General features: G+C 59.8%; 57 protein-coding genes and 1 tRNA gene (1 of these 58 running past the window's edge). 42 read left to right on the forward strand and 16 right to left on the reverse strand.

Features of this window, described 5'->3' with window-relative positions:
- From BUA38_RS32955 to BUA38_RS32965, 3 genes are all read right to left on the reverse strand, one after another.
- Positions 1-554 carry the 5' end (the start) of an ABC transporter substrate-binding protein gene (locus BUA38_RS32955; protein ID WP_072824669.1) on the reverse strand. 628 nt of this gene lie to the left of the window's left edge, so only the first 554 of its 1,182 coding nucleotides appear in the window; it begins with the start codon at positions 552-554; the stop codon falls past the left edge of the window.
- Between the two features lie 94 nt (positions 555-648).
- Positions 649-1,494 (reverse strand): S-formylglutathione hydrolase, encoded by an 846-nt coding sequence (gene fghA / locus BUA38_RS32960; protein ID WP_072824671.1) that lies wholly within the window; start codon positions 1,492-1,494, stop codon positions 649-651.
- A 32-nt stretch (positions 1,495-1,526) separates the two neighbouring features.
- On the reverse strand, positions 1,527-2,147 hold the full coding sequence (locus tag BUA38_RS32965) for a response regulator transcription factor (RefSeq protein ID WP_072824672.1): 621 nt from the start codon (positions 2,145-2,147) through the stop codon (positions 1,527-1,529).
- A 173-nt stretch (positions 2,148-2,320) separates the two neighbouring features.
- Between BUA38_RS32965 and BUA38_RS32970 the strand changes: the two genes are divergently transcribed.
- Together BUA38_RS32970 and BUA38_RS32975 are read left to right on the forward strand one after the other, a co-directional pair.
- Entirely contained in the window at positions 2,321-3,676 is a 1,356-nt protein-coding gene (locus BUA38_RS32970) for a histidine kinase (protein ID WP_072824674.1), read from the forward strand.
- Positions 3,677-3,804: 128 nt separating this feature from the next.
- Positions 3,805-6,228 carry a TonB-dependent receptor gene (locus BUA38_RS32975; RefSeq protein ID WP_156898837.1) on the forward strand — a complete coding sequence of 808 codons (2,424 nt, stop codon included), beginning with the start codon at positions 3,805-3,807 and terminating at the stop codon, positions 6,226-6,228.
- A 15-nt stretch (positions 6,229-6,243) separates the two neighbouring features.
- Here BUA38_RS32975 and BUA38_RS32980 read toward each other — a convergent pair whose 3' ends face one another.
- A complete protein-coding gene (locus tag BUA38_RS32980; protein ID WP_072826627.1) occupies positions 6,244-7,587 on the reverse strand; it encodes a PLP-dependent aminotransferase family protein in 1,344 nt (447 codons plus the stop codon).
- A 173-nt stretch (positions 7,588-7,760) separates the two neighbouring features.
- Here BUA38_RS32980 and BUA38_RS32985 point away from each other — a divergent pair, with 173 nt between their 5' ends.
- Positions 7,761-8,519, forward strand: a complete 759-nt coding sequence (locus BUA38_RS32985; RefSeq protein ID WP_072824679.1) for a sulfite exporter TauE/SafE family protein — start codon at positions 7,761-7,763, stop codon at positions 8,517-8,519.
- Between the two features lie 30 nt (positions 8,520-8,549).
- On the opposite strand, the gene BUA38_RS32990 is transcribed toward BUA38_RS32985, so the two are convergent.
- Positions 8,550-9,140, reverse strand: coding sequence for an NADPH-dependent FMN reductase (locus BUA38_RS32990; RefSeq protein WP_072824681.1), 591 nt, complete (start codon positions 9,138-9,140; stop codon positions 8,550-8,552).
- 115 nt (positions 9,141-9,255) lie between these two features.
- A complete protein-coding gene (locus BUA38_RS32995; RefSeq protein ID WP_072824683.1) occupies positions 9,256-10,320 on the reverse strand; it encodes a LacI family DNA-binding transcriptional regulator in 1,065 nt (354 codons plus the stop codon).
- A 191-nt stretch (positions 10,321-10,511) separates the two neighbouring features.
- On the opposite strand from BUA38_RS32995, the gene BUA38_RS33000 reads away from it, so the two are divergent.
- Entirely contained in the window at positions 10,512-11,006 is a 495-nt protein-coding gene (locus BUA38_RS33000) for a flavin reductase family protein (RefSeq protein ID WP_072824685.1), read from the forward strand.
- 26 nt (positions 11,007-11,032) lie between these two features.
- Positions 11,033-11,497 (forward strand): flavin reductase family protein, encoded by a 465-nt coding sequence (locus BUA38_RS33005; RefSeq protein ID WP_244553125.1) that lies wholly within the window; start codon positions 11,033-11,035, stop codon positions 11,495-11,497.
- 21 nt (positions 11,498-11,518) lie between these two features.
- Here BUA38_RS33005 and BUA38_RS33010 read toward each other — a convergent pair whose 3' ends face one another.
- A complete protein-coding gene (locus BUA38_RS33010) occupies positions 11,519-12,859 on the reverse strand; it encodes an NtaA/DmoA family FMN-dependent monooxygenase (RefSeq protein ID WP_072824689.1) in 1,341 nt (446 codons plus the stop codon).
- 304 nt (positions 12,860-13,163) lie between these two features.
- Here BUA38_RS33010 and BUA38_RS33015 point away from each other — a divergent pair, with 304 nt between their 5' ends.
- The 7 genes from BUA38_RS33015 (at position 13,164) to BUA38_RS33055 (ending at position 21,770) form a co-directional block, all read left to right on the forward strand.
- Positions 13,164-14,048, forward strand: a complete 885-nt coding sequence (locus BUA38_RS33015) for a branched-chain amino acid ABC transporter permease (protein WP_072824691.1) — start codon at positions 13,164-13,166, stop codon at positions 14,046-14,048.
- Position 14,049: 1 nt separating this feature from the next.
- A complete protein-coding gene (locus BUA38_RS33020; RefSeq protein ID WP_083587866.1) occupies positions 14,050-15,030 on the forward strand; it encodes a branched-chain amino acid ABC transporter permease in 981 nt (326 codons plus the stop codon).
- A complete protein-coding gene (locus BUA38_RS33025; RefSeq protein WP_072824693.1) occupies positions 15,027-15,854 on the forward strand; it encodes an ABC transporter ATP-binding protein in 828 nt (275 codons plus the stop codon). Before BUA38_RS33020 ends, BUA38_RS33025 begins: the two co-directional genes overlap by 4 nt.
- Positions 15,841-16,623 (forward strand): ABC transporter ATP-binding protein, encoded by a 783-nt coding sequence (locus BUA38_RS33030; protein ID WP_072824695.1) that lies wholly within the window; start codon positions 15,841-15,843, stop codon positions 16,621-16,623. Before BUA38_RS33025 ends, BUA38_RS33030 begins: the two co-directional genes overlap by 14 nt.
- 3 nt (positions 16,624-16,626) lie before the next feature.
- Positions 16,627-17,769 (forward strand): ABC transporter substrate-binding protein, encoded by a 1,143-nt coding sequence (locus BUA38_RS33035; protein WP_072824697.1) that lies wholly within the window; start codon positions 16,627-16,629, stop codon positions 17,767-17,769.
- Positions 17,770-17,867: 98 nt separating this feature from the next.
- Complete coding sequence (locus BUA38_RS36375) at positions 17,868-19,151, forward strand: RidA family protein (RefSeq protein WP_083587867.1); 1,284 nt, start codon at positions 17,868-17,870, stop codon at positions 19,149-19,151.
- A 228-nt stretch (positions 19,152-19,379) separates the two neighbouring features.
- The gene (locus BUA38_RS33055) at positions 19,380-21,770 is read left to right on the forward strand and encodes a molybdopterin-containing oxidoreductase family protein (protein ID WP_072824699.1); all 2,391 of its coding nucleotides are present in this window, start codon (positions 19,380-19,382) and stop codon (positions 21,768-21,770) included.
- A 37-nt stretch (positions 21,771-21,807) separates the two neighbouring features.
- Here BUA38_RS33055 and BUA38_RS33060 read toward each other — a convergent pair whose 3' ends face one another.
- Complete coding sequence (locus BUA38_RS33060) at positions 21,808-22,413, reverse strand: helix-turn-helix domain-containing protein (RefSeq protein ID WP_156898838.1); 606 nt, start codon at positions 22,411-22,413, stop codon at positions 21,808-21,810.
- A 152-nt stretch (positions 22,414-22,565) separates the two neighbouring features.
- Here BUA38_RS33060 and BUA38_RS33065 point away from each other — a divergent pair, with 152 nt between their 5' ends.
- From BUA38_RS33065 to BUA38_RS33125, 13 genes are all read left to right on the forward strand, one after another.
- Entirely contained in the window at positions 22,566-22,961 is a 396-nt protein-coding gene (locus BUA38_RS33065; RefSeq protein ID WP_072824703.1) for a hypothetical protein, read from the forward strand.
- Between the two features lie 3 nt (positions 22,962-22,964).
- Positions 22,965-23,363: a cupin domain-containing protein gene (locus BUA38_RS33070; protein ID WP_072824705.1), complete on the forward strand. Its 399-nt coding sequence runs from the start codon at positions 22,965-22,967 to the stop codon at positions 23,361-23,363.
- A gap of 106 nt (positions 23,364-23,469) precedes the next feature.
- Positions 23,470-24,360 (forward strand): cyclase family protein, encoded by an 891-nt coding sequence (locus BUA38_RS33075; RefSeq protein WP_083587869.1) that lies wholly within the window; start codon positions 23,470-23,472, stop codon positions 24,358-24,360.
- A 50-nt stretch (positions 24,361-24,410) separates the two neighbouring features.
- Positions 24,411-25,265 carry an FAD binding domain-containing protein gene (locus BUA38_RS33080; RefSeq protein ID WP_072824709.1) on the forward strand — a complete coding sequence of 285 codons (855 nt, stop codon included), beginning with the start codon at positions 24,411-24,413 and terminating at the stop codon, positions 25,263-25,265.
- Positions 25,262-27,577, forward strand: a complete 2,316-nt coding sequence (locus BUA38_RS33085; RefSeq protein WP_072824711.1) for a xanthine dehydrogenase family protein molybdopterin-binding subunit — start codon at positions 25,262-25,264, stop codon at positions 27,575-27,577. The genes BUA38_RS33080 and BUA38_RS33085 overlap by 4 nt, the downstream gene beginning before the upstream one ends.
- Entirely contained in the window at positions 27,570-28,058 is a 489-nt protein-coding gene (locus BUA38_RS33090) for a (2Fe-2S)-binding protein (RefSeq protein ID WP_072824713.1), read from the forward strand. Before BUA38_RS33085 ends, BUA38_RS33090 begins: the two co-directional genes overlap by 8 nt.
- Positions 28,055-30,334, forward strand: a complete 2,280-nt coding sequence (locus BUA38_RS33095) for a xanthine dehydrogenase family protein molybdopterin-binding subunit (protein ID WP_072824715.1) — start codon at positions 28,055-28,057, stop codon at positions 30,332-30,334. Before BUA38_RS33090 ends, BUA38_RS33095 begins: the two co-directional genes overlap by 4 nt.
- Positions 30,335-30,397: 63 nt before the next feature.
- Positions 30,398-31,009, forward strand: a complete 612-nt coding sequence (locus BUA38_RS33100) for an SRPBCC family protein (RefSeq protein WP_072824717.1) — start codon at positions 30,398-30,400, stop codon at positions 31,007-31,009.
- Between the two features lie 158 nt (positions 31,010-31,167).
- Positions 31,168-32,268, forward strand: coding sequence for a BMP family ABC transporter substrate-binding protein (locus tag BUA38_RS33105; RefSeq protein WP_072824719.1), 1,101 nt, complete (start codon positions 31,168-31,170; stop codon positions 32,266-32,268).
- Between the two features lie 20 nt (positions 32,269-32,288).
- Positions 32,289-33,791 carry an ABC transporter ATP-binding protein gene (locus BUA38_RS33110; RefSeq protein WP_072824721.1) on the forward strand — a complete coding sequence of 501 codons (1,503 nt, stop codon included), beginning with the start codon at positions 32,289-32,291 and terminating at the stop codon, positions 33,789-33,791.
- A 7-nt stretch (positions 33,792-33,798) separates the two neighbouring features.
- Complete coding sequence (locus BUA38_RS33115) at positions 33,799-34,902, forward strand: ABC transporter permease (protein WP_197685890.1); 1,104 nt, start codon at positions 33,799-33,801, stop codon at positions 34,900-34,902.
- Positions 34,903-34,975: 73 nt separating this feature from the next.
- On the forward strand, positions 34,976-35,911 hold the full coding sequence (locus BUA38_RS33120) for an ABC transporter permease (RefSeq protein WP_072824725.1): 936 nt from the start codon (positions 34,976-34,978) through the stop codon (positions 35,909-35,911).
- A 61-nt stretch (positions 35,912-35,972) separates the two neighbouring features.
- On the forward strand, positions 35,973-36,692 hold the full coding sequence (locus tag BUA38_RS33125) for a cysteine hydrolase family protein (protein ID WP_072824727.1): 720 nt from the start codon (positions 35,973-35,975) through the stop codon (positions 36,690-36,692).
- A 20-nt stretch (positions 36,693-36,712) separates the two neighbouring features.
- Here BUA38_RS33125 and BUA38_RS33130 read toward each other — a convergent pair whose 3' ends face one another.
- The gene (locus BUA38_RS33130) at positions 36,713-37,111 is read right to left on the reverse strand and encodes a VOC family protein (protein ID WP_072824729.1); all 399 of its coding nucleotides are present in this window, start codon (positions 37,109-37,111) and stop codon (positions 36,713-36,715) included.
- On the reverse strand, positions 37,108-38,121 hold the full coding sequence (locus BUA38_RS33135; protein ID WP_072826630.1) for an isopenicillin N synthase family dioxygenase: 1,014 nt from the start codon (positions 38,119-38,121) through the stop codon (positions 37,108-37,110). Before BUA38_RS33135 ends, BUA38_RS33130 begins: the two co-directional genes overlap by 4 nt.
- A gap of 198 nt (positions 38,122-38,319) precedes the next feature.
- Here BUA38_RS33135 and BUA38_RS33140 point away from each other — a divergent pair, with 198 nt between their 5' ends.
- From BUA38_RS33140 to BUA38_RS33150, 3 genes are all read left to right on the forward strand, one after another.
- A complete protein-coding gene (locus tag BUA38_RS33140; RefSeq protein ID WP_072824731.1) occupies positions 38,320-39,585 on the forward strand; it encodes an amidohydrolase family protein in 1,266 nt (421 codons plus the stop codon).
- A 162-nt stretch (positions 39,586-39,747) separates the two neighbouring features.
- A complete protein-coding gene (locus BUA38_RS33145) occupies positions 39,748-40,044 on the forward strand; it encodes a septal ring lytic transglycosylase RlpA family protein (protein WP_072824733.1) in 297 nt (98 codons plus the stop codon).
- 117 nt (positions 40,045-40,161) lie between these two features.
- Complete coding sequence (locus BUA38_RS33150) at positions 40,162-40,569, forward strand: hypothetical protein (RefSeq protein WP_156898839.1); 408 nt, start codon at positions 40,162-40,164, stop codon at positions 40,567-40,569.
- Between the two features lie 150 nt (positions 40,570-40,719).
- Here the strand turns inward: BUA38_RS33150 and BUA38_RS33155 are convergent, their stop codons facing one another.
- From BUA38_RS33155 to BUA38_RS33175, 5 genes are all read right to left on the reverse strand, one after another.
- The gene (locus BUA38_RS33155) at positions 40,720-40,920 is read right to left on the reverse strand and encodes a hypothetical protein (protein ID WP_156898840.1); all 201 of its coding nucleotides are present in this window, start codon (positions 40,918-40,920) and stop codon (positions 40,720-40,722) included.
- A 460-nt stretch (positions 40,921-41,380) separates the two neighbouring features.
- Positions 41,381-41,677, reverse strand: a complete 297-nt coding sequence (locus tag BUA38_RS33160; protein ID WP_072824739.1) for a hypothetical protein — start codon at positions 41,675-41,677, stop codon at positions 41,381-41,383.
- Between the two features lie 228 nt (positions 41,678-41,905).
- Positions 41,906-41,995, reverse strand: a tRNA-Ser gene (locus BUA38_RS33165).
- A gap of 73 nt (positions 41,996-42,068) precedes the next feature.
- A complete protein-coding gene (locus tag BUA38_RS33170; RefSeq protein WP_072824741.1) occupies positions 42,069-43,214 on the reverse strand; it encodes a tyrosine-type recombinase/integrase in 1,146 nt (381 codons plus the stop codon).
- A gap of 133 nt (positions 43,215-43,347) precedes the next feature.
- On the reverse strand, positions 43,348-43,935 hold the full coding sequence (locus BUA38_RS33175; RefSeq protein ID WP_072824743.1) for a toxin-antitoxin system HicB family antitoxin: 588 nt from the start codon (positions 43,933-43,935) through the stop codon (positions 43,348-43,350).
- 150 nt (positions 43,936-44,085) lie between these two features.
- On the opposite strand from BUA38_RS33175, the gene BUA38_RS33180 reads away from it, so the two are divergent.
- Positions 44,086-44,280: a helix-turn-helix domain-containing protein gene (locus BUA38_RS33180; RefSeq protein ID WP_072824745.1), complete on the forward strand. Its 195-nt coding sequence runs from the start codon at positions 44,086-44,088 to the stop codon at positions 44,278-44,280.
- Positions 44,281-44,362: 82 nt separating this feature from the next.
- Here the strand turns inward: BUA38_RS33180 and BUA38_RS33185 are convergent, their stop codons facing one another.
- Complete coding sequence (locus tag BUA38_RS33185; RefSeq protein ID WP_172806130.1) at positions 44,363-45,049, reverse strand: hypothetical protein; 687 nt, start codon at positions 45,047-45,049, stop codon at positions 44,363-44,365.
- Here BUA38_RS33185 and BUA38_RS33190 point away from each other — a divergent pair.
- The 13 genes from BUA38_RS33190 to BUA38_RS33250 all read left to right on the forward strand — a co-directional run bounded on the left by BUA38_RS33190 (position 45,034) and on the right by BUA38_RS33250 (position 55,475).
- Positions 45,034-47,064, forward strand: a complete 2,031-nt coding sequence (locus BUA38_RS33190; RefSeq protein ID WP_072824749.1) for a DNA primase family protein — start codon at positions 45,034-45,036, stop codon at positions 47,062-47,064. The genes BUA38_RS33185 and BUA38_RS33190 overlap by 16 nt on opposite strands.
- Positions 47,065-47,451: 387 nt before the next feature.
- Positions 47,452-48,075, forward strand: coding sequence for a hypothetical protein (locus tag BUA38_RS33195; protein ID WP_156898842.1), 624 nt, complete (start codon positions 47,452-47,454; stop codon positions 48,073-48,075).
- 42 nt (positions 48,076-48,117) lie between these two features.
- Positions 48,118-48,711 carry a hypothetical protein gene (locus tag BUA38_RS33200; RefSeq protein ID WP_072824753.1) on the forward strand — a complete coding sequence of 198 codons (594 nt, stop codon included), beginning with the start codon at positions 48,118-48,120 and terminating at the stop codon, positions 48,709-48,711.
- A 163-nt stretch (positions 48,712-48,874) separates the two neighbouring features.
- Positions 48,875-49,588 carry a hypothetical protein gene (locus BUA38_RS33205; protein ID WP_072824759.1) on the forward strand — a complete coding sequence of 238 codons (714 nt, stop codon included), beginning with the start codon at positions 48,875-48,877 and terminating at the stop codon, positions 49,586-49,588.
- Complete coding sequence (locus BUA38_RS33210) at positions 49,563-49,793, forward strand: hypothetical protein (protein WP_072824761.1); 231 nt, start codon at positions 49,563-49,565, stop codon at positions 49,791-49,793. The genes BUA38_RS33205 and BUA38_RS33210 overlap by 26 nt, the downstream gene beginning before the upstream one ends.
- Complete coding sequence (locus BUA38_RS33215; protein WP_072824763.1) at positions 49,790-50,128, forward strand: hypothetical protein; 339 nt, start codon at positions 49,790-49,792, stop codon at positions 50,126-50,128. The genes BUA38_RS33210 and BUA38_RS33215 overlap by 4 nt, the downstream gene beginning before the upstream one ends.
- The gene (locus tag BUA38_RS33220) at positions 50,125-50,577 is read left to right on the forward strand and encodes a DNA-binding protein (RefSeq protein WP_072824765.1); all 453 of its coding nucleotides are present in this window, start codon (positions 50,125-50,127) and stop codon (positions 50,575-50,577) included. Before BUA38_RS33215 ends, BUA38_RS33220 begins: the two co-directional genes overlap by 4 nt.
- Before the next feature lie 79 nt (positions 50,578-50,656).
- Entirely contained in the window at positions 50,657-51,154 is a 498-nt protein-coding gene (locus tag BUA38_RS33225; RefSeq protein WP_156898843.1) for a hypothetical protein, read from the forward strand.
- Positions 51,155-51,183: 29 nt separating this feature from the next.
- Positions 51,184-52,317 carry a phage baseplate assembly protein gene (locus BUA38_RS33230; RefSeq protein ID WP_072824768.1) on the forward strand — a complete coding sequence of 378 codons (1,134 nt, stop codon included), beginning with the start codon at positions 51,184-51,186 and terminating at the stop codon, positions 52,315-52,317.
- A gap of 40 nt (positions 52,318-52,357) precedes the next feature.
- Positions 52,358-53,011 carry a hypothetical protein gene (locus BUA38_RS33235; protein ID WP_072824770.1) on the forward strand — a complete coding sequence of 218 codons (654 nt, stop codon included), beginning with the start codon at positions 52,358-52,360 and terminating at the stop codon, positions 53,009-53,011.
- 58 nt (positions 53,012-53,069) lie between these two features.
- Complete coding sequence (locus BUA38_RS33240) at positions 53,070-53,444, forward strand: hypothetical protein (RefSeq protein WP_072824772.1); 375 nt, start codon at positions 53,070-53,072, stop codon at positions 53,442-53,444.
- The gene (locus tag BUA38_RS33245; protein WP_072824774.1) at positions 53,441-54,385 is read left to right on the forward strand and encodes a phage tail protein; all 945 of its coding nucleotides are present in this window, start codon (positions 53,441-53,443) and stop codon (positions 54,383-54,385) included. The genes BUA38_RS33240 and BUA38_RS33245 overlap by 4 nt, the downstream gene beginning before the upstream one ends.
- 481 nt (positions 54,386-54,866) lie before the next feature.
- On the forward strand, positions 54,867-55,475 hold the full coding sequence (locus tag BUA38_RS33250; RefSeq protein WP_072824776.1) for a hypothetical protein: 609 nt from the start codon (positions 54,867-54,869) through the stop codon (positions 55,473-55,475).
- Positions 55,476-55,536: the final 61 nt, after the last annotated feature.

The raw sequence follows: 55,536 nt of genomic DNA on the forward strand, positions 1-55,536 counted from the left end.
AGCGCATCAGCATAGAGTTTGTCGTTATCGTGCGAACCGCTCACCAGCAGCCAGCGCTTCCATTGCTTCCACACCAGATATTGCGCCAATGCATCCGCGAGCATCGAGCGGGTCGGCGCCACATGGACAACGTTGGCCCGGCAGTCCTGCTCTCGCAGTCGGTCGTCGATCGAGCCGGCGTCAAACAACACCGTACCGCGATCGCGCAACGTATCCGCGACCTTCAAGACTTCGTCCGCCGGCAAATCCAGGACGATGGTGCCATCATGGTCGGCGAGCTTGTTGGCTGCCGCAGTGACATCATCGCCTTCCTTGAGCCGCAGCTCGGTGAGCGTAAAATGCTGGTTGAGAAAATTGCCGGTGGTGTTGTTGTCTTCGATCGCAAGGAGTGCGCCGGCTACCCCGTCATTTTCGGCAGGTTGTGCGGCCAGCGACAATGTCGATTTGACGCCGGCATGACGAAGATAGCCAATGCCGACCTCGATGGGGTCGGCCGCCAGCGCGTGAGTTGCCATGAGGCTTAGGCCGATCGCGCCAATCCATTCCCGGATCATGGCGTCTCCCTTGCGGTTCTCCTCGGATGGGAGAATTCTTGATTCGAAACAAGACCAGATCGCGCTAGCTTGCAAGCCTACTTAAGGACGCCAATCAGGCTCCCAACCGCTGCGCGTGCCAGCGCAGATGATCGGCCATGAAGGTCGAGATGAAGTAATAACTGTGATCGTAACCGCTCTGCCGGCGCAAGGTCAGGGGAATACCAGCTTTCTCGCACGCAGCCTGAAGCAGATCGGGACGAAGTTGCTCCGTCAGGAATTGATCGGCATCGCCATAGTCGACGAGGAATTCACGAAATTTGGCGCCATCCTCGATCAGAGCGACCGCGTCGTGCTTGCGCCATTTGCTCTTGTCGTCGCCGAGATACCCGCCGAGGGCCTTGATACCCCAGGGCACATGCGAGGGTGCGACGATCGGCGCAAAGGCGCTGGCCGCTCGGTAGCGGCCCGGATGGCGCAAGGCGATGGTCAGCGCCCCATGGCCTCCCATCGAGTGCCCCATGATCGATTGCCGGCCAGAGTCGACCGGAAAATGTTCGGCGACGAGCTTCGGCAACTCCTCGGTCACATAGCTCCACATCCGGTAATTGCGCGAGAAGGGTGCTTCCGTCGCATCGACATAGAAGCCGGCGCCCAAACCGAAATCGTAGGAATTGGCGGGATCGCCCGGCACGCTTTGGCCGCGCGGACTGGTATCGGGTGCAACGAAGATGAGCCCGTGCTCCGCGCAGGCGTTGCGAAATTCGCCTTTCTCGGTGACGTTGGCGTGGGTACAAGTCAATCCCGACAGATACCAGACCACGGCGAGTTTGGTGCCTTCGCGGTGTGCCGGAACATAGACCGAAAAGTTCATGTCGGTTTGGGTCTGCTCGCTGGCGTGCTTGTACACGCCCTCGATGCCGCCATAAGCCTTGTTAAGAGAAATCGTTTGCAGCGCCATCGCGCGCCTCCGCCGTCAACTATTCCGTTGCTCTAGCTCAGACCGCTTTCGATGGCAAAGCGCACCAGCTCCGCGGAGGATCGCACGCCAAGTTTCTGTCGAATAATGGCCGAGGTATTCGCGACCGTCTTGTAAGGGGAGTGCACCATCCAGGCGATCTCGGACAGGCTCTTGCCTGAGCCGAGCAACCTCAGGATTTCCATTTCACGCGCGTTGAGCTTCGACAACGGGTTCCTGGCAACTGTCGGGCCTGCAAAAGCCACGCTGCGCGCCAGCGCGGACGGAAGATAAACGCCGCCTTTGGCGACTTCGCGGATCGCCTCGACCAGGTCCTGGGGATCACCTGTCTTGGATACGAAGCCCTTGGCGCCAACTTCGATGGCGCGTCCGACATAGACCGGATCATCGTTCATGCTGAACATGATGATGCGCGCCTGAGGGTCCTTGGCCAGCACGCGGCGCGCCAGTTCGAAGCCCGATACCGTCGGCAGATTGATATCGATCAGGCAGATGTCGGGATGTTCGGCTGAGAAGGTGCGTTCGGCACTTTCCGCATCCGGCGCTTCCAAAAACACGATATCCGGCTCGTCGGCGAGCACGGTACGGCAACCGGACGCAACGATCGGATGATCATCTGCGATCAGAATGCGCATGCATCTCGCCTCACACCGACAGTTTCGTTGTTGCACCGCACTGCATGGCGGCGAAATCTCGATCAGCCATGCAACTTCGGCGACAATGCGATAGGCTTTGATTAGACAGACGCGTGTTTCGCCTGTCAACGTCGGGTGATGAGGAACCGAAAATCGGCGCAATAGGGATCGTCATGTGGCAGAGACTATCATTGCGTTCCCGCATCAATGTGTTGCTGGCGCTGGTGCTGACATTGGGGCTCGCGGTCAATGTGGCGCGGCTGGTGCTGGAGGCCGGCCCACGCGTCCAGGCTGAAGACCAAAGCGTCACGCGGCTGGCGCGCGAATTCGTTGAAACCATCGTCACGGGCCTGAACGAAACGGCGGACCCCGAGGCGGGGCTGAACCAGATTATCGCCGATCTCAAGCGGCTGCGTCATGTCAGCATCACACGGCAAGATACCGCCGCTGCGGTTGACGCTCGAGATGAAGATGACGATGCGCGCTCGGTGCCCGCATGGTTTGCCACGCTCGTGCATCCCGAAACAACCTCGGTCAGCGTCCCGGTTTCGATCCGCGGTCAGGAGACCGCGCTCGTCATCACTTCGATCCCGAACGACGAAATCGCCGAAATCTGGGACGGCATCCTGACCCAGCTTGAAGTTGGATCGGCTGTCGCATTGGCGCTTCTTCTGATTACCATGGTCGTTGTCGGCAGGGCGCTCGCGCCGCTGGACGCCCTGTCGCGGGCCATGAAAGGGATCGAATCCGGCTCCTACGACGTGCACATCGAGCCGAGTGGGGCGCCCGAGCTCGCGGCGATCTGCACCCGGCTCAATCACCTCGCGGCCACACTGGGGGCGGCGGTCGAAGAAAAGCGGCAACTCGCCGAGCGCGTGGTATCTTTGCAAGACCTGGAACGTGAGGAGATCGCGCGCGAATTGCACGACGAGTTTGGGCCATATCTCTTCACCTTGCGGGTTCATGCCGGAGCGCTGATGCGGCTTACCAAGGCGCCATTGCCGGATCCGGAAGGCCTGAGGAAACATGGCAGCGCCATCCTGGAACAGGTGCACGAACTCCAGCAGTTCACGCGCCGGATTCTCGATCGGCTACGTCCAATAGGCCTGGCCGAGCTCGGGCTTCGTGAGGCGCTGGGTGCACTTCAGCGGTTATGGACCAATTCCCATCCTGACGTGACGATCGAGACGACGATCTCGCAGTCGCTCGGTGAGACCGGTGAAACGGCGGACCTGACGATCTACCGCGTGGTCCAGGAATCGCTGACCAATGTCTTTCGTCATGCCCGCGCGACGGCGGTCAATGTCAGTATCGAACCCGCGGAACGGCCGGCGGGCGGGCAGGGCGGCCGCGACTACGCGCTGGTTCGCGTGCGCGATAATGGCCGCGGATTGAAGCCGGACCAGAAATTCGGCCTCGGCCTCACCGGCATGCGTGAGCGTATCCTGGCGCTCGGGGGAACGTTGACCGTCGCCTCGGGCGAGGGCGGCGTCACGATCGAGGCCATGGTTCCCACGCAAGCTCTGTGAGAGAAACTCTTTTCGGGAAATTTCCCGAACGTTTCGGGACCTTTTGCGCGTGCGCGCGGCAAGCCATCCACTAACATCATCGGTTCCAGACCGGCGACCAGCAAAACAGCCGGATGGGGGCATTGCGGATGGGTGGTCGGGTCCTGTGTATTGCGTCAATAGCGGCTGCCGCCTTGGTGGTCGCCGGCAGGCAGGCTTGCGCGCAGGACAGCAACAGCAACGTGACGAACCTGCCACCGGTCGAGGTGGATGCGCCTCAAACCGGCGTGAAGCCGGGGCGAGCGAGCGGCGAACGGCGTATCGTCCGTCCGGTTCAAAGAATTCCGGTCTACCCGACCGCTCCGTTGGCAACCGTGGCCAACGATGCCGACAAAGTGCCCGCTGGCATCAATTATGTCGATAGCAACGACATCAAGCGAACCGGCTCCCTGAACGTCATGGATGCCCTGCAACAGAACGTGGCAGGCGTTAACATCAGCGACGTGGCCGGTAATCCCTTTCAGGCCAATATCGAGTTTCGCGGTTTCGTCGGCTCGCCGGTGGCGGGCACGCCGCAGGGGCTGGCCGTTTATCAGAACGGCGTTCGCATCAACGAAGCATTCGGGGACATCATCAATTGGGATCTGATACCCACCGCCGCGATCAAATCGGCTTCGGTCGTGACCAACAATCCGGCCTTCGGTCTCAATGCGCTTGGCGGTGCGGTCGACGTCCGCATGAAGGATGGATTTAGCTACCACGGTACCGAAGTCGATATCATGGGCGGTTCGTTCGGCCGCATCCAGGGTTCAGCGCAGTGGGGCCAGCAGGTTGGCAGCAACTGGGCCGTCTACGGCGCGCTGGAAGGCGTGCATGACAGCGGCTTCCGCAACTTTTCGCCGTCCGATATCCGCCGCTTCTACGGCGACATCGGCTATCGATATGACGGCAACGAAATCCATCTCAATCTGGGCGCCGCCAGCGACAATTTCGGCGCGTCTGCGACGGTGCCGGCCGAATTGCTACAGCAATTTTGGGGAGCGACCTACACCACGCCGCAGACTTCGGCGAACCAGGTCGGCTATGTGAACCTGACCGGAAAATTCGAAGTCTCGCCGAGCTGGACGATCGACGGCATCGCGCACTTCCGCGCGTTCACGCAGCATACCCAAGACGCCAATCCCACGGGGACGCAGCCCTGTGACCCCAACACCGCGCTGCTGTGTTTTGGCGACGGCAGCACGCCGGCGAACGGACTGAATGGCGCTCAGCTTGCCAATCCGTTCCCAGCCGGCTCAATCCTTGGAGAGATCGATCGCACAACCACCAACTCGAACACCGGCGGCTTCTCGGTGCAAGCGACCAACACGGACCAGCTCCTCGGCCACGGCAATCGGTTTGTCGTCGGCACAAGCTTCGATTCCAGCGTGACGCACTTCGGCGCGAGCGCCGAGCTCGGAACGATCGGGACGAACTATGTCACCGCCGGAAGCGGCATCTTTCTCGGGCAATCCGGCGATCCGGTTTCGATCGGCCCGGTGTCGCTGCGCGCCACCAACCAATACACCGGCCTTTACGCGCTCGATACGTTCGACGTCACCAAAGCCTTCTCGATCACCGCGGGCGGCCGCTTTAACGACGCACGGATTTCCTTGCAGGACCAGATCGGTACGCAGCTCAACGGCAATTCAACGTATGACCGGTTCAATCCGATCATCGGGGGCACCTACAAGATCACGTCCGGGTTGACCGCCTATGCAGGCTATTCGGAATCCAACCGTGCGCCGACCCCGCTCGAACTCGGATGCGCCAATCCTGCGATGCCCTGCATTATCGCGGCGTTCCTGGTCTCCGATCCTCCGCTGAAACAGGTAGTGTCGCACACCTACGAAGCTGGTTTCCGGGGCACAAAGGACTTCAACTTCGGGACACTCGAATGGAAGCTTGGCGGGTTCCGCGCGACCAACACCGACGACATCCTCGCGATTCCCGATCCGATCTTGCAAGGCTTCGGATATTTCCAGAATGTCGGCTCGACGCGCCGGCAAGGCATCGAGGCCGAAGCCCATCTGAAAGCGTCGAGATGGCAGTTTCGCGCCAGCTACGCCTTCATCGACGCGCGTTTTCTCGATTCGCTGCAGGTCGGCTCGAACAGCCCGTTCGCCGACAATAACGGCAACGTCCAGATCACGCCGGGCAATCAGATCCCCGCCATTCCACGCCATCGCATCAAGGCCGGGTTCGATTATTCGATCACGGATGCGCTCAAGGTCGGCGGCGACGCGTTATTCGTGAGCAGTCAGTATCTGGTCGGAGACGAATCCAACCAGGCGCCGAAACTGCCTTCTTATGCGGTCTTTGGCCTTCACGCTTCCTACCAGATCGACAAGACGTACCAGATCTATGGCCGCGTCGATAATCTCTTCGACAACCGCTATGCGACCTACGGCACCTTCTTCAATACGACCTTGGTTCCGAATTTCGCCAATGGCGGCAATCAGTTTACGAACCCGGAATCTCTCAGCCCGGCGCGTCCTCGCGCCTTCTATGCCGGGCTGAAGGCGACCTTCTAGAGCGTCGCACCACTATCATTCCGTCGAATCGAAATCGTGCTCGCTGGCATTCAGCATCGCGGCAATCGTTCGCAGACCGCTGTCGAGCTGATCCATGGTTGGTGCCGCCAGCGCCAGCCTGACGGCATTTGGCGCGTGGCCAGGCGCGACCGCGAAAGTGGTTGAAGGCGTCAAGGCGATGTCGCGTCTGGCCGCGGCCGCGACGAACGTCTGCGAGCGCCAGTGCGCCGGCAACGTCAGCCACAGGTGATAGGATTTGTCGTTGGCCTGGATTTCGAAGCCCGCGAGACGGTCGGCCGCCAGTTTCTGGCGCGCGCGAGCATCGAGTCGTTTCAGTCTGGTCAATTCCGCAACGGTGCCATCGCTCATCATCCGCTGCGCGGCCGCAAACGCAAATCCCGATGCGGTCCACCCGCCCGAACGTACCGAGGCCATCACACTTTCACGCAACCGTTGCGGCGGCACGATGAAGCCGAGCGCAAGGCCAGGCGCGGCCTTCTTCGACAGACTGTCGATGACAATGCAGGAGTCCGGTGCGAGCGCGGCGAGTGGTGGCTCGTTGTCGAGAAAACCGTAGACGTTGTCCTCGATGATCGGGAGGTTGAGCTTTTCGACCACGCGCAACAGATCGGCGCGGCGCGCCGGGCTCATCGTCACACCCAACGGATTCTGAACTACCGGCTGGATGTAAATCGCCGAGAGATGGGCCTCTCGGTGCGCCTTCTGCACCGAGTCGGGCCGAACGCCGTTTTCGTCCATCGCCAGCGGCACCAGCGAAACGCCGAGCCGCGCGGCGATGCCCTTGATGAAGGGGTAAGTCAAAGGCTCCACGCCGCAGCGGCCGCCCGTTGCAACGACGGCGGCGAGCGCTGCTGCGATGCTCTGTCGGCCATTTCCCGTGAAAACCAGCTGGTCGGGTGAGGGGGACCATGCGTCTTGTGACAAATACGCGGCTGCCACGCTTCGCGCCGCCGGCGTTCCGAAGCTCGTTGCCTGTCGGAGTGCTGCGTCTAGCGCCGCGGTTTTCTCCAGCCCCTCGAGACTTTTTGCGATCAGGGCGCTCTGGTCGAGCAGGATCGGATAATTGAACTCGAAGTCGATCCGGATACCGCGCGGCTCGCTGGGCGCTGCGACGCCGCGTTTCGCATCTCCTGAGATGAAGGTGCCCCGGCCAACCTCGCCAACGACAAGGCCGCGACGCAATAGCTCGGCATAGACGCGGCTTGCCGTCGAGACGGCGATCTTGCGCTCGTAGGCGAAATCGCGCTGGGGAGGCAGCCGCTCGCCGGGCTTCAACGCGCCATCAGCTATTTCCGCGGCAATCGCATCCGCCAGCCTCAGATATTCGGACTTCGACATATATTGCACCGAGAACAATGTTTTGATTGCACCGATGTTTGTATCGGAACATGGTAACTGCAGCAACCGGATTGCCCCGGGAAGCACGAACATTTCGGTCGATGAGCCCACGGCCCGCTCGAATGAGCGCACGCGCCGACGGTGTCGCATTGCCCTGACCATAGGAGGCAAACATGGAACTGACGGTCGCTACAATCCTGATCGCCTTCGCCGGTGTCTTTCTGATCTGCTTCATGAAGGGAGCGTTCGGCGGCGGATTCTCCATCGTCGGCATTCCGCTGCTGTCGCTCGTCATGGACCCGGTCACCGCCGGCGGTCTGCTCGCGCCGCTGTTCATCGCGATGGATCTGTTCGCGCTGCGCTACTGGAAGCCCTCGACCTGGTCGAAGCCGGATTTGCTGCGGCTGTTGCCCGGGCTCGTGGCCGGCATCGCCTTTGGCTATCTGCTGTTCCGTTTTCTGGACCACCGCGCCATCGCCATCCTGATGGCCGTGACCACGTTGATCTTCGTCGGCCTATGGCTGATAGCAGGCGGGAAGGTGATTATTCGTCCGCGCTCGACGCCGAAGGCCATCACCGCCGGCGTTGCCTCGGGGATCACCACCATGGTGGCGCATTCGGGCGGACCGCCGCTTGCGATGTACCTGCTGCCGCTCGGTCTCAGCAAGGAAATCTACGCGGGCACAACGAGCCTGTTCTTTACGGTCGGCAACGCGACCAAGGCGATACCCTGGCTGTTACTGGTCAGGCCAACCGCTGACGCCTGGACGCTGATGGCGTTTTGCCTGCTCGCGATTCCCGCCGGTGTATGGCTGGGGTGGCGGCTTCACGGCTCACTGGACCAACGCCAGATTTATCGCGTCTGCTACGGATTGCTGGTCGTGACGGCGTTCAAGCTGCTATGGGACGGTGTCTCCGGTTATGTCGCGTGAGCGGGCTCGGACTTGTCCGCGAGGCGATAATCAATACGGCGGCGGCTTGCGTTGCCGCTGCGTCTTCGCAGCTTCCACCCACCACAGGAGGTCGTCTGCGAACCGCGGGAAAGCATGCGCCAGTGCCTTTCCTCCCTCACCAATCGGTTCGCCATCCGCCGAGAGCGTCGCAGCAATCGGTCCAGCCGAAATCGTACTCGAGGTCACGACCATGCCCATTTCCGAAAGCGTGCCGTGCCAGGCGGTCGCGGCGCGGGCGCCGGCAAATCGCCCGGCAGAATAACTGGCGATCGCAGCCGGACGCCAAAACCACTCCTCGAGGAAGTGATCGGTCAGGTTTTTCAAGCCTGGCTGAACACCCCAGTTGTACTCGCCGGTGACAAAGACAAAACCGTCGGCGTCGCGAATTTTGCCGGCCAGACGTTCGAGCGCATCCGGCGCCTGTCCGCGCGGATACTCCTTGTACATGCGATCGAGCATCGGCAACCCAACTGCCTTTGCATCGATCAATTCGACGTCCTCTCCGTGTTGGCGCCATTGGCCAACCAGAAAGTCCGCAAGCCTGATGCCCATGCGATTGGAACGATAGGATCCGTAAAGCACAAGGATACGATAGCTCATTGTTGTGCTCCGATCATCGAGCGGCAAAAAGCGGGCCCTGTTGTTCGCGCCCGCCAGATGAACAGCATCTTGGGATGCTGGCGCGATCAACGCAACGACTGTTCCCCGGCCACCATCACGCCGGCGCGATCTCGCGTAAACGGCGCGCCGCACGGCGATCCATGGTCGACGAGCGCGTGATCAGCGTACCCCTGACGATACGGTTCTCCGGCGCCGACGCAGCGCCACGCTCGCCGCCCAGTCCCAGGATTTCCATGGCCGCCTTCGCCATTTCGTGAACCGGCTGCCGGATGGTGGTGAGTGCGTAACTCGGTAAAGCGGCCAGGGGCACATCGTCATAGCCGACAATAGATACATCGCCGGGCACGCTGAGGCCGAGTTCGCGTGCGGCATCGATGCCGCCGAAAGCCATCACATCGCTCGCGAAGAAAAGCGCATCCGGACGCTTGGCTTGCCGCAACAGCCGCTTGGCAGCGGCATATCCCGCTTCATAGCTGAATTCGCCACCTTCCTCCTGCAAGCAGGTTTCAATCTTCAGCTGTTTGAGGCGCGAAAGAAATCCCGAACGCCGGTCACGGTTGGTCGTGGCGTCGCGTTGCGCGGCCACGAATGCCAGCCGCTCATGGCCGGTAGCCACGAGATAGTCCGCGACCTGCCGCCCGCCGCCGACATTGTCGCTCGATACAGCGTGGATCTTGAGGCCGGGCACATAGCGATTGAAGGAAACCACAGGCGTATCACGCGCCGCGCAGATCCGCGCCATGGCTGACGAAATCGTGGCCGAGGTCAGGATGATCGCGTCGACCTGGTATTGCAGCAGGTTCGGAATGATATCGTCGACCTTCTGCCCGGCCGAAGGAACGAACAGCAAGGTCTGGAAGCCGGCCGCCTGGACCTGCTGCACCAGCTCGTCCAGCACGACGGGATAGAAGGGGTCGACCAGGTTGGCCATCACGATCGCGACCATGTTGGTCTGGCGGGTGATCAGACTGCGGGCGATCACGTTGGGTTGGTAGCCGAGCTTGTTGGCCGCCTTGATCACCCGATGCTTCATCTCCTCCGAAATGCTTGCTGTCATCGAGAAGGCGCGAGAAATCGTCGATTGGGAAACGCCAATCGTGCGGGCTACGTCCTGAGCTGTCACCTGTGTTCCGGCTTTCGGGTTCGCTCGCTTAGCCATGGCCTGATCGTCTCACCAAGAATGTTTTTCGGGTGTAGTATAGGATGCTGGGCGCATATACGTTTGCTCAAAACTTTGGCAATAACGCATTGCATACGCATGCAATTTGATCTTGCCCCCTGAGGTTGCCCGCCTCAATCTCAACGACTAAAGACGGCGCCAAGCGACAGACCCCTCTTTCGGTGAAGAAAATGCCAAATATGCCTGCGTCCATCGACATGAAACAGTTCTGGCAGGCGATCGGTCAGCGTGCAACCGGAAGCACGATCGTTACGGCCCGCTCTCACGGCGGGCCTGCCGGTCTGCTCGGCCTCTCGGCCACGCATCTTTGCGCCGATCCGCCGACCATGATGGTATCGGTCGACAAGCGGACCTCGGCGTTGCCAACGATCCTCGACGCGCGCCATTTCGCGATCAACTATCTGTCTTCCGCACAGCGTGAACTTGCGGACATCTTTGGCGGAAAGTCCGACTTGAAGGGTGCCGACCGCTTTACGACGGCCGCCTGGGACCGTCTCGCGACCGGCGCACCGACGCTTTCCGAGGCGGTCGGGGTTATCGACTGTGAGCTGGTCGAGACGATTGAACGCTATAACGTCGTCATCGTTCTCGGCCGCGTGGTCGCAACCTCCAGCAATCCAGGCGCCATTCCGCTGGTGCATTTCCGCGGCGATTATCTGCCGTGATCGATAGCACGCTATTCAAAAGGGGAATGCGGCGGCTGGCCGCGGGCGTTTCCATCGTCACCACAATCGAGGGCGACACGCCTCATGGGTTGGTGGCAACTTCCGTCAGCTCCGTCTGTGCCGAGCCGGAGCCGTCGCTGCTCGTCTGCGTCAGCCGTACCTCGAGCAGCCACGATGCGATCGATCGCGCCAAGGTATTCTGCGCCAATGTGTTGAGCGCCAGCGACATGGAGTTGGCGCAGCGCTTCAGCCTGCCGGAATTTCGCGCCACGCGATTCGAGAAATGCCCCTGGGTGCCGCTGGTGACGGGTGCGCCGGCGCTTCCGAGCGCACTCGCGAGCTTCGACTGCGAGATTACCCACGTCATCCCGGTGCATTCCCACACCATCTTCGTGGGTGCGGTGCGCGATCTCAAGCTAGGGCAGAACGAGATCGACGCGCTACTGTATCTTGACGGCCAGTTCCATGCACGCTCACCGAGCGCGGCGTGAGGCAAATGAGGCGCGATCGCCTCATTCCGCTAGATTATCGCGCAGGGTCTTGCCTTCATACGTCGTCCGGTAACGGCCGCGGCGTCGCAACTCCGGCACCAACTGGTCGACGATGTTCAGCATGATCGCCCGCGGCGCGCCGGGTGCGATCGACAGCATGAAGCCGCCGCGGCTGCCGGTCGCCTCAAACATCTCTTCCATCTGGTCGGCGAGTTTGGCGGCAGTTCCCGCGAACGTGATATTGTAGCCGGTGGAGGCCCGCAGGGCATATTGGAAAAACTCGTCGCGATCGATTTCCGCAGTTTCGCCGTGCTGTTTGGCGAGCAGGCTGACAAAGCCGACCGGGGAGGCATTCGCTGCGACGATGCGCTCGTTCAGCTCTTTCAGCGAAAACCGCGGCGGAAGCAGCGACATGTCATAGCCGGTATTGTGCGACAGCCAGGCTCCGACGGCCTCCTGCGGGACATCGGCGATCATGGTTTCACGAAGCGCACGGGCTTCGTCCTCGGTTTCTCCGACGATCGCCCGGCTCGACCAGAGAATGCCGACTTTCTGTGGGTCGCGGGCTTCGGCGACCAACGCGTTGTCGAGGTCGCTTCGCTGCTGCTGCATCAAGGGAATACTCTTGGTCAGGCCGAAGACGTGATCGGCGACATGGGCGGCCGCGCGGGTGCCGCGGGGCGAACCGCCCGCCTGGATAATGACTGGATTGACCTGCGGCGAGGGCACGACGCTCAGCGGTCCCTTGACCTTGAAGAACTTGCCGACGTGATTGATTGCCTTCACTTTCGCCGGATCGGCAACCAGTCCGGTCTTGCGGTCCCAGACAAATGCGTCCGGCGCCACGCTGTCCCAGAGCCGGCGGCAAACATCGATGAACTCCTCCAGGCGCTCGTAGCGCTCGTTATGATCGACCAATTCATCATAGCCGTAATTGGCGTAGTCGGCCTTACGTTGCGAGGTAATCACGTTGAAGGCGATACGGCCGTTGGTGATGTGATCGAGCGAATTGAGCAGCCGCGCCGTGTAGAATGGATGCATGAAGGTCGAAGCATAGGTGAGGCCGAAGCCGAGATGATGCGTCACCCGCGACATCGCCGTGATCCAGGGACTCATCTCGAAGCGCGGCCAGGCCACCCCGTAACTGACGGCGTCCTCGATTGAATCCTTCCAGGTCGAGGGAATGCCGGTACTGTCGCCGAAGAAGATCATGTCGAGGCCACCGCGTTCGGCGACACGGGCGATCTCCTCGAACATGCCGATGTTGGGATGCTGCCGGTCGAGCCAGGAACCGGGCATGCGCCACTGCGTCTCCACGTGGGTCCAGGAGAAGTCGAAGGCGAGTTGAATTCTCTTTTTCATGGCTGGGCTCCGGGCAACGCGGCGAGAAACTAGGCGTCAGGCGCTCCTTGCATGCTTGATGCCAACCGCCGGAAAGCGACGGTTAGGAACGACGTCAGTTTGAACACGTCCGCAAAAGTACCTGATTTCATTGAATACGTATGCAACAATTGCGGAAGGCGATCGGCGAAACCGCTGGAACAACGCTGAAGCACGCGAATGCAGTGCACAAAACATAGGCCAATTGCTTTTGCATTCGCATGCAATTTGGTCTTGCTGCTTTTCTTGTGCGAGCGTTAGCTCCTGATCGGGAAAGAGCGCGCGGATGACACTCGATCAATTCGTTCAGACCACGCTTGGCGGGCTAGCGATCGGCTGCATCTACAGTCTGATCGCGCTCGGTATCTCGATGATCATCCGCTCCACCGACATCCTTCACTTCGCACAGGGCGAAATGTTGATGATCGGCTCGATGATGGGCCTGAGCGCCTACTGGCTGCACAATCTGCCGTTCGTGCTCGTGCTGCTCGCAGGGACCATCGGCGGTGGCCTGATTTCGGTCGGCATCGAGTTCTTCATTTATCGGAAGTTGCGTCTGCTGCGGGTCTCGCTGATCAACATCATGATCGCGACACTCGGCGTCTCGATCGTATTGCAAAATGTCGCGCGCCTGGTCTGGGGATCGGAACCGCTGCGCTATCCGACCCTGTTCGCGTCGAAGGGACTGGTCTTTGCCGGCTTCGCGGTGTCGCCGCAACTCGTATGGATCGTGGTGCTGAGTGGCCTCATCATGGGCGGCTTGATCATCTTCTTCCGTTACACCACGCTCGGTATTGCCATGCAGGCGGCGGCCCAGGATCCCGACACCGCCCGCCTGATGGGCGTCAATGTCGATCGCACAACAACGTATACGTTCGCTCTCGCCGGCATGATGGCGGGTGCTGCCGGCGTGCTGTTGGGATCGCTGTTCTTTGCATCGTTCAATATGGGTTTCATGACCGGCATCAAGGCATTTGTCGCGGCGACGCTGGGCGGACTCGGCAGCGTCGCGGGCGCCATGATCGGTGGACTGGTCTTCGGGATCATCGAAACATTTTCAGGCATGCTGATTTCGACCGCCTACAAGGACGCGGTCGGGATGGTCGTACTGATCGTCATTCTCCTGTTCATGCCGTCCGGACTGTTCGCCCGCGACGGCCGGTCCGTGTGAAATGCGCGCGCTGCCGATCGCCCGCCTCACCTTATTGCTGGTCCTTGCCGGCCTGCCGTTCGCCCAATCCAACGCCTATTGGGTGCACGTGTTCAGCCTGGCGCTGATCAGCGTCATCCTGGCTTTTTCCCAGCAATTGCTGGTCGGATCAGCCGGTATTGTTTCGCTGGGGCAGGGCGCATTCTTCGGCGTCGGCGCCTACACCGCCGCCTCGCTCTCGATCTCGGCCGACGTGCCATTTTTGCTGACCATTGCCGCCGGTGGGCTGGCGGCTGGATTATCCAGCCTGCTGCTGATCCCGATCGTCCGCCTCAAGGGGTCGAGCCTTGCGGTCGCAACGCTCGGCTTCGCCATCATCATCCACCTCATTATGCTCAACGAGGACTGGCTGACCGGCGGCAGCATCGGGATGATGGATATTCCGGCGCCAACGTTGTTTGGCTTTTCGCTCGGCGGCGAGGTGCGCTTCTACTATGTCTGCCTGATTGCGGTGGCCCTCGTCTTTCTCGCACTCGACCGGATCACGCATTCACGTTTTGGACGCGCGCTGACCGCGATGTCGCAGGACGAAGAGGCGGCGCGCGCCAGCGGCGTCGCCATTTCGGTCTACAAGAGCAAGTGCTTTCTGATCGCCGCCATCGTGTCTGGCATCGCCGGCGGTCTTTACGCCTATCACTCTCGCTATCTCAATCCGAACGATTTCGACTTCCAGAAATCGATCGACATCCTGATCATGGTCGTGATCGGCGGCATCAGGAGCCTGTCGGGAGCGGCGCTTGGCGCCGTCATCGTCGTACTGGTGCCCGAAGTGCTGCGCTCATCAGGTGAGTTCCGGCTGCTTCTGTTCGGTGTCATGGTGATCGTGCTGGCAGGCACCGGCAGCCGCGGCCTGAGCGGCATTCTGATCGATCTCGCCAAACGTATATCGTCGTTTCGGCCGGGGGCAGGCTCGCCGCAGAAACCCTCGGCGGTGAAGCTGTGACGTCCGCTCTGCTGGAAATTGCGGGGCTGACACGCCGCTTCGGCGGCCTTGTTGCGGTCCGTGACGTCGCCATGGAGGTCGCGCAGGGCTCGGTTCATGGATTGATCGGCCCCAATGGTGCAGGCAAGACGACACTCCTCAACCTGATCTCCGGCCACATTCCATCGAGCAGCGGCCGGATCGCTTTCGGCGGCGAAGAGATCACGCGCTGGGCGGTCGATCGCCGCGCGCGGGCCGGCATCCGGCGAACCTTCCAGAACCTGAAATTGTTCCGCGACATGACGGTGCTTGAAAACGTCATGGTTGGAATGCATGGCGAAACTCATTGCGAGATCTGGCACTCGCTTCTGCGCACGCGTGCGCAGCGGAACGAGGAAGCCGCCATCGTCGAACGTGCCCGCGAGGCATTGGATTTTGTTGGCCTCCTGCACCTTTCAGACACCAAGGCCGATGAATTGCCCTACGGCTCGCAGCGGCTGGTCGAGATGGCGCGCGCGACCGTCGCCCGGCCAAAGTTGCTGTTACTCGACGAGCCCGCAGCCGGCCTCAACGGCGCCGAAAGCCGGCGTCTCGTCGACCTGATCAAGGCCATTCGCGCCGGTGGCACCACCATCCTTCTGGTCGAACATCACATGGATGTGGTGATGCCCTCCTGTGACTGCATCACCGTGCTCAACTACGGCCAGCGTCTTGCCAACGGAAGTCCGGCAGAGATCAGGGCCCATCCGGAAGTAATCAAGGCCTATCTCGGCGGCGGATACCGCAAGCGGCGGACCACGCCGGAACAGCAACAACAGATGGAGTTGGCCCGTGCTGCGTCTTGAAAACGTCAGCGCCGGCTATGGCGCCGTGACTGCCTTGCACAACGTCGACATCACCGTCGAGGAGGGCGAAGTCGCCGCCCTGATCGGCTCAAACGGCGCCGGCAAATCGACGGCGCTGCGAACGATTTCCGGATTGGTGCGTCCGACCGCCGGGAAGATCGAGTTTCGGGGCGAGGCGATCACCGATCTCTCGCCCGAACAGATTGTCGAGCGGGGCATCATCCATGTGCCGGAAGGACGCCACGTGTTTCCGCGGCTGTCGGTACATCAAAACCTTACCGTCGGCGCCTATTCGCCTCGCGCCCGCGCCAAAAAGAACGAGACACGCGAGCGCGTGTTTGAACTCTTCCCGCGGCTTTATGAGCGTCGTCTGCAACTTGCAGGCTCACTCAGCGGCGGCGAGCAACAAATGCTGGCGTTCGGCCGCGCGATGATGGCGCAGCCGGTCCTCCTGATGCTTGATGAGCCTTCGCTCGGGCTTGCGCCGATCATGGTGGAGGAGGTGGCCCGCGCCATCGACTATTTCCGCACCATTGGCGTCACGGTGCTGCTGGTCGAACAGAACGCCGAACTCGCGCTCGACCTGGCCACCCGCGGTTACGTCATCGAAACCGGCTGCATCGTTCTCGCCGACTCCAGCGAGCGCCTGCTCGAAAATCCCAAGGTCTGGGCGAGCTATCTCGGCGAGCAGGACTGGGAATTTGAGGCCGCCGGCCACGATCCAGACCGCACCGTTGTCAGTGACTTGCCCGTCAACAAAGGAGTTTGAACCATGCGTCTCCGAAGTGTCAGTGGCCTTCTTGCCGCCGCCATCCTGATCGCAGCCTCAAGCCAGCCGTCGTTCGCCGACACCATCAAGATCGGCGTGTTTGGCCCATTCAGCGGCGACGCCGCGGCCATGGGCGGCAGCGAGAAAGACGCGGTCAGCCTCGTGATCCAGGAAAAGAACGCGGCCGGCGGCATCCGCGGCCAGCAGATCGAGCCGGTCTATGCCGACGATGGCGGCAAACCGGAAGAAGCCGTCAACACCGTCAAGCGTCTGATCTCGCGCGACGAGGTTCTCATCAATATCGGCAGCATCTCCAGCCCCGCGAGCCTTGCTGCTTCGCAGGTCAGCCGCCAATCGGAGACGCCGCAGATCGTCGTCGGCGGCACCGCCCAACGCATCACGACCCAAGGCAACAAGTGGGTATTCCGCTCACCGGTGCCTGACACCAAACTGGTTTCCGATCTGGTCGACTTTATCCATGACAAATTTCCGAAGGTGAGCAAGTTCGCTTTCCTCTACGTCAACGACGACTTCGGCCGCGGCGGTTTTGAAGCGTTCAAGGCGGCCGGCGCCAAATACGGCTTCGAGATCGTCGACGAGGAGCGCTATACCCGCGGCGACATCGACTTCACCGCACAACTCGGCCGCATCAAGGCGAGCCCGGCCCAGGCGATGGTGGAATGGTCGCGCTACGCCGAGGGCGCTTTGGTCGCCAAGCAGTACGTCCAGAGCGGACTGAACCTGGTGCGGTTCGGCTCGGACGGTATTGCCACGCCGAAATTCATCGAGCTTGCGGGCTCGGCAGCCGACGGCATCTATTTCACGGCGCACTTCAGCGTTGCGACGTCATCCGATATTCCGGTCGCGAAAGAGTTCGTCGCCAAATTCCAAAAGGCGTACGGACGTGTGCCGGATTCCTACGCGGCCGAGGCCTACGACGCTATCACCATGGCCATCAAGGCGGTCGAGGCTTCCGACAAGCTCGATCGGGCATCGATCCGCGATGCGCTCGCGAAGGTCAGTTTCGACAGCAGCCGTGGCGCCTTCAAGTTCGACGACAAGGGCGATCCGCTGCTGGTCACGCATGTTGTGAAAATCGTCGACGGCAAGGAGACCAACGCGCGCAACATTCCCGTCCAGAATTAGGTTGCTTCCACGCGTCGCATTCGTCGGTCGCGGGGTGATGGTCGATACCATTCGCTTGCGGCCGGTGAGGTGGTGAAGGTCAATGGGAGGATAAAAAAATGCAAGCCAAGATCATCAAGTCGGACAACCCGCAGCCTTTGGCGGTCTACACCGAAGCCTTCGAGGTCGGCGGGCTGATATTCGCCGCCGGACAATTGCCATCGGATTTCAAGACCGGCGTTCCGGCCGAAGCCAGAAAGGACCCGCACTTTCCGTTCTACGGATCCGACATCAAGAAGCGCACGCATTACATCCTGAAGAATCTCGCCCGTACGTTCGAGGCCGGAGGAAGCTCGCTCGAACATGTCATCAAGGCCCAGGTGTTTCTGGAGGACCTGAACGACTTCAACGCCTTTGACGAGGTGTGGAAGGAATATTTCAAGGTGCCGCCCGCGCGCACGACCGTCGGCACCACGGGGCTTCTGGTCAAGGATGCGCAGATCGAGATCGATCTCATCGGCTATGTGCCGGGGAAGCTGAAAAGCCAGCTGATCAAGTCGGAGAATGCGCGGCCGATTGCGCATTATACGGAAGCCTTTACCGTTGGCGGGCTGGTGTTCGCCGCCGGACAATTGCCATCGGACTTCAAAACCGGCGTTCCGGCCGAGGCCAAAAAGGATCCGAACTTTCCGTTCTACGGATCGGACATCAAGAAGCGAACGCATTACGTCATGAAGAATCTCGCGCGGACCTTTGAAGCCGCGGGAAGTTCGCTCGAGCATGTCGCCAAGGCTCAGGTGTTTCTGGAAGACATGGCCGACCACGACGCTTTCCAGGAGGTGTGGCGCGAATATTTCAAGGTGCCGCCGCCAACCACCGCGGTTGGAACCAGCGGAATCAATACCAAAGGCCTTCTGGTGAAAGATGCGCAGATTGAGATCGACCTGATCGGCTACATCCCCGGCAAGGTGAAGGCGCGCGCCGTTAAGTCGGCCAATCCCAAGGGCGCAGCCAATTACACCGAAGCCGTCGTCGCCGGTGGGCTCGTCTTCGCCGAAGGCGCGCTTCCGACCGACTACACGTCGGGCATTCCGGCGGAAGCAAAGAAGGATCCGAACTTTCCGTTCTACGGTTCCGATATCAAACTGCGGACGCGCTACGTGCTGAACAAACTGGCGCGCACATTCGAAGCGGCCGGTAGTTCACTCGACCATGTCATCAAAGCGCAGGTGTTCCTCGACGATCTCAACAATTTTGCCGCCTTCGACGAAGTCTGGAAGGAGTTCTTCAAGACGCCGCCCGCGCGGACGACCGTCGAGACCAGCGCGCTGCCGGTCAAGGACGCGATGGTGCTGATCGACCTGATCGGCTACGTCCCCGGCGAGGTCGCGCTGCCGGGCTAAGTCCCGGTATCGGCGGGCTACCGCGCTGGCGGCGCAGGCGACACCGCATCGTGATGCGAGGTCCATGAACGGACGTTGCCGGATCATTCTTGGTCACGCAAACACCGGAAGGCTTGTGCTGAGCCCTCGCGAAGGGCATTTTGGGTTACGCAAATCACGTCCTTCCAAGAATCGAAACGCCGGCACGGTTTCTGACAACGCCCCAGTTTCCCGAACAGGGAGATACCGATGGAAACAGATCAAATCGGATCAGAAACGAGAACGCCGGGATTTTGCGCATTGTGCAAGTCGCGCTGCGGTTCGATCATGGTTACCCGAGACGGACGTTTCGTTGGCCAGGAGCCGTTTCCGGAACATCCCACCGGCAAAGCCTTGTGCGTGAAAGGGCTCGCCGCGCCGGAGATCGTGTACAACAAGCAACGCCAGTTCTATCCGTTGAAGCGGACGCGTCCCAAAGGCGACAAGGATCCGGGCTGGAAACAGATCAGCTGGGAGGAAGCACTCGACAGGACGGCTTCTGAACTGAACCGGATTCGCTCTGAGTCTGGCCCTGAGGCGGTCGCCTTCGGTCTGACGACTCCCAGCGGCACGCCAATATCGGATGACATCCGGTGGATCGAACGCTTCATCAACGCGTTTGGCAGTCCGAACGTCGCCTATGGAACCGAGATCTGTAACTGGCACAAGGATTACGCCCACGCCTACACGTTCGGCCGCTCGATCGCGTCTCCCGATTTCGAGCGGTCGGAATGCGTCGTGCTCTGGGGGCACAATCCGAGTGCTACCTGGCTGGATCATGCCACGGCTACCCGATCCGCACGGGTCAGGGGCGCGCGTCTGATCGTGGTCGACCCTCGTCGCGTCGGTTTCGCCGGGCGGGCGGATCAATGGCTGCGCGTGCGGCCTGGCGCAGACGGCGCCCTGGCGCTCGGCATCGCCGGCGAGATGATCCGAAACGGCTGGTTCGACGTTCAGTTTGTCCGCGACTGGACCAATGGCCCGTTGCTGGTGAGAAGGGATACCAATCGGTTTCTGCGTGCCGCCGATATCGCGGCGCCGCCCGCGGATGCCGATGCCGGCGATCTCGTTGCATGGGACGCCCAGGTGAAAGAGGCGGTCGGCTACTCTTTGGCCCGACGCTCATACGTCCGGCCAACCAGCCCAGAACTCCATGTTTCCGTCGAATTCCTGTCTCCCTCCGGCGAGACGATAAGTTGTCGCTCGGCCTTCGGTCTCTATCGAGACCTGTGTGAGGAGTACCCGCCGGATCGGGTTGAAGCAGTCGCCTGGGTGCCGGCGCGGCAGGTGACGGAAACGGCGAGACTGCTTTTCCAGGCTCGCCCTGTTAGCTACTACATGTGGTCAGGCGTGGGCCAGCACACCAACGCGACACAGACCGATCGCGCGATATCGACCTTGATGGCATTGACCGGCAGTTTCGATGCGCCGGGTGGCAACGTCCAGTTCGCACGGCCGCCAGTTCGCGACGTCGCCGGCGGAGAATTTCTGTCGCCAGGGCAACGCGCAAAATGCATCGATCTCAAACGATCGACACTGGGGCCCGGCCGAAACGGCTGGACCGGGACAGATGCGCTATACGCAGCTATCCTCGACGGCGAGCCTTATCCTGTTCGAGGCTTGTTCGGATTTGGACGCAACTTTATCGTCAATCACGCCAACGGCGATCAGGGGGCAAAGGCGCTTGCGAAGCTCGAATTCCATGTCCATTCCGACGTGGTCATGACGCCGACCGCGGCCTTTGCGGATATCTTTCTTCCGGTCAACACGCCGTGGGAGCGCGAAGCGCTCCGCGTGGGATTTGAAGGCAGCCAGCCTGCGGAAAATCTGATCCAGTTACGGCAGGCGGCCATCTCCAGCCTGGGCGAATCCAGGTCAGATGCTCAGATCGTGTTCGAACTCGCCACCCGGCTTGGCTTTGGCGATTTATTCTGGAACGGCGATATCGACGCCGGTCTTGATGCCATCCTTGCGCCGCTCAAACTGACCCTCGACGATCTGCGCTCGAAACCGGGCGGGATCAGCCTTGCTGGCGAGCCTGATTATTTCCGCTATCGCCAGGACGGCTTCAAGACGCAAACCGGAAAGGTCGAAATTTTCTCCGAGGTCTTCCGCGACGCCGGAGAAAATCCGTTGCCGCGATTCATCGAGCCGGCACTGTCGCCCTATCAAGCCGAAGCGAGCGAGTTCCCATTGGTGCTGACCTCCGCCAAGGTCGTTCATTATTGCCACGGCCAGCATCGCCACATTCCATCGCTGCGTCGCCGCTCGCCGGAGCCTGAGGTCAGCATGCACCCGCAAACCGCGGCTGAAAGAGGAATTGGCGAAGGTGACTGGGTGGAGATCCGGACCAAAAGCGGCAGGGCCCGCATGCGCGCGAAATTCGACCCAGGGCTGGATCGTCGGGTGGTCAGCGGGCAGTATGGCTGGTGGCAAGGCAACGAAGAGCTTGGCCTGGAGGCCTTTGATTCACTCGCCGACGCAGGCGCCAACTACAACCGTCTGATATCGGACGACCATGCTGACCCGATCAGCGGCTCGATCGGTCTTCGATCTTCCGTGTGTGAAATTTCTCCGATCAACGGCGGCGCGTCCGCGTGAAGGCGTCGGAGCAGTTTCTCGGGTAAGACGAAATCCTTTATGACTCTCGATCAAGATTGAACCACAAGGTTCTGACCTTGCGACGTCCGTAATTCCAGATCTTGTGCGGACGGCGAGAATTGTAGGAAATCAAATCGCCGCTCTTGAGAATGTAGGGCGTCTTGTCGACTTCGACAGTCAATACGCCCTCGAGAACGAAGCCGTATTCAAAGCCCGCGTGCGACAAAGCGGCATCTGAATTGCCTGTATTCGGCTCATATTCGTTGATGGCGATCGAAAGACCGCGGGTGCGGTCTTCGCGGATCAATCGGCGGACAACATGCATGGGCGTTTCGACAACGTGATGCTGTGATGCCCGCACCACCAGATCCTCGTCCGATTCAGGTTCGCTGGCGATCAGATCCGACATCGTAACTCCCAGCGCGCTGGCGATCACGATCAGGGATCCGATGGAGGGCGATGCCCGGCCGCGCTCGACGAGACTGAGCATCGACACACTCAGTTTCGTACTCTCGGCGAGCACCTGGAGCGTCATGTTCCGCGCCTGCCGCACTTCGCGGATACGCTCACCGATCGCGGCAAGGGTGCTGGCGGTGGTCTCCGCCACGTTGTCCGGCAGTTCGGGAGAAAATTCGGTGGTCACCAAGGTTTTCCTTTTGTCTTTCACCGCTGCCGTCGAACCACGCCGAATACCCGGCAAACGTCATTACCCATCAAGCCGTCAGAAAGCTATTGCCTCTCGCAATAATTTATATACAGTTAAAAAAATTATAGTATGAATAAAAAGGCAATTCGATGCCTGCGAACTGTACGCGTGTTGTCGACAGTGCTGTCGGCTGCCCAGAAATACCGATCATTGTCGGCTCTGGCAACGCCAGGGTTGTAATGTGGCCGGGGAACAACGCTCAGTTCCGCACCTTTCAGATTATCACGCTGACAGCCGGGGCCCGCACCATACGGCTGCACCACGGCAGCGATGCCGTCTACTACGTGATGAGCGGCGCCGGTTCGATCGTGGATTTGGTCTCGAGCGAAGTGTTTCCGCTGGCTGAAGGCGCGATGGTGCACATCGACGCGGGCGATGCTTATGAATTCAGGGCGGGCGATCATCAGGATTTCAAAATTCTTGGCGGGCCGTGTCCTGCCGACGAGAGCCTCTATGCCGATCTGGCTTTCCCGGAAGGACAATAGTCAATGGCGATCCGGATATTTCATCGCGATCATCCGAGCTTGAGGTTGCCGCTGATCTCCAAGGATGCGCGTTTCGTGGTTTGGCCGGGTATCGGCGCCTGGCACGCCAATATGAACTACGTCGTGCTTGAGCCCGGCGAAGCCAATGTTCCTCACATCCACTCCATTTCTGAAGACACGATCTTCATTCTGGAGGGCAAGGGAACGATACGAGACTACACCAACAACATTGAATTGCCGTTTCATGCCGGTTGCGCCGTGCATGTTCCGGTCGGCGTCAAGCACGCGGTCGCGGCGGATCGGGGCGTGACCGTGGTCAGCGTCGGTGGCCCCAGTCCTGCGGATGTGCCGCTGCTCAAGGCGGTGGGCGCGCTTCCTCCGGACGCTACGGCGCCGAAATGATCGAACCGAAAAAAGGGATGCGGATGCGAGATCTCGATAGACGATAGTTTTGATCTCCACCGCCAACCGGTCGGATAAACGGCCGGGAACTTAACCAGGAGCCGTTATGAAGATTGTGGATCTGTCTCATTTGATGAACGTACATACGCCGGGCTGGGTCGGATATGCCGGCAATCAAATGTACTACGCGCAGAATCTGCAGACCAAGATGATCGTCGCGCAGCGCATCGACACTGCGCTTCATGTCGGCACCCACATCGATGGCGCAATGCATGGTACCGACGGCATGGGCGACATGGCGTCTTATCCGCTCGATTTCCTCGTGGGGCCGGGCGCGGTTGTCGACGTCTCCAAGCATATGGATGATTGGGCCGTGATCACGCCGGAGATGATCGAGCAGGCGCCGGTCGAGGTTCGCGACGGAGATATTCTGATCATTCACACTGGCTGGCACCGCTATTGGGAAGGTCAGCCCGAACAGGATCTGGTTCGATATTTCTGCATGCATCCCGGCGGGAAAATCGAACTGCTCGAATGGATGCTCAAGAAGAAAATCAAGTGGTTCGGAATCGATTGCGGATCGGGCGATCATTCGATGAATACCTCTATCCGCGTGATGCGGCCGGATCTTGCGAAACGATTTGAGGCGCGCGTCGGCAAGACCTGCGAAGAATTCTTCGGGGAGTACAATTACATCCACAAGAAGTCGGGCCGTCACGTTGCGGAAGACATGTTTCCCTTCCACTCATATGCGTTTCAGGAGGGACTCATCCACGCCGAGAACGTCGGCGGCGACATCGAAAAGATGTTGAATCAACGCGCGGTGATCGGAGCGTTTCCCTGGCGCTATGAAGGTCTCGAGGCGTGTCCATGCCGGATCGTCTGCTTCCAGGGGATGGACGAGGCGGTTGAGGCCGTCGGAGACGTTGCAAAGGCAGTGCTGAGTTCGCGCCGTATCGCAGCGGGGCAAAGCATGGGGGGGCCGGACGGCCGCTAAAATCTTTCGCCCGCATTCGCGCGCAGGCGCGTCACTCTGGTTCGGAGCTTATGAAGCCGGCATCGTTCAAATATTTCAGACCAGGCAGTGTTTCCGAGGCGCTCGCTCTGCTGTCTGAAAATCAGGATGACTGCAAGATTCTTGCGGGCGGGCAGAGCCTGGTCCCTGCGATGAATTTTCGGCTGCTGCGGCCTTCGATCATCATCGACATCAATGAACTGAAAGAACTGTCCGCCATTGGCGCGAAAGATCAAAGCGTCTCCATCGGCGCATTGACGCGTCATGCCGCATTTCATCGAGATATCGCCGCGGGTCCCCTCGGCCGTCTCCTGACCAAGGTGGTGCGGCATATCGCGCATTTTCCCATCAGGCAGCGCGGCACCTTCGGAGGCAGTCTAGCTCATGCCGATCCGGCTGCGGAATGGTGCCTTGTCGCAACAACGCTGGGGGCGCAGATCGTTGCCAGAAGCAGTCGTGGCGAGCGGGTCATCGCGAGCCGTGAATTCTTCAAGGGGACGTTCACGACGGCGCTGGCCGCCGACGAAATCCTTTCGGAGATCCGTTTGCCGATGATGGCGGACGACTGGCGAACGGGGTTTAACGAATTTTCCCGCCGTGCCGGCGACTTTGCGCTGGGGATGGCCCTGGCTGCGCTGCGGATTGAGTCCGGCGTCGTAACAGAGGCAAGGCTCGGTATTGGCGGCGTATCGGATCGCGCCATCCGTCTCGAAAAGCTGGAGCAATCGCTCGTCGGCAAACCGGCTTCGCCGCAAACCTTCGATGCAATTGCCCAGGAGGCTCGCGAGGCGGTCATTCCAACCGCGGATATCCATGCCTCCGCCGAGTATCGCCGGGATCTCATTGCGACGGTCGTCAAGCGCGCGTTGAGCGAGGCCGCCGCATGAACTGGATCGGACGGTCGTTGCCGAGGCTCGAAGATCCAACCCTCTTGAAGGGGTACGGCAGCTACGTCTCCGATCGCATTGGCGCTGCGGCCGCCGTTCGCTTTGTTCGCAGTCCGGTCGCTCGCGGCACCATCGTCGACATCGAAATGCCGCCAGACGCAATCGTTTTCACGGGCCGCGATCTCGCCGATCTCAAACCGATCCGCCCGATCCTTCATCGCCCCGATTACATCCCGATTGGACAGCCGGTTCTGGCGATCGATCGGGTGGTTTTCACAGGTCAGCCCATCGCGGTCGTCGTGGCGGACAGCCAGGCGCTTGCCGAAGATCTTGCCGAACAGGTCTTCGTCGACATCGCGACCACCGATCCCGTGCTTGATCTCGATCTCGCCTTGGAAACCGGCGCCGATCCGGTTCATCCCGAGGCGCTGGAAAACGTTCTGGTCGAAGGCCGGATGAAGACTCCCGGCATCGACAAGGCCTTCGAAGAGGCGGCCGAAATCGTAACGCTCGATCTGCGTTCGCATCGCCAGTCGGCGGCCCCGATAGAGGCACGCGCCGGGTTGGCTGAATACCAGGCCGGCAGCGGACGGGTGACGCTGACGGCTTCGGTTCAGATGCCGCATATGCTGCGGACGGGTATCGCCGACACGCTTGGCATCGCGGAGTCGGATCTTCGCGTCATTGCTCCCGATGTCGGCGGCGGCTTCGGTCAGAAAATGTCGCTGTTTCCGGAGTATGTCGTGTTGGTCTGGCTTGCACGCAAGCTGAAGCGCAACGTCGCCTGGACCGAAGATCGCCGGGAGAACTTTTTGGCTTCTGCCCATAGCCGCGATCAGGCCTTTACGGTTCGGGCTGCCTTCTCGCGAGAAGGCCGGCTGCTCGGCCTGGACGCCGATCTGCGTTCCAATGTCGGAGCATTCTCCTGCTATCCCGTCACCTGCGGGGTCGAACCGCTGATGGCGTTTGCCGAATTGCCGGGCCCGTATAATTTCAGCGAATACGCCGCTCGCTCCCGAGGCGTGACGACAAACACCTGCATGATGGCGCCTTATCGTGGCGTGGCCCGCCCCATGCTGACCTTCACCATGGAACGTCTGATGGAGGTTGCGGCGAAACGGCTGGGAATGGATTCGATCGAGATTCGCCGCCGCAACCTGATCGACAGCTTTCCGCACCGTTCGCCAACCGGTCTGGTGTACGACGAAGGTTCCTACAAGCAGGCCATGGAAGTGGCCGTCCAAAAAATGGACGTTCCCGCTTTCAGGATCAAGCAAGCCGAGATGCGTGCCAAGGGACGTTACATCGGGCTTGGCATTTCCGTCTTTAGCGAACGTACCGGCTACGGCACGCCAGCATATGCGGCGCGAGGCATGGACATCGTTCCGGGCTACGAGATCGTCGATTGCTCGATGGATCCGTCCGGCAATGTCGATCTGCGCATCGGATCGTCGCCGCACGGCCAGGGCTTGAAGACCAGTCTCGCCCAACTCGTGTCGGACGAATTGGGAATCGACGTCCAAAAGATCCGGGTCATTTCCGGAGACACCGATACGACACCGTATGGCTGGGGCACATTCGCCAGCCGATCGATGGTGATTGCCGGAGGCGCGTCAAAGCTGGCGGCGGCGAAAGTTGCCGGAAAGCTGAAGGTGATGGCGGCGCAGTTACTGGATGCAACTCCCGAGGCCGTCAGCTTGAAGGATGGCTGGGCCCGTGTCGTCAATACCAACAAGGCGATCGAAATCGGTGAGCTGGCTCGCGCCGCCTATCACCAGAGCCACCGTTTCCCCGGTCAGTCCGCAGGCCTTCATGAAAACGCGTTTTATGACCCGCCTGGCACGTTCTCCAACGCCTGCCATTCCGCCGTCGTTGAGGTCGATATCGAAACCGGCGGCGTCAGGATCGAACGATTTCTCGTCGTGGAAGATGCGGGCGTGCTGATCAACCCGATGATCGTCGATGGTCAAATCGCCGGTGGGGTAGCCCAGGGAATCGCCAACGCCTTGCTCGAGGAAATGATCTACGACGAGACCGGCAATCTCCTGACAACATCCTTTGCCGACTATTTGCTTCCCACGATCGCCGAAATGCCGGAAATCGAAATCCTTCACCTGGAAACCGTTTCTCCCGAAAGCGTGACCCACGCCAAAGGCGTTGGCGAAGGCGGCGCCATCGGCGCACCTGCCGCCATCGTCAATGCAATCGTGGATGCACTGTCGCCGTTTGGGATCGAGATATCCGAAATTCCCGCCACGCCTCAGAGGATTCGGGAACATTTGCGCAAGGCGGGAGCGCGCCTGAATGCCTGACCAAATCAGCCTCACCCTGAACGTCAACGGCCGCGACTATCACGTCGTGGTGGAGCCGCGTCGTACGCTGGCCGACGTGCTGCGCGACGACTGCCACCTGACTGGTACCCACATCGGATGCGAACATGGCGTCTGCGGCGCCTGTACGATCCTCGTCGACGACAAGCCGGTTCGTTCGTGCCTGATGTTTGGCGTCCAGGCCGAAGGCAAGAAAATTCGTACCGTCGAAGGGCTTGCCGACGGCGATACGCTGCACCCCCTGCAAAAGGCGTTCTGGGAAAATCACGGCCTGCAATGCGGCTTCTGCACGCCCGGATTCCTCATGCTTGCAGCCGGCGCATTGCAGGAAACGCCCGACATGTCCGATGAGGAAATCAAGGAGGTGTTGTCGTCCAACCTCTGCCGCTGCACCGGTTATCAAAACATCATCAAAGCGGTTCGATTGGCTGCCTTGGAGATGCGATCCGGGGCGCGCAGATGAACTATATCGGCCGCTCGCTGAAACGCATCGAGGACCGTCCGTTGCTGCTTGGGACGGGCACGTTTGCGGCCGATTGCAATTGGCCTGGCCAAGTTCACATGCGTGTTGTGCGCTCGCCGGTCGCGTTCGGGAAGATCCTGAGCGTGGACGCAACGGAGGCCATCCGGGTGGAGGGCGTCGTTGCAGTCTGGACCATCCAGGATGTTGACGACCTGCCGCCTATCGACTTTCGTCAAATGCGGGCAGAGGGTCTCATTCCCTACCGACAGTGGGTTCTGGCGCGCGACTACGTGCGTTATGTAGGCGAACCCGTCGCCGTCGTCTTCGCCTGCGATCCCTATATCGCCGAAGACGCTGCCGACCTCGTTTTTTGTGACATAGAGGAACTCGACGCCCAGCTTGATGCCACCGCGGAGCCGTCGCTGTTTATGCCGGACAGCCATCCGGGTCTGCTTTCAGAGCCGGCGGTGATACGCCGCTCCTATGGCGACATGGATGCCGCATTCAGACAGGCCTATCGAGTGGTCGAACTCGAGGCGAAGGTCGGACGTCATACCGGCGTTCCCCTGGAGACCCGCGGTGCCCTCGGCGTCCTCGATGCAAGCAGCGGTGTCTTGACGCTCTATGGCGCGTCCAAGGTGCCGCACTACAATCGTGACGCCATCAGCAAGATGCTGAGTCTCGCTCCCGATAAGCTTCACCTCAGCGAAGGGCATGTCGGCGGCGGATTTGGAATACGCGGCGAGCTGTATCCGGAAGATGTGCTGGTATGTGCGGCGGCGCTGCGGCTGCGACGGCCGATAAAATGGATAGAGGACCGCAGGGAACACTTGCTGGCCGCCAATCATTCGCGCGACCAGACCTATCGTCTGCGGGCCGCTGTCGATGCTCGTGGTTTCATTCTCGGCCTTCAGGCCAAATTTTTCACCGATCAAGGTGCGTATGTGCGCACTCATGGCACCACGGTGACAGACTTGTCCGCCGGCCTGCTCCCCGGTCCCTACCTGGTTCCTGCCTACGCCGTCGAAGGTCACATTCGTCTCACCAACAAGACGCCGGCGGGCACCTATCGTGCGCCCGGACGATATGAGTCGACCTTCGCTCGCGAGCGCTTGATCGAAAAAATCGCATCAGAACTGGAGCTCTCGTCGGTCGATGTCCGGCGCATCAATCTCATCCCCGAAAGTGAAATGCCGTTTCACCGGGGCATCGAGACGCTTGGAACTCATGTCGTTTATGATTCCGGAAAATATCGGGATCTTCTCGAGCGCATGCTCGTCCATCTCGATTACGATCGTTTGCATCGAGAACTCGCGGCCCGTCGTGTGAACGGCGAGATGGTCGGCCTGGGCATTGCCTATTTCGTCGAAAAAAGTGGGCTCGGTCCCGACGATCTCGTCCGCATGAGCCTCGACAAGATGGGAGCCGTCGAGATCGTAACGGGCGTCGCATCCGTCGGTCAGGGCGTAGAGACGATACTGGCGCAGATCTGTGCGGAGACGCTCGATATCCCGATTGAGCGTATCAAGGTCGTTCACGGGCAGACGGATCGTATCGAGCGCGGCCGCGGCGCCTTCGCCTCACGCGTTACGGTTATGGCGGGCTCCGCCGTGAAGATTGCTTCCGAGGTGCTGCGCGATCGCGCCGTCGAAGTCGCCGCCGATCTTCTCCAGGCCGCACCCGACAAACTTCGCCTCATCGACGGCGCGGTCAGCGTGGGGGAAGGCGGCGCTTCGATACGCCTCGCGGAGATCGCCCGCCACCTTGACGAGGCAGGCGGGCTGAAAAGCGAAGGTTGGTTCCAGGCCGACCACATGACCTATCCTTACGGTATTCATTTCGTGCAAGTTAAGATCGATCCGTCGACCTGCGGCATCGGTATCGAAAGATATCTGGTGGCCTACGATGTGGGACGGGCCATCAATCCGATGCTGGTCCACGGACAAATCGCAGGCGGCGTAGCGCAGGGCATCGGCGGAGCGTTGCTTGAAGAGTTTGTCTATGACGGGCAGGGACAGCCTCTCGCCGCAAGCTTTGCCGACTATCTGATGCCGACATGTCATGAAGTGCCGGACGTCGAAGTATTGCTCCGCGAAGATTCGCCGAGCCCGTTGAATCCGCTTGGCGTGAAAGGTGCAGGAGAGGGCGGGATAACCGGCGTTGGCGCGGCCCTTGCCTCCGCGATTGATGCAGCTTTGCAGCAGCCGGGTGCGGTTGACCGGCTTCCGATCACGCCGGACCGCCTGCACCGCATCTTGCATGCAAGGCAGGGATAGTCTCGGCGATGAGGCGACCGAAAGAGGACAGGTGAGCTTGCTACACGATCAGACAGGATACGAATGAAGCTCCATCAGGAATTTACGATCGCGCATCCACTCGACGAAGTTTGGCGTTTCTTTCGCGACGTCCCAAGGGTTGCCGGTTGTTTGCCAGGTGCCGAATACGTCGGCGCGAACGAGGATGGACGTCATCTCGGCAAGGTTTCGGCCAGGGTCGGTCCGTTTCAAGCGAGCTTTGAAGGTGAGGCGACGGTTCACTACGACGACGAAAAAAAGTCGGTGGCGCTTGAAGGCAAAGGCGTTGACCGCAAAGGAGCCAGCCGCGGCAAGATGAGCATGAACTGTCTCCTGCTGCCGTCGGGCGACTTAACGGGGGTTGTAGTCGATTCCGATATTCAACTTTCGGGAACGATCGCGCAGTTCGGTCGGACCGGACTGATCTCCGAAGTCGCGAACGCGCTTGTCGCCGACTTTGTGGGCAACGCCGAAGCCGAACTCGGTTCGATGCGTTCAACGACGCCCGGCGCTGACCGCGATGTTGCCGCGAAACCGTCTGCGGCAAACGCAAGCGCCCGCAGGGCGATCGGCGGCTTCGCGCTGCTCCGGCTGCTCATCAAGGGGTTATTCAGGTCCTGGTCGCGTCGCAGCGACGGAAAGGCGGGCCGCCCATGACATCGAGCCCAAGCGTTCGTCGCGGAATCTTGCTGCCCAGTATAGCGCCGCGAGCTGCGCAAATATTGGGCGCGCTATTTCCTGCGTGCTTTGAAACTATTCGTTCGTGGAACGATGTCGTCGCCCCGTTTTACGGGGTCAACAGGAGGGTAGAGCTGATGCAACAGGTGTTGAAGAGAAGATACTGGACCATGCTCGTCGCGGCCGGCGCGGCGGTTTCTTGCGGCACGATGGCTGCCTACGCCGCCGGCTTCACGCTTCCGGCGCCGGCGAAAATTGCATTCCTTTATTTTGATCAGAAGAACGACGGCGGTTGGACCCAGGCCTTTGACGAGGCGCGTCCGAAAATCGAAGAGGCCGTCGGCATGAAAATCCCGTTCGTGGAGAAGGTGCCTGAGGTGGCCGGTCAGATCAAACCAGCAGCAGAGCAATTCATCCAGCGCGGTTACAACGTCATCATCGGCACAGCCTTCGGATATTCGGACACGTTCAAGGAATTGTCCGAGAAATATCCGAAAGTCGCCTTCCTCAATGCGTCGGGCACAACGAACGGCTCCAATCTCGAGTCGTTCTACGGGCGAACCTATGAGAGCCAGTATCTGTGCGGCATGATCGCCGGCGGAATGTCCAAATCCGGCAAGCTCGGCTTTGTCGCCGCTCACCCGATCGGTCCGGTCAACTGGACCATCAACGCCTATGAACTCGGCGCTCAGAAGATCAATCCGAAAGCGACAGTGACGGTGATCTTCACCGGCGCCTGGAACGATCCGGTCAAGGAACGCGCTGCCGCCTCCGCACTTGCCGACCAGGGCATCGGTGTGATCGGCCAGCATGTCGACACGCCGACACCGCAGATCGTCGCGCAGGAGCGCGGCATTTACGGCACCGGACATCACCGCGATTTGCGTGAGTTCGCGCCGAAGGCGACGCTGTGCTCTTCCGTTTGGACGTGGGACAAGTTCCTGTCGCCCGAACTCAAGAAAGTGGCGGCGGGTGACTGGCAGCCCAATCCGTATGGCGCATTTCCCGGCATCAAGGATGGCGGCACCGATATCGCTTGCTGCGGGCCGGCAGTACCCAAGGATCTCGCAGACAAGGTGATGGCCGAGCGCGCCGCAATCGTCGCCGGCAAGCAGATCTTCACGGGGCCCATGAGCGACACGGCGGGCAAGGAAATACTTGCCGCGGGCAAGCCGATCGACGACGGGGGTCTTTGGAAGATGACCTGGTACGTGCCAGGCGTCATTGCGCAGAAATAGAAGTACCTCTGGACTGATTGATGGCCGTTGCGCTCGAACTCTCCGGAATAAAAAAGACGTTTGACGGCGTCGTCGCGCTCGACGGCGCCGTCTTCTCGGCGAAAACCGGTGAGGTTCACGCACTGCTCGGTGAAAACGGAGCGGGCAAGTCATCGTTGATGAACATCGCGGCGGGCTTCTACGTACCGGATACCGGGACTCTCGCCGTGAATGGCGAAATGGTTGCGCTGTCTGGTCCGGCCGACGCCCGCCGCCGCGGCATCGGAATGGTTCACCAGCATTTCAAGCTGGTGAAACCGTTCACCGTTGCGGAAAATATCCTGCTGGCGAATCCGCAGCCGGCGTATCGCTCCGGAATTCGAGACGTCCGCGATAACGTCCGGAAGCAGGCGGCGCAACTCGGTTTCAATATCGATCCCGAACGACGGGTCGGAGATCTTTCGGTCGCCGAACAGCAGCAGGTGGAGATCATCAAGGTTCTGATCGGGGGGACGAGAATTCTTATTCTCGATGAGCCGACAGCGGTCTTGACCGATGCCGAAGCCGAACGGTTGCTTGAGATCGTTCGCCGTCTCGCAAGCAGCGGCGTCGCGGTGGTCCTCGTTACGCACAAGCTCAACGAAGTCAAACGCCATGCCGATGCCGTAACCATCATGCGCGGCGGACGAACGGTGGCAACGGCCGATCCGCGTGCGGCTTCGACCGCAGAACTGACCGAGTTGACGGTGGGGCAGACGGCACCGCTTCCCATCCGGGCGGAGCGCCCGCGGGGCACGACCCGGCTCAATGTGGGTGCCTTGCATTGCGCGCGCAACGACGGCCAGGTGATGGTGGCCGACGCCAGTTTCTTCGTGCGGGGGGGAGAAATCTATGGCCTCGCTGGTGTCAGCGGTAACGGTCAGGCGGAGCTCGCCGAAGCGCTGATCGGTGCGCGCGAACCGCTTTCCGGCGAAATCTGGCTGGAAGGGCCGGGTGATGTCGCCCCGCTGCCTCCGGCCGTTCGTCGCGACGCCGGGCTCGCCGCGATACCCGCTGATCGTTATGCGTTCGCATTGGCCGGCTCGCTGTCGGTCGCCGACAATTTCACGGTCGCAACCATCAAGTCCGGGCGTTACGGACCGCCCTGGTTGATCGACCGCGGCGCCATGCGACGGGACGCCGCCGAGGCCGTCATCGCTTACGATGTTCAGGGCGTCCGCGGCGTCGGGCAGAAGGCAGCGTTGTTATCGGGGGGCAACGCCCAGAAGCTGGTGATATCCCGCGAATTCAGCCGGCAGCCGGCGGTGGTAGTAGCGCACAGCCCAAGCCGTGGCCTTGATGTGCGGGCCTGTGCCGCGGTGCATGAGCGGTTGCTCGCCGCGCGTGATCGTGGGGCCGCGGTCGTGCTCATCAGCGAAGATCTCGACGAAATCCTTGCCCTCTCCGACCGGATCGGGGTCATGACACGGGGACGGATCGTGGCCGAATTCGACCGGCCGGCTGACCGCCAGGCAATTGGCCGTGCAATGGTGGATCATGCATGATGTGACGATGATCGTCCGTGAAAATCCGTCCTCGCCGACGGCGCCGAAGCCAGCGTCGCGTCGCGGTATCGGCCGCTTTACGCTGGACATGCGTCAGGCTATTTCGCCGGCGAAACAGGCGGGCATTCTCGCCGGTTCGCTCGCCATCGGGCTGATCATTTCGGTAGCGATACTCGACCTCGCCGGCATCGCGCCGCTTGATCTCGCTGGAGAGCTCGCCGGTGTGTTTAACGCCGATAGTCTGCGCTCGGTATTGGTGCGGGCGGCGCCGCTGATCCTAGTGGGACTCGGCGCCGGCCTTTCGTTTCGCATCGGATTTTGGAATCTCGGCTTGGAAGGCCAGATGATCTTCGGCGGTATCGCGGCGACCGCGGTCTCGATCTATGCCATCGGGCCGGAATCCACACGGCTCATCGTCATGGGCATTGCCGCGTCCTTGGGCGGCATGCTGTGGGTGATGTTGGCCTACTGGATGAAGACGCGTTTTCGCGTCAACGAGATTATATCGACGCTGCTGATGAATTACATTGCCTCATATTTCTTGCTGCACCTGCTCTACGGTGCCTGGCAGGACTCCAAGACGGCATTTCCTCAATCGACCCAATACCAGCCGTTCGAGCGTCTTTCGGACATCGGATATGGCGTCAACGGCGCGCTGTTGATCGCACTTGCGGCGGCCGCGGTGGCGGCTTGGGGAGTCCACCTCAGCCGTTTCGGCTTCTACATGCGCTTCATCAGCGCCAACCCCAACATGGCACGCGTGGTCGGTGTTCCCGTGCGAGCCATCAGCCTGGCCGTGATCGCGATCTCCGGTGTCGCGGCCGGACTTGCCGGCTTTGTCAATGTCGCAAGTCAGGAGGGACGACTGACGCAGTCGTTCTTTGATGGATATGTTTTTTCCGGTGTCCTGATCGCTTTCCTGTCGCGCAACGATCCCATTATCGTGGTGATTGTGGGATTTCTGCTCGCGGTGCTGTTCGTGACCGGTCAAACGCTTCAGGTATTCTACCAAATTCCCTTCACCATGGTGCAACTCGTCGAGGCCATTATCGTGATCGCTGTGGCGTCATCTGAATTCCTTATCAGACATCGCATTCGCTGGACCCGCTGAACATGCGCGGCAGTAAGAAGGATTCAATGGCAAGCCTCTGGAAGGCGGTACCGCTGGAAGCAAGGCCGTGGATATGACGGAGTTTCTCACCAACTGGCTGGCCAACGCGCCGGGTACGGCCGCGCCTTACGCGTTCGCTGCACTCGGCTTGATCATTTCCGAGCGTTCCGGCGTTTTGAACCTGACCGCTGAAGGGTTGATGCTTGTGGGAGCCGTCGCCGGCCTCGGAGCCAGCCTGACGTGGGGCGGCCATCCGCTGATCGCGCTTCTGATCTCGATGCTGGCGGCGAGCCTGGTGTCATTGTTGTTCGCCGGTCTGGTCGTGATCCTGCGGGTCAATCAAGTAATTGCGGGCCTATCAATCGTATTCTTTTGTCAGGGGCTGACCGGCTTGATCGGTACACTTGCGAACTGGCAAAACCACCCGATCGCCGGTTTGAGCAAGATCGCAATCTGGCCGCTGTCGGAAATTCCGGTCGTCGGCCGAATCCTGTTCGTTCAGGACCCGATCGTCTACCTCGCCATTCCAATTTTCTTTGGGGTTTCGTTTTTCCTGCAAAAATCGATGCTGGGCTTAAGGCTGCGTGCGGTCGGCGAAAATCCTGCGGCTGCGGATGCCGCCGGTATCAACGTTTCGCTGTACCGGATCGGCGCCATCGTTGCCGGTTCGGCGCTTGTCGGATTGGCTGGCGGCTATATTTCCGTCGTCAGCGTCAAGCTGTGGGTCACCGGCATGGTTGGCGGGCGTGGCTGGATCGCGGTGGCTCTCGTGGTATTCGCACGCTGGGCGCCATGGCCGGCTCTTGCCGGTGCGTTGCTGTTCGGCTGCATCGAAGGGGTCGTCCCCCGTATCGCAGCGGCCGGGATCAGCGTGCCACAATATTTGATGCTGATGACGCCTTATGTCGCGACGATAGCTGTCATGATGTGGGTAGGGGCTCGCAATCGCGGCTATTTGGGAGAGCCTGGCGCGCTGGGTCAGCCGCACGTACGCGAGGAACGACGATGATAAACTCGGTCGGCAGGATCAGCTTCGGGCCGCACCTTAGATAATCAGGAGCGTCATCGCTATGCGCATTCACGTTTATGGCAAACCGCATGAAATCACGACGGGATTCGACGATTATCTCGATCCGTCGAAGACCGCAGTGGTATCGATCGACATGCATCGCGGGCATCTCGATCCGTCACCCGATTGTCCGTGCCCTGCGCCGCGGGCGCGCGATGTCGTGGCGCCAATTGACGCCTTTCACGATCTCGTTCGATCGTTTGGCATTCCCATCATCCACGTCCGGTCGGTATTGCGGCGTGGCGGCGCCGACGATCTCAACGGCATCAGCGCCGCATGGCGGCGTACTTTCCCGCTCCACGTGGGCGCCATCCCGAATAGCGAGGCTCATGCGATCGAAGGATCGCGCTGGACTGAATTCGTGACCCGGGTCGAGCCCACCGATTTGATTGTCGAAACCAAACGCCGGCTGTCCGCATTCTATCCGACCGATCTGGATTTCCTGTTGCGCAATATGCACGTTGAAACCGTCGTCCTTAACGGCGGCTTCACGGACTGCTGCGTTCTCAACACCGCCTTTGATGCCAACAATCACAATTACCGGGTGGTCGTCGCGCGCGATCTCGTGCGCGGAACGGACGACCATCTGGAGGCGGCGGCACTAGCGATGGTCTCGTTGCATCTCGGACTGGTAGTGGATTCTGCCGACTTGATCGCAGAGTGGCGAAACGCGAAACCGCGCCTGAGCGGGGCGCCGGACAGGGCCGCCAAAATTGCTTGAATGCGCTGTCCGCGCTGCCGCTATTCCAGCATATGATTGATGCGGAAGACGTTCCCCTCGGGATCGAGCAGAACCGCCTGATACCAGTTGTAGTAGGTCTTATACGGCGACTTCACCAATTTGGCGCCCAAGGAAACGGCCTTCGGCGTCATTTCATCGACCTCGGCCGCACTGGCGACATCGATGTTGAGCAGAAATTTGATGCCGCTGACTTGCGAGAATTCATCCAGCTTCAACAGGCCGTAAGCGTCCTGCGCATTGAATCCCAGGCTGCTGCGTCCGGTATCCAGTCCGCGAAAAATGGGCGAGCGGATTTTTTCGATCTCCGTGAAACCGAATACATCCATATAGAACTGGCTCAGGGCGACGATGTCGCGTGCGAAGACGTTGACGTAAGACAGCGTCGGAGAATCCGTCATGCCGACTTCCTGGTGCCTTCGCCAAAAGTCGTCTGCTTGACGAACTTGCTGGTCAGGTGATCGCCCGATGAGACCGGCTCGTATTTGACGGGGTTGTCAGGGCCCTTGCAGCTTTCCAAGCATTCGACCATCGCGTCGTAATTCGGCTGATGAAAGAAGACCAGGGAAAGCCGCGCGCTGTCGCCGGCCTTTTCACGCGGCGGATTGGCGACCCGATGCAGCGTCGAAGACCACAGATCATTGGTCCACTGCATCATGAGGTCGCCAATGTTCACGACGAAGCCGCCGCCGACTGACGGCACGTCGACCCATTCTTCGTCCTTGTTGTAGACCTGAAGGCCTCCCGGACGGTCTTCCGTACGCACGATGGTCAGGCTGCCGTAGTCGGAATGCGCGCCGGCGCGCAATTGACCGGGCAGGGGCGCCTCGTGCTGGTTGGGATATTTGAGCGCGCGGAACATGCTGATGTGACGATCGATCTTGTCGTCAAAATAGGTTTCCGGCAGTTCCAGGCCGAGCGCAAAAATGCGCATCAACGTTTTGGAGAGGTCCGACATCGCCTCGAAATATTCGGTCCACGAAGCCTTGAAATCGGGGATCTGTTCGGCCCAGAGGTTCGGTGCAAAATGCGGTCCGGCGGCCGGGCCGTTAAAATAGGGATCGTCGGGCACGGCAACGGGGCCGATCGAAAATGATTCCTTGAGGTCGCCGGGTGACTTCTCGCCAAGGCTGTAGGAAAGCCCTTCATCGCCGACCGCACTGTAGCCGCGAACCTGGTCGTCCTTCGGCCGCTTGAGCGCCATTTTCGCCGCTGCCGGCAAATCGAAAAAAGCCCGTGCGCTCGCGTCGACTCTGTCGACCAAAGCGGGAGAGACCCCATGCCCCGTGATCACCAAAAATCCGATGTCACGGCAGGCTTGCGCCACCGCTTTGGCCACGGCCTCTTTGCCTTCGGATGAACCGTTGCGGTATGGCGAAAGGTCGATAATCGGAATGGTCTTGAGTGTCATGGCCCGTTCCATTGTTTGGTGCCTTCGTCGAAGGCAGCGCCGCAACTTTGCGAGCTATAGGCAAGCAGGTTCTGTGCCAATATAAGAGGCTGGGGCTCGCCATCAGCAAAGTGGCAGAACAAACTGCCGCCGAGGGCTTGTGACTACCAGGGCGACCAAACCAATCAAACGGCAACCTCCGCGAACGAAAGGCCGCCGATGGCTCTCGATATTCTGATCAAGAACGTTGCGGTATGGGGCTCCGATGCCCTGCGTGATCTTGCCATCGCCGGCGGTCACTTCGTTGCCGTCCCGCAAAACGCAGTGGAGATATCGTCCCTCGTGCTGGATGCGGGCGGAAGGATCGCGGTGCCGGGCTTCGTTGAGCCGCACATCCATCTCGACAAGGCTCTGATTTCCGAACGCGCGCCGGTCAACGTATCGGGCACGCTCACCGAAGCGATCGAGATACTTTGGCAGATCAAGCGCAACTATACCGTCGAGGAGATCGCCGAACGAGCGTCGCGCGTGTTGGTGCGGGCGATCGAAAACGGCATCCTGCGGCTACGTACCCATGTCGACGTTGATCCGATTGGAGGAACTCGTCCGGCAGAAGGTCTGATCCGCGCACGCGAAGGCTTTCGCGATCTTATCGACGTCCAGATCGTCGCATTTCCACAGGAGGGGATCGTCAAGTCGCCGGGCACCGAAATGCTGATGCGGGACGTCATGAAGCTTGGCGTCGACGTGGTCGGCGGCATGCCGTTCAACGAAGCCTCGCCGGCGGATAGTCGCCGCCACATCGAAATCGTGTTCGACATCGCGAAGCAATTCGACGCCGATATCGACATGCATGTCGACGAGACGGACGACCCGCTTGCGCGCACGCTGGAGGTGCTGGCCGAACTGACCATCGCCAACGGCTGGCAGGGGCGGGTCACCGCCGGCCATACCTGTGCGCTTGCGAGCTATCCGCGAGATTACGCTGATCGCGTCATCGCGCAATTGAAAGAAGCCGGCATCAACATGATCGCCAATCCGGCGACCAATCTCATGCTGCAAGGCCGGCTCGACGACTATCCCAAGCGGCGCGGTGTGACGCAGGTCAAGGAGCTGCTGGCCGCCGGCGTCAACGTTGCCTGTGGGCAGGATTGCGTGCACGACACCTTCTATCCTTTCGGGCAGAAAGATCCGCTCGAGATCGCCTTTCTGCTGTGCCACGCTTCGCACATGAGTCAGCCCGGCGAGATCCGCACTGTGATGGACATGGTCACGCGCAACGGGGCCAGGGCTCTGCGTGCTCCGGGTTTCGAAGTCGCGGATGGGGCGGTTGCGGATCTCGTCGTGCTCGACGCGCGGGATGCGCGCGAGGCGTTTGCCACGCGTCTGCCGCGGCGCTGGGTCATTCGCAAGGGAAAATTGATTGCCGAACACGCCATCACCCGCCGGCGCTACTTCGCTCACGCAGCGGAACCGGCGTTCTGAAGAAGCGGTCGCGCGTGCTCTGCGCCGCCATGTGCGGTCGTTGGATATTTCTTGGGAAAGTTTGGTCCAAAAGTTGATCGTTGCCGCAAGCACGCGCCCAATTCACACCAAAATTCTCGCGTTCAACCGTACCGGGCAGGGCTCTGTACTGTGCGAGGATGCATGTATCGAACCCTTCTGGTCGCAGCGTTTTCTTCGTTAGTTGCTGTATCCGCCGCTCAGGCCGAAAGCGGCCTGGCATCCTACTACGGTGGTCGCGGCGGCGGCATGACCTGCGCTCATCGCACCAGGGCTATGGGTAGCATTGTCACTGTTACCACCCGGTCGGGGCGCTCAATCCAATGTCGCGTAAACGACCGTGGACCGTTTGTTCGCGGACGTGTCATTGACGTGTCGGTCAGCGCCGCCCGTGCGCTGGGGATGATGCGCTCTGGAGTCGTTCTCGTGTCGGTCAACTAACACATCATCGACCGCAATCGTTCCGCTAATCCTTGACGTTCGGCCAGCCAGCCGGATGCCCGACTATAACCGTTGCCGGCCCGCCGTATCCAACGGCCCAAGGGCGACGGAAGTCTGGTGATGCTCGGCAATGGCAACGACACGGTCGCTCCCGGTAACAACAGCGTGGCCATACTGGGTAACGGCAACGACACCGTCATCGGCGGCGCAAATGATCTGATCTTCGTCGGATCCGGCCAGGATCAGCTGGTCGCGGGCTTCAACGACAGCTGGTCGGTCGGCGCGGGCAAGGACACCATAGCTTTCAACGCGGCGGGCTTCGGTAGCAATACCATCGCCGGCTTCAACCCCTCGCAGGACGTACTTACATTCAACGCGAGTCTTTTCCAGAACTACGCCGCAGTCCACGCGGCGACGACGCAGGTCGGCTCGAATGCCGTCATCACAGATGCACAAGGTGACCAGATCACCGTGGTCGGTGTGAATGCGTCGCAATTGACGGCGAACAACGTGAAGATTGCTTAGCCGGCCGCTTTATGAGCGCGCACCTGATTCCGCGCGCTCGCCGGAGTATCGCAAACGAGCATTGAACCGTAGCTTGCGGACGTAACTTTCCTGGGCGTCTAGAAAATAAGCGCCATATCAATGGAGTTTGGAGGAGGGGATGTCCTCCAGCTAGGCTTCCAGCAGTTTAGAAGCGGGCACGCCGAGCCCTTTCGCGATCCGGGCGATGAGCTTCATGATGTAATCGGCGGCGTCCTTGAGCGTGATCAGCACCTTGCCGTTCGGCAGGGAGATCGGGTCCTCGAATTTGCAGGACCAGCCTTCATCTCGCGGATCACCAGCGACGGTTATCACAGTTCTGCGGCGTGACATGCGCAGCCGCAGCCGCAGCTACGGCAGCCCGCGGGGCACTGTCCGCGCTGCCTCGGACTGCGGAACCTCGGCAGCCACCATATCCGCGCCGGGCTACCTGCACGCCGCTGCCAACTTTTTCCTTATCGAAGACATAGAACGTGGCGAGACTGATGTCGGCTATTTCTTCCTCACCGAGCGTGATCGCCTCATTCGGTGCGAAGGCCGTTGTCTGCGGCACGTCCGCCGCCGGTACGGCCGATGCTGTCGCGCTTCCCAATAGTGAGAAGGTCAATCCGGCAGCTCCGAGAGCCGATACGGCCGCTTTAGTTCCGCGCTTCCGCTTCGAAGCTTGCTTCACTTGTGGCATGGCCTCATCCTCCGCAAGTCGTCGTAAAAGTAACTACTGCACGGGTAGCGGCGGAGTCGAGCCGCTGGATATTGGGGCCACTATCGGCGACGAGCTACAGCGTGTCGTATGTCATTGAGGATTTTCAACGATGTCGCGAGTGAGAGGGTCAATCTCCTGCCCGCGAGCATTTACAGGTATGGCCGTTATCGTTGGGACGACGACGTCTTTGAGCTGCGGATTGTTGGGGTCGCCGTACATTCCGATCTGCATGAGCGCCTTAAACGGGATGTTGCGGCTCACGATTCTATCCGGCTTGCCGAACGTCATTGACTCGTAGTCGATTTCCTTGATCTGGAGACTATTGAAAATTGCAGCCGTCGCGACTTGCCACATCACGTCTATCGCGTCGCCAAACTCGTGCGGCAAGAGCCTCGTTCGGCAGGTCGTCTGCTCGCGTTTTGAATTGAGAAATCGGCATCCGGCAGTTACATGCGCAACTCGGGAGCGTCGGCAGGCAGGATCAGCGTCGATTCAAGTCGAAAGTCACCAATCCAGACCTTCACGGACCGTCTCCCAAGGTCAAAAACAGTGTGTGGGCAGATGCGTCGGCTCGTTTCTAAAGATGCCAATTTACACAATAATATCAATTAATTATGGCGGAAGGGGTGGGATTCGAACCCACGGTACCCTTGCAGGCACGCCGGTTTTCAAGACCGGTGCCTTAAACCACTCGGCCACCCTTCCAAACCAATAGTTTCAAGTGCTTAGCAGGTGTTCTGGAAAGAACAAACCGCGAAATTGGCACCCGATTGGCACCCTAGCGATTCAGCGCCGCATTGATCGCCGCTGCCGCCTTGCCGTCGTCCTTTCTGAACAAATGGGCATAGATGCGCAAGGTGATATCTGGCTTTGAGTGACCGAGACGCTTGGAAATGGTGACAATATCCACGCCCGCGTCGATGAGTTGGCTCGCGTGAGTGTGGCGTAAATTGTGAAATCCCAAGTCGGGCATTCCGATCTGGTCGGCAAAATCGCTCCACGCTTTGCTATACCGCTTTTGGGACGGCGGACTGCCATCAATATCCGCAAATAGTAGGGCATCGTCCGGGATCTTTCCGGTGCCAAGTCTCAGCCGGATCTCCAACTGAGTTTTTCGAAACTCCCGCAACGTGTCGACCAGAATGTCGGGCAGGGTGACATCGCGCCTGCCGGCTTTGGTTTTCGGCGCCTTGAACCTGATGCCGTGCGCCTTGGTTTCCTCAAGCGCCTCGCGGACCTGGATGACTTTTCCGTCGAGGTCAACACGACCTTCGCGAAGCGCCAACAGCTCGCCGATCCTCAGGCCCGTAAACAGCGAGACCATCGCGGGGACGAATAGCCGGTGGTTGCGGAGCAATTCAATGAAGGCGGGAATGTCCTTGACGATTACCATTTCGTCGTCGTCGACCTTTGGCGCCGATTCGTCTGCAACGACATTTTTGGTGACGAGCTCGTTCTTTACGGCGTCGCGCAGCGCTTTCCCGAGCACTCTATGGGCATGGCCAATCGTTCGTGGCGCGAGGCCGCCTTTTTTATCGGCGCGGCCGGCGGCTCGGAGGGTCGTGTGCCATCCCTCGATATCCAGCGTTCGGAGTTTTTGCAGCAGCTTCGCGCCAATGTGTGGCACGATCTGATTTTCGACCAGCTCCCGGTAACGTTCGGCCGTCCTGGCGCTGATATTGCCGGACGCTTCCCACTGGTCGACGCGGGCACGCACGAATTCGGCGACAGTCACCTTGTTTGGCTCGACGTATTTGGATTGATCTACCGCCGTGACGAGTTCGGCTAGCTTGATCTGTGCTTCACGCTTGCTGCCGCGGAATGTGTGGAATTGAGTTTTCCGCTTGCCCGTCTTTTCGTCGCGGCCGGCGTCGAACTTGAGGCGCCAAGAGTTCTTCCCGCGCCGCTGAATGTGCCCTTTCATCGTATTGCTTCCCCGCGTTCGACCAGCTTTCTTTCCCAGTCGCCTCGTTTAAAGGAGACAACCTTGATTTCGCTTTGCTGGCGTCGCCCGAGACGACGATCGGGCCATGCGGACATCGCCATTCGCCTTGCTCCTATTTCCCTCGAACTTGTTTGGAGGTTTTTTCTAGTGAGGCGGAATTAGGGATTCGTTCGGCGATGTGACCTAATCCAGTGCGGAGACGAGCGCCGAGCTCTCGTTCTTCCTTGGAGAGGCCCGTTCCAACGACGCGTTCGTGACCCAGGTCGACCAAGCCGACCACGCTCTCTGCTGCTAGCTTTCCCATTCCCATAAGGAGTGCTCGATCGGACGACCGAGAGAGTGTCGGTGGAAAATCATCAGGTTTTCCATCGGGCGCGATGGAGCGTAACGCAACGCTGATCGCTTCAAGAACCTGATGGAAGGCATAGGGTTGATCGTACCAAGGCCCCGGCGCCCAGTCTCCCGTTAACCGACCGGCGTGGTGCACGACTTCGGCAATCAAATCCACGATCGCGTAGACCTTTGGATCATTGAAGCTACGCCATTGGGGCCCAAACGATCGGTTCAGCCGCTTCAAGATCTCCTTATTGACCGACACGCCGCTTTCGGCTGCCGCAGATTCGATTCTCTTCTGCAGATCGCCAGGGACGCGAAGCCTTATTTGCTGCGTTGGCCCATCGATAGCTTTTTTGCGCGGCATTTAGGCAGCTCCAAATAAGATAGCACAGGATAAGATATCCGCCTCGTTTATGTGGATGTCAAGCTCATTGCCTTGACTTATGACCCAAATCAGATGTTTGTTGAGGCAATATCATAATAACTGAGGCAATCAAACGGAGAGCGTTCGCCGATGACAAAGCAGGAAATCGAAGAGTTGCTGTCGAAACCAGCCATCACGCCTGATCAGCTGCTGCGGTCCCAAATCCTGCCGATTGGCCGCAATACGATCTATGACGCGATCAGCTCGGGCGAGCTCGCGTCAATGAAGGTCGGCAAGAAAAAGCTGATCCTCACCGCGCCGCTTCGAAAGCAACTCGGCATCTAAGGCTTGATGGCGCGCCGTGAACGATTTCAGCGATCGAGATAGCATGTCGGTTCGCTCGCGGGTCGCGGACCGCGGCATCACGTTAGCTCAGCGGCAACAACCGGATCAGCTCTCGCAAGTGTTTTTCAAGATCTCGGATTGCATCGACGGCAACCGCGATCTCGGCTGGCGGCCCAGAGACCCATCTATAAGACCATACGGTTGTCGTAAGGATCATTGCCGCCCGCTCTTTGGCGACGATATTAAAATTGTAACGGGCGTTCGCCAAGGCATCCAGCGCTGGCGTCGTGAGTATGTCGACTTGGTCCCATGCCTCGTTGAATTCTTGAGGAAGTGTGAGATCAAAAGTAGACGGCCTGATCTCTTTCACCGAGCCGCCGACGGGTGCGTAGACTTTTTTTCGAACTTCCTCCACCTCGCTACAAAAGATCCTTGCAGCGTAATGCAACTTTCGCAGCAGGTTGATTTGGCGGCGCTGTTCGGTCGCCTCATGCACAGCTCGATCAAAATTCACCCTTGTCTGAGCCGCGAAATACGCGATGCCTGCCGCTATAAGCGCGACGCCGGCAGCGATGGACGGTTGAAAGTCTTTGAGTTGATCATATCGAACCGGGATCGGGCCAGTAATCGATATCACCGAAATGATTGCTGCCGCCAGCATCATAGACGCAATGACGGCAGGGCCGGGAAGTTGCGGACTTCTCATCGCCCGACTTTGGCGTGCCTCTTTCATATTGTCGAGAGGGCCGCGGAATGAGCGCTGGCGCAAATGCCATTCTCGAGATAATCGACGCCGCTCCAACCTTTATCGATGAGCCGGCCGCGGATCCCGAGGCGATCGGCGAAGCCATCCGCAAGTTCGGCCTGGCCGAGCTCAATGCCGCGATCGCCACCGTCAAGTCGGCGGAGGGCGACATGCGTGGCCTGGCGCTGCAGGGATCGAGCCAGCGCATCGGTTCGCTGGCGGCCGCTGGCGCTCTGCATGACGGCTTCGCGCGAGCCGCGCTCGAGGACGCCGCCGCGGCGTGCGGCCTGATCCGCGACGACGGTGTGCGCGCGGTCAAGAAGGTGATCGCCGATGCCGTCAAGCTCGGCAAGAAGCAACCTTTTGATTTAAGCGTGGTGCATCGGCGGAGCCAGGCGCCGCGAACGGCAGACCAAAGATCCTCTAGCTCGTCGCCACTAGCCTCACCAAGCGGACAGGTTGGCGCACCGCGGCGGCCTGATGCGCCCGAAGATGAAAACTCGCTCAATATGCGGCTGGCGTTTTTCCCGCTAACGGACCTCGGTAATGCCGAACGGTTTCGAGAGCGCTACCGTGGTCGCCTGCTCTGGTGCGAAGCGATCGGGTGGCTAGCGTGGGATGGCAAGCGCTGGAGCCGCGCAGGCGCCGATGACCTGGTTAGACTAGCCGAACACGTGACGGTGCGGTTTATCCAGGATGAGGCCGCGGCAGTATACGAGAGCGGTCGGCATGATATCGCCGATCCCAAACCTGGCGCGCGGGACTTTGTGGTCGAGGTCAAGAAAGACAGCAGCGTGGTGCTTTATTCCGAAAAGATCGCGCGATGGGGCAGGGCGTCGGAAGCGATCAATAAATTAAATGCACTGTCGAAGTTGGGCGCTCCGTATTTGGCCGTTGGCGTCGACAAGCTCGATGCCGACAAAATGAATATCAACGTCAACAATGGCACACTGGTAGTCGCACGCAAAAGCGATGGTGGCGACTATATCAGCTTCCAGCCGCATGATCCGGCCGATCTGATCACCAAGATTTCTCCAGTCGATTACGTCCCTGCCGCAACATGCGCGGAATACGACAAGTTCATTGCCCGAGTTCAGCCTTTAGAGGCTATGCGGATTTTCATTCATCAGTGGCTCGGTCTGTCGCTAACTGGTGACGTCAGCGAACAAAAGTTGACGTATTTTTATGGCAGCGGCAGCAACGGAAAATCCGTCCTGATGGATACCGTCTCCTATATAGCGGGAGACTACGGCGAGACCGTTCCCATCGAGACTTTTCTCGATCAGGGCAAATCGCGGACCGGTGGCCAGGCGACGCCGGATCTTGCTATCTTACCTGGCGTGCGGATGCTTCGAACATCCGAGCCGGAGAAAAATTCGAAATTGGCAGAGGCGACGATTAAACTCGTCACAGGTGGCGAACCGATCCAGGCGCGGCATCTCAACCGCGATTTTTTTAAGTTCTATCCTCAGTTCAAATTGACGATTTCGGGAAATCACCGACCGAGAATTTCCGGCGCTGATGAAGGCATATGGCGCCGGTTTCGCCTGGTGCCCTTCGAAGTGTCGATCAAAAAGGAAGAACGCGATCTGCAGCTTGCGGAAAAGCTGCGGGCCGAGGCGTCCGGCATCCTGAATAGATTGCTCGATGGACTAAGACACTGGTGCGACAACGGATTGGTCGAGCCAGAAGCGGTGACGGCGGCAACTGACGAATATCGCTCCATCTCAGATCCACTCAGCCGCTTCTTATCAACGTGCGTTGAAAAGAGCCCGGGCGAGCGCGTCCAATCGAGCATGTTGTACGCGGTGTTCGAAGCCTGGTGCAAGTCCTCTGGCGAGACGGTGTGGAAGCAGAAGGGCTTCTCCATGGCGATGGACGAGCGCGGCTTTAAGCGCATGCACTCAGACGGTGTCTGGTTTCTCGACATAAAGCTGGTTCGTTACGTTCACGATTTCGTCGATGTGGACGGACGGCCCGTTACGCCGGTTGAAGACGGCAATAAGGAGGGCCCTAACGGTGCCAACGTCGAATTCTAATTTTTCCCCTCGGTGCAGACCTCGCAACGCTGCAATCGGATGCCGCCAACAATGCAACTCGGAAGGGTTATCGGAAGGATTTCGGAGAGATGACCCAGTTACGAAGTCCTTGAGCAGTCGGCGTTTTCCAGCATTCGGAAGGATCGGAAGGATTTTTCGATCATTCTTCCTCGATAGTGCGTGCGCGCGTGTGTGCGCGCGCGCGCGTATAGCGAGATGTCAGATTAATCCTTCCGATCCTTCCGATTTTTATCGTCCATACAAAAAAACAAATTTGTACCAGCGGCTTACTAGTGGGTGGTCCAAAACTGAACCCTTCCGAAATCCTTCCAAACCCTTCCGACAACCCTTCCGGGTTGCATTGGTTGAAATGAACGGGAGGGCTCGTTGATCAACATTCGAGCCTTTCAAATCGAGCGTGAGCGATTACGGCGGTTTTGTTTTCGGCAAACGAGGGCCGTCGTTGTTATTCGCGACATTGCTGGCGGATTGGAAGACCCTCGAAGCAATCCCGTCATGCTCATCGCTGAGTGGTTGCTGATTTCGCTAACTGTAAATGCGGTGCGCTTCGCAGACCCGGACGACTGTTGCGATGACTTAGTGCCTTCGGTTTTTGCAGTACCTCGGGCGCCGATAACTAAGCGGGACGTTGCCGCTGCGCTTGATGTCCACCAAGGTCATATGCCCTTCATTGTCGACTACCGCGTTGGTGAGGTCATGTGGCCGCTGCTTTCTACGCATCCAACCGCCGAAACGCTTCGCCAGATCAAGATTTGGGATCGCGGAATGCGCCAGCGGCGGCGCATCGGAGGCGTTGTTACTTGCGACGCCGCCGCTAACAGCATCGCCATCCTTTGCGATGGAAGTCGCGTGCTCCGCCGCAGCGGTGGCGAGACATTTGATCTTGCGGGTCGTTTCTGGCGGGAAGCTAACAACGAGATTGCGTCTCAGCGATGCATGTCGCGGGAGGCATGGCGGCGAAAAGAGTTTCAGACCGATGGGAATGCATGATCGCACCTCGCATCACTTCACTAACAACGGCAAGGAAATACGATGATTGAATTCGACATGAGCGTCTTCGAGCGCAAGGCCAAGGAACTTCGGGATCAAATTGATCAAGTGCCCTATGCACTCGCGGATGCGATGAACAAGGCCGTGGCGAACACGCGAAACGTTCTTGTGCAGGACACCTGGCCAAGCCACGTCACACAGCGAAACGCTGGCTTCATCGGCCGAGCACTTCGGCGTGGAAGCAAAGCCACCCCACGTAATCTTCAAGTCGAGATCTATGATTCACTCGGCCGTGCGCACCTGAAGCTGCATGACGCCGGCGGCGAGAAGAGAGCACGCGGCAAGTTCGCGATCCCGGTGCCAGGAGTGATCAAGCGCACATCAAAAGGCGTCTCGAAGAACAAGCGGCCTTCGGTGATCATTGCGAATACGCCCAAGCGGGCGCTGCGTATCACCGACAGGGGCATCTTCGTCGGCAAGGGCGGAAGGCTCCAGATGTTGTACGCATTCCGGGCCAGGACCGCCCAGCCTGCTGACGTGCCGTTTCACGATGTCTTTCGCGAGACGATGACCGTTGAGCTTCGCACATCGTTCGCCGCCGCAGTCGAGCGGGCTCTAAAGCCTCGGCCGAAATGAAAGTTCATGGGTCCTTCCTAGGCACCCCCCATACACGGGTCCCGCGCAAGCGCGTCCCTTCAGCAGTCAGAGCGGTTTTCCTGTGACTAAAATTCAATTTCTGTAGTCAAGCCAAAACACTGTCGGAACTGTTCGATATGCACCAAACGCGGGGCTCACAAAAATGAGCGATGACGGTATCTCGAAAGTCGCTTTCGCCGACGCGGTTGGCGTTTCACCGGGCCGCGTGTCGCAGTGGATTGCCGATGGCAAAATTCATGGCGACGCTCTGGTTGGAACTGGACGGAAGGCAAGAATTCGGGGAGCCATTGCTGTCGAGCAGTTGAAAATGAAGCTCGACTTGGATCATCGCGTGCGCTCCAGCACCAAAGCCCAGCTCGAGGGGATATCCTTCGCGTCGCCTACTGCAGTGCTAGCTCCCGCCGTTGCGCCCCGCCCTGCCGTCAGTGATATCGAGCAGCAGATCCAGGCCGAGCGCCTGGAGGGCTTTCGCCGGGACAATCGGCGCAAAGCCGAGGAGGAGGCCGCGCGCAGCGGCCGCTATGTTCTCGCGGTCGATGCATCGAAATGGTTTGGAAAAATCGGCGCTATGCTCATCAACCTTTTCGAGGGTTGGTTGGGGCAGTTGGCATCGAAACTGTCCGCCGAATTCGGACTACCGCAGCGTGATGTGCTTCACGTTCTGCGGAGCGAATTCCGGCTATTTCGAGCCAGCGCAGCAGCCGGCATGCGTCGAGAGGCACAGCAGCTGCCTATCCTGGTCGAGGACGATCCGAATGACGGACGGGCAGCAACCTCGGATGGAGCATCGCCGATCGTCGACGTGGATGCGGATGAAAAGGAGGTCGATAATGACGTCGCCGAAATTTCTGGATGAACTGGAAACGTTTGTCGATCTGATCTCACCGGCATGGGCCGCTGCGATCGTCGCCGCATGGGCCGAGCTCGGTCGCCCACTTACGCCGGAAGAGGCCGAGGACCTCCTTCACAGGGTCCTTCACGACAAGGCCGGAGATGCGTTTCGCGAGATGTACGGCGCCAACGTTATCGCAGCGGTTTTTGACGGGAAAAAACCTTCATGAGCAAGCGCCGCAAAGTGCCCAGCGCCGCCGTTAACGACGATGCGTCTACGCAGTTCGAGGAGCTCGTCGCGCAGCTGGCGACGCTGCAGTCCATATCGAACGACGACTTTCCGACTGACGAACAGATGGATCGATTTTTCGGGCTGATCGTGCCGGTCCAGCAAGCTGCTCTCGAATTGGAGCAATCCAAGGCGAAGGCGGCCGGTCTATCTTTAAGCCAGGCTGAATTCCGGGCTCTGTCTATCAAGGTCTTCGTCGGTGCGGCGGGAAATGCAGCACGGGAGGTGTGGGGCGCTACTATCGGCGAACTCATTGACGGGCGCAAACCGCAATGAACAAAAACGGCGAACCAGCGCTCGCCGAGTTCGAAGGATTTGTGCCCGCGATCCCCTGTGCGGAGGGGCGCGAGCGGGAGGCGTCGCATGACGCGATCGAGCATACTGCTGTCGTCGATGGCCTCGAGCAACTAGCGCAGCTCCGCCAAGAGTTTGATCACTACCGGGTGCGCACCGATGAGGCACTCGCCGAGTTGCTCGCCACGGTCATCGAGATCCGCGGCGACCTGGTTGAGATGCGTAGGCGAGCTTCTCGAGCTGCTGGATCAACGAAACTGCCGGCGGGATGGGTCACTCTGAAGCAGGCTGCTTATGATACTGGCTACCACCGGGAACGGATTCGTCAGTGGGCCGTCGAGGGATTGATCAAGGCGAAGCGGGACGGAGGAAGCTGGAGAGTAAGCCTAGAGAGCGTGATCGCCCAGGCCAAGAAGTCGTCTGCGCCGTAAAAAATTCGATTTGGAAATTTGGAGCCCCTCCAAACGTTGCAGTCGGTTTAGTCTGTGACATCGATCGAGGGATTTCCCTATGGCAGACCTCCGCAAACATTACCGGACATTGATGGCCGACAAGACCCGTAGAAGCACAATTAACGGCCTCAGCGATTCTGAATATAGAAATCTGATATTTGGCACGCCGCCCAGCTGGCGAACTCTCTCGAAAAATGTGAAACCCGCGGGCGGGCGGAATATGAAACCCGCAGTTCGCAAATCAGCCCCGCCGCCTGGCCGCGTTTCCCCCCGCAAGCTTTCTTCGAATGATGCTGCTGCAATCGCTAGAGCGGCTGCTGCCGCCCGCGAGGCCCCGACGCTGGAGGATCATCAATCAGCTGCCGCTGCCGCAATCATCGCGGCGGGCGACATGGCGCGCGCCGGCGGTCCGAAGCGCAAGGCTCCATCAGGCGAAGCAGCCGCAATACTCGCAGCGGCCGCCATGCGCGACACTGGCGGGCCGAAGCGTCCGGCTCCATCAGGCACCGCTGCAGCAATCATCGCCGCCGGCAAGAAGCGCCGCGGCGAGGCATAACGAACCCTCAATTCCGAGTTTGGCGGATCATGAGCAACGCATCCGAGATCGCAATCCTCAAGGTCGCCGGCAAGCAATACACCGGCTGGACATCGGTGATGCTGCGGAGGATGTACGGCGGCGCGTGCTCGGACTTCGAGTTCACTGCAACCGAGCAGATGGATACGGGTTCGAAAGATTTTTCAAACTGGAAGATAAATCCAGGCGACAGCTGCACCATCACGCTCGCGGGAATTCTCGCCTTTACCGGTTTCGTGTTTGTCCGGCAGGGATCATTCAATGCAGGACAGCACGGTCTATTGATCCAGGGCCGCAGCGTAACAGCGGATGCCGTCGATTCCTCCGCTCCGGTCAACGGCGGACAATACAAGGGCTATACGTTTCAGGCGCTGGCTTCTGCGCTGTGCAAACAGGCGGGCGTCAATCTCGTCATCAACGGAACCTCGAGCGACCTGTCGCGGCCCTTTCCGCAGTTTTCAGTGTCGTGGGGCGAAACGGTGTTTCAGGCCGTCGAGCGGCTCGCGCGATCGCGGGGGCTTCACATCACTGACGACGCCAAGGGAAATTTTGTCGCCGAGATCTTCGATCCAAAGAGCGCCGGCCAAGGCCAGTTGATCGAAGGTGGCAATCTTTTAGAAGCGCGCGCCACGATCGACGGTTCGAAGTCGTATCACATCAACAATATCGCGTCGCAGCGTCCAGGCAACGACCAGACTAACGGCGAAGCTTGCCGCGACAATTCGGCGACCTTGACCAATCCGGCGGTGCGCTCGACGCGGCGTCTGATGATCTTAATGGAAGAACCGGGCGCGGCGGTGGACTGCGTCACCCGGGCCAACCATGAGACCGCCTATAACGCGACCGACCTGGTCGACGCCCATTGCGTGGTCCAGGGCTGGCAATCCGCGCCGGGAACGTTGTGGGATGTCGGCAAGAACTATTCAGTGAAAAGCCCGATGCTCAATCTCGACCGCAGCTTGAGTTCGCGCCAGGTGGTCTATCGGCAGTCGGCAGAGGGATCGCGCACCGAGATTGACCTTTGCACGCCGGAGAGCCTGGCCTTCTCGTCGACACCGATCGGCGGCTCGGTTGTGCAGGGCGAGCCGGCTTTTGCAGCCGATACGCCGATCCAAGGCGCTACGCCTGATGCGCCCGATAACTAATCCCGCACCTCGAAAATTTGAAAAGGAGATCTCAGTGAAAATGAATCTTGCCGAACTCGAAGCTCTCGTGGTTGAGCAAGGGCGCCGACTTGCGCTCGCGGAATCCGACATCACCGCGCTGAAAGCGAACCAAGGCTTCAGAAAAGTAACGCCGCTCGCGGCAAGTGTGGCCGCCGAGCCGGAAGGTGCGCGGATAACTCTTTCGATCGAGCGCGCCAAGATCGCGCTACCAAATGAAGATGAATTGCGAAAACTGCTCGACGTCGTATTTGGCACTTATCCAACGCTGCGCCCCTGGACACATGGGTCTAGCTACGCTTTTCAAGACGAACAGAATTTCACCAGGCAGTTTTCTGCGGCGTTCGGCTACGTGTCGAGCCAGGGCCGCGCCGACGAGATCGATATGAAGCACTCGGTTTCCTGGTGGGCTGATCAAGCCAGCGATTGGCTTCGCCATCGCGGCGATCGCACAGATATCGGCGGCGCGGCCTTTCTGGCTGCATGCGTTGCCGCCGGCGACGTTGCCTTCCAACGTAGCGATCAGTTTGGGAACGTCTGGGCGGTTGGCCTGGCCAGCTGGGAAGGGCGGAAGGCCACAGAGGCATGGCGCAACGTTTTGTGCGGTGAGCTCCGTAGACCCGTCCCGGGCATTCACAAGGCTCCGGAACGCAGCAGCTTGAGCGTGCGACGTTAGGTGGTCTGTCGGTTGATGCGCGCATCAGCGGCATCGGGAAGGACAAAACGAGATGAGAATGAATTTGAAATTGCTGGCCGCGTGGGTCGTCGCAACGATCGTCAGCAGCGCGATCGGCGCGTCGGCCGAGCAGCCGAGATCCGCTCGCATCGTGACCTCGAGCGAGGACCTGCAGATCACGAAAGCCGATCATACCATCGGCCTCAAGCGCGAGGTGAACCCGCACAAAACGGTTCTGACGTTGCCGCCCGACGCCGAGCCGGATCAGGAATTCATCATCGACGATCTGGTGGGCAATTTCAGAACCATTTCGGTGACGGTCCGTGCGCCGGGTGGGCACATGATCCTGAACCGTAGGACATTGTGGGTCCTCGATAGCAACCACGTCGCATTTCGCTATTTCGGCGAAAAACTCTGGAGTGTTGAGCCGTGATCAAACGAATACTAGCGCCGACGATCGCCGCGCTTCTTGCCGCCCTGGTCGTCTATTGCTTCGTTCCACCGCCGCGCCCCTCGGCCGCTCAGTTCGCCGATCAAGGCACATGGGCTGGCACCGCCGGCGGCACGTCGAACGCCGTGGTGCTCAACCTGGCCAATGTCGGTTCACTGAATGACATCGTCGGCGTTCAAATCAGCTTCAATCCGGCGGCAAACAATACCGGACCGGTGACGATCGCGATCACGAACGTCCTGGGCAACACTACGGCGACGGCGCTTCAGCGGCCATCGTCGATCGGCCTGGTCGGACTCTCGCTCAACGAGTTGTGGGCGGGTGAGACCACGTCGGTGAAATACAACGGTTCGGTCTTCGTGCTTTCGAGCAACGTCGATAGCAGAGGAGTCGGCGACACGGTTGAGACCCGGAACTCGACTGCGCCGCGCGGGACCTTGCTCGAGGATGGGTCGTGCTATTCGCAGACGACTTTTGCCGCGCTCTTCAGCGTAATCGGCACTACGTACAACGCCGGAGCTCCTGTCGCATGCTCAGGAGGTCAATTCGCTGTCCCAGACAGCCGGGGCTCCTTGTTTGCGGCTCTGGACAACCAGGGCGCCAACGGGGCCGCCAACCGCCTTACAAGCGCAGGCAGTGGGTGTTCGGCCACGAGCGTCGCATTCAGGTGCGGTTCCGAGAAGTACGTGATGGTGAGAAGCGACCTTCCAAACACGTCTGTCAGCGTGGCGATCACGCAGACCGGCGCGGCCAATGGTTCGTCCTCGGGCGCGGTGGGTGTGGGCACAGGCGCCACCATCGGTATGTGCTGCGCGACACCCATCAGCGCCACGGGCGCATTTAACCTGAATAACAACGTGACACAAACCGCTCAGCCGAATGTTCCGCCTGTGCTGGGTGGCATCAGAGCAATCAAATACTGAGGCCCTGAATTCCCGGTGTGCGTGGGACCGGGGGCATGCAAGTCGGCAAGTGCATGGATAAACTAACACCGACAGTTCGCGGACCTAATCTCTCCTTTCCGGGTCGCGGCGGGCACGGGCTGTTGCTCCGTCAGCCCGGGATTTCAGCGGCGGCGCCGGCGCGCGTCAAGTATGCGCCGGCGTCAATTGCCTCGTCGCCGCGGATGTACCGGCGGGCGGGCAATTATGTATGGGCGCGAATGCTACAAGGGGCTTTAAGATACAGTTTCCGTCCCCATTTTCGGGCAATGGGCCATTGACTCAACTGGAACTTGCCACCTGAATACCTCTCTTCATATGGAGGGATCATGGCAGACGACAAAGGGAAGAAACCACCGCCACCGCCACCGCCACCGCCACCGCCGTCGAAGCAACAGGAACCGCGCCATAGGCACGAAGGCGGGATGGCGGAGGATTCGAAAAGGCACAGGACGAACGACGGATGGACAGAGAAAAACAAAACGACGGACTGGGACAAACCGAGGCCGCCGCCCAAGAAGGACTAAAGTGGGATTTTTACGATCTCGACTTTAGTGTCCAGAAATCTCGGAGATACCATGAAAAGCTTGCCGCTTTTTATGGTGTCTGGCGGGACTGGATCAAGATTGTCTCGGTGATCGCCGGTAGCAGTGTATTTCTACTTTTGTTGGCAAGCGCAACGCATTTTGCGGAGGTTTTCGCTGCGTTCGTCGCTCTCTGGGCCATCTTAGATTATGTGATCAAACCGGCAGAAAAAGCCGACGATCATTCGGAACTAGGTCAAAAATTTACAGACCTGGCGATCAGAATAGCGCGGTCGCCCCGAACGGCAGAGACTCTAGGGGAGCTTTCGGCAACCCGGATGGAAATCGAAAAGTCTGAGCCGCCATGCAAAAGGCTAGTCGATTTGCAGGCGCGAAATGATGAGTGCCGTGCTCGTGATTTTCCACCGGAAGACCTTGTTCCACTCAACAGGTTACAAAGATGGTTCGGTTATTTTGCGACATTCGGAATGCCGCGAATAGAAGCATGGAAGGCGGAGCGCCAGAGACAAGTCCGCGCCGCATCCTAATCCTTGCTCTGCGGCCGGTCACATCACGGCATTACCGTGTCGTAGATGAAGCCCCAGGTAA

Origin of the sequence: Bradyrhizobium erythrophlei, assembly GCF_900142985.1 — a bacterium.
GTDB classification, from domain to species: domain Bacteria; phylum Pseudomonadota; class Alphaproteobacteria; order Rhizobiales; family Xanthobacteraceae; genus Bradyrhizobium; species Bradyrhizobium erythrophlei_B.

Coding starts and splice junctions, on each gene's coding strand:
- fghA (WP_072824671.1), bottom strand. CDS start 1,494: ATGGCGCTGCAAACGATTTCTCTTAACAAGGCTTATGGCGGCATCGAG.
- BUA38_RS32965 (WP_072824672.1), bottom strand. CDS start 2,147: ATGCGCATTCTGATCGCAGATGATCATCCGATCGTTGCGTCCGGTTGC.
- BUA38_RS32970 (WP_072824674.1), top strand. CDS start 2,321: ATGTGGCAGAGACTATCATTGCGTTCCCGCATCAATGTGTTGCTGGCG.
- BUA38_RS32975 (WP_156898837.1), top strand. CDS start 3,805: ATGGGTGGTCGGGTCCTGTGTATTGCGTCAATAGCGGCTGCCGCCTTG.
- BUA38_RS32980 (WP_072826627.1), bottom strand. CDS start 7,587: ATGTCGAAGTCCGAATATCTGAGGCTGGCGGATGCGATTGCCGCGGAA.
- BUA38_RS32985 (WP_072824679.1), top strand. CDS start 7,761: ATGGAACTGACGGTCGCTACAATCCTGATCGCCTTCGCCGGTGTCTTT.
- BUA38_RS32990 (WP_072824681.1), bottom strand. CDS start 9,140: ATGAGCTATCGTATCCTTGTGCTTTACGGATCCTATCGTTCCAATCGC.
- BUA38_RS32995 (WP_072824683.1), bottom strand. CDS start 10,320: ATGGCTAAGCGAGCGAACCCGAAAGCCGGAACACAGGTGACAGCTCAG.
- BUA38_RS33000 (WP_072824685.1), top strand. CDS start 10,512: ATGCCAAATATGCCTGCGTCCATCGACATGAAACAGTTCTGGCAGGCG.
- BUA38_RS33005 (WP_244553125.1), top strand. CDS start 11,033: ATGCGGCGGCTGGCCGCGGGCGTTTCCATCGTCACCACAATCGAGGGC.
- BUA38_RS33010 (WP_072824689.1), bottom strand. CDS start 12,859: ATGAAAAAGAGAATTCAACTCGCCTTCGACTTCTCCTGGACCCACGTG.
- BUA38_RS33015 (WP_072824691.1), top strand. CDS start 13,164: ATGACACTCGATCAATTCGTTCAGACCACGCTTGGCGGGCTAGCGATC.
- BUA38_RS33020 (WP_083587866.1), top strand. CDS start 14,050: ATGCGCGCGCTGCCGATCGCCCGCCTCACCTTATTGCTGGTCCTTGCC.
- BUA38_RS33035 (WP_072824697.1), top strand. CDS start 16,627: ATGCGTCTCCGAAGTGTCAGTGGCCTTCTTGCCGCCGCCATCCTGATC.
- BUA38_RS36375 (WP_083587867.1), top strand. CDS start 17,868: ATGCAAGCCAAGATCATCAAGTCGGACAACCCGCAGCCTTTGGCGGTC.
- BUA38_RS33055 (WP_072824699.1), top strand. CDS start 19,380: ATGGAAACAGATCAAATCGGATCAGAAACGAGAACGCCGGGATTTTGC.
- BUA38_RS33065 (WP_072824703.1), top strand. CDS start 22,566: ATGCCTGCGAACTGTACGCGTGTTGTCGACAGTGCTGTCGGCTGCCCA.
- BUA38_RS33070 (WP_072824705.1), top strand. CDS start 22,965: ATGGCGATCCGGATATTTCATCGCGATCATCCGAGCTTGAGGTTGCCG.
- BUA38_RS33075 (WP_083587869.1), top strand. CDS start 23,470: ATGAAGATTGTGGATCTGTCTCATTTGATGAACGTACATACGCCGGGC.
- BUA38_RS33080 (WP_072824709.1), top strand. CDS start 24,411: ATGAAGCCGGCATCGTTCAAATATTTCAGACCAGGCAGTGTTTCCGAG.
- BUA38_RS33085 (WP_072824711.1), top strand. CDS start 25,262: ATGAACTGGATCGGACGGTCGTTGCCGAGGCTCGAAGATCCAACCCTC.
- BUA38_RS33090 (WP_072824713.1), top strand. CDS start 27,570: ATGCCTGACCAAATCAGCCTCACCCTGAACGTCAACGGCCGCGACTAT.
- BUA38_RS33095 (WP_072824715.1), top strand. CDS start 28,055: ATGAACTATATCGGCCGCTCGCTGAAACGCATCGAGGACCGTCCGTTG.
- BUA38_RS33100 (WP_072824717.1), top strand. CDS start 30,398: ATGAAGCTCCATCAGGAATTTACGATCGCGCATCCACTCGACGAAGTT.
- BUA38_RS33105 (WP_072824719.1), top strand. CDS start 31,168: ATGCAACAGGTGTTGAAGAGAAGATACTGGACCATGCTCGTCGCGGCC.
- BUA38_RS33110 (WP_072824721.1), top strand. CDS start 32,289: ATGGCCGTTGCGCTCGAACTCTCCGGAATAAAAAAGACGTTTGACGGC.
- BUA38_RS33115 (WP_197685890.1), top strand. CDS start 33,799: ATGATCGTCCGTGAAAATCCGTCCTCGCCGACGGCGCCGAAGCCAGCG.
- BUA38_RS33120 (WP_072824725.1), top strand. CDS start 34,976: ATGACGGAGTTTCTCACCAACTGGCTGGCCAACGCGCCGGGTACGGCC.
- BUA38_RS33125 (WP_072824727.1), top strand. CDS start 35,973: ATGCGCATTCACGTTTATGGCAAACCGCATGAAATCACGACGGGATTC.
- BUA38_RS33130 (WP_072824729.1), bottom strand. CDS start 37,111: ATGACGGATTCTCCGACGCTGTCTTACGTCAACGTCTTCGCACGCGAC.
- BUA38_RS33135 (WP_072826630.1), bottom strand. CDS start 38,121: ATGACACTCAAGACCATTCCGATTATCGACCTTTCGCCATACCGCAAC.
- BUA38_RS33140 (WP_072824731.1), top strand. CDS start 38,320: ATGGCTCTCGATATTCTGATCAAGAACGTTGCGGTATGGGGCTCCGAT.
- BUA38_RS33145 (WP_072824733.1), top strand. CDS start 39,748: ATGTATCGAACCCTTCTGGTCGCAGCGTTTTCTTCGTTAGTTGCTGTA.
- BUA38_RS33155 (WP_156898840.1), bottom strand. CDS start 40,920: ATGTCACGCCGCAGAACTGTGATAACCGTCGCTGGTGATCCGCGAGAT.
- BUA38_RS33170 (WP_072824741.1), bottom strand. CDS start 43,214: ATGAAAGGGCACATTCAGCGGCGCGGGAAGAACTCTTGGCGCCTCAAG.
- BUA38_RS33175 (WP_072824743.1), bottom strand. CDS start 43,935: ATGCCGCGCAAAAAAGCTATCGATGGGCCAACGCAGCAAATAAGGCTT.
- BUA38_RS33180 (WP_072824745.1), top strand. CDS start 44,086: ATGACAAAGCAGGAAATCGAAGAGTTGCTGTCGAAACCAGCCATCACG.
- BUA38_RS33190 (WP_072824749.1), top strand. CDS start 45,034: ATGAGCGCTGGCGCAAATGCCATTCTCGAGATAATCGACGCCGCTCCA.
- BUA38_RS33200 (WP_072824753.1), top strand. CDS start 48,118: ATGATTGAATTCGACATGAGCGTCTTCGAGCGCAAGGCCAAGGAACTT.
- BUA38_RS33205 (WP_072824759.1), top strand. CDS start 48,875: ATGAGCGATGACGGTATCTCGAAAGTCGCTTTCGCCGACGCGGTTGGC.
- BUA38_RS33210 (WP_072824761.1), top strand. CDS start 49,563: ATGACGTCGCCGAAATTTCTGGATGAACTGGAAACGTTTGTCGATCTG.
- BUA38_RS33215 (WP_072824763.1), top strand. CDS start 49,790: ATGAGCAAGCGCCGCAAAGTGCCCAGCGCCGCCGTTAACGACGATGCG.
- BUA38_RS33220 (WP_072824765.1), top strand. CDS start 50,125: ATGAACAAAAACGGCGAACCAGCGCTCGCCGAGTTCGAAGGATTTGTG.
- BUA38_RS33225 (WP_156898843.1), top strand. CDS start 50,657: ATGGCAGACCTCCGCAAACATTACCGGACATTGATGGCCGACAAGACC.
- BUA38_RS33230 (WP_072824768.1), top strand. CDS start 51,184: ATGAGCAACGCATCCGAGATCGCAATCCTCAAGGTCGCCGGCAAGCAA.
- BUA38_RS33235 (WP_072824770.1), top strand. CDS start 52,358: ATGAATCTTGCCGAACTCGAAGCTCTCGTGGTTGAGCAAGGGCGCCGA.
- BUA38_RS33240 (WP_072824772.1), top strand. CDS start 53,070: ATGAATTTGAAATTGCTGGCCGCGTGGGTCGTCGCAACGATCGTCAGC.
- BUA38_RS33250 (WP_072824776.1), top strand. CDS start 54,867: ATGGACAGAGAAAAACAAAACGACGGACTGGGACAAACCGAGGCCGCC.